The sequence below is a fragment of the Ochrobactrum sp. Marseille-Q0166 genome, from assembly GCF_014397025.1.
Classification (GTDB): domain Bacteria; phylum Pseudomonadota; class Alphaproteobacteria; order Rhizobiales; family Rhizobiaceae; genus Brucella.
Window position 1 is genome coordinate 115,343 of the sequence record NZ_JACJUO010000001.1, and the last position, 57,671, is coordinate 173,013.

Sequence of the window (57,671 nt, forward strand, 5' to 3'; positions counted from 1 at the left end):
CGAAGCGCGTTCCTGCTCTTCGGGGGATATCATACCTAAAAAAAAGCCCGCCTAATGGCGGGCTTTTCGTTCATTGAGGGCTGTTACTCGCCGCGACGCTTCTTGCTGAAGCCGCCATCACCGAATTTCTTGCCGTCCTTCTTGAAACCATCTTTCTTGAAGTCACCTTTCGGCTTCGACCAACCGCCCTTGGCATTATCACGGTTGCCATCACGGAAATCACTTCTAGGCTTGTCGCCGCGTGGCTTAAAATCGCGCTTGCCTTCGCGTGGCGAAGCATCGCCACCAGCGCCTGCAACGGCGTTACGGATCACAAGACCCTTTTCACCGGTGCCACGTTCTTCGACCGAGCGGCGGAATTCATCAGCCTTGGCTGCGGTGATTTCGAAACGCGTTTCATTATCGAAAATCTTGATCGAACCGACGTCACGCTTCGATACGTCACCCGCTTTGCAAATGAGCGGCAGAAGCCACTTTGGATCGGCACGATGTTTGCGACCGGCAGAAACGGAGAACCAGACGCCATCAAATGAAGAATTACGATCGAAGCGTTCACCCGGCTCGCCACGTTCACGACGTTCGCCGCGTTCAAAACGGTCGCCACGATCACCACGCTCAGAGCGCTCACGCGGCTTCTTGCCGCCAACAGGATGCACAGGTGCATCGGAAACTTCTTCTGCTGCCGGGTAGGAGGCGACTTCGCGATTCAGAAACGCAGCTGCGATCTGTTCTGGCGTGTAGCGCTCGGTGAGCGCCTTCAGCAGTTCCTGATATTCTTCTTCAACTGGCTGATTGAAAACGTCCGCATTGAGAATGCGTTCATTGGTCTTCGCCTGAACCGCCGCAATGCTTGGTGCAGAAATGGTCTGTGCATCAAGTTTAGCCAGTTGCAGAAGACGTTCTGCACTGCGACGGCGCGAGAACGGAACAACGAGAACACAGGTACCCTTGCGGCCTGCACGGCCAGTGCGGCCCGAACGGTGCAGCATGGTTTCCGGGTTGTTCGGAAGGTCGGCATGAATAACCAGATCAAGGTTCGGCAGATCGATGCCGCGGGCTGCAACGTCGGTTGCAACACAAACACGCGCACGGCCATCACGCATTGCCTGCAATGCATTATTGCGTTCTGCCTGACTCAGTTCACCCGACAGCGCCACAACCGCAAAACCGCGATTGGAGAGACGGCTTGCCATATGCTTTACCGCTTCGCGGGTCGAGCAGAAGATAATCGAGTTCTGCGAATCGTAATAGAGCAGCGCGTTGATGATCGCGTGATCACGCTCATGTGGCGGAACCGGCATGGCGACATAATCGATGTCAGCGTGCTGGCTTGTTTCGCTCTGAACAGTCAGACGCAGTGCGTCTTTCTGGAAGCGCTTCGCAAGCTGGGCAATCGGCTTCGGGACCGTTGCCGAGAACATCAATGTACGGCGATCTTCTGGTGCTTCACCGAGAATAAACTCAAGATCTTCACGGAAGCCCATGTCGAGCATTTCGTCAGCTTCATCGAGCACGACGACACGCAGTTGTGACATATCAAGTGCATTGCGGGTGATATGGTCGCGCAGACGACCGGGTGTTCCGACAACGATATGTGCTCCGCGTTCAAGCACGCGGCGCTCGGAACGGATGTCCATACCACCAACACAAGATGCAATTGTTGCACCCGTATCAGCATAGAGCCATTCCAGTTCGCGACGAACCTGCAAGGCGAGTTCACGCGTTGGCGCGATGATCATTGCGAATGGCGCTTCAGGACGGCCAAAGCGCAGCTCATCACCAAGAATGGTCGAGGCCATGGAAAGGCCGAAAGCAACGGTCTTGCCAGAACCAGTCTGGGCGGAAACGAGCAAATCTGCATGGAGAGTTTCCGGTGCCAGAACAGCATTCTGAACAGCGGTGAGTGTCGTATAACCACGAGCGGCTAATGCTCCGGAAAGAGCCGGAGCGATTGTATCAGGCAGGGACATGAATAACTTTCACGAAAAAAGCTTCTCAAGCCGCATACCCATCGGTCGTGAACCTATAAGTTCACAACTCTCCTGACGACTAACGAAGCACCATAATTAGCGCCTACCTATAGACTTGTGCTTCTCAGGTCAACCGGGAGAGACACTAGAGCGCAGTTCGGTTCGATTGAACCGTTCCGGCGCTCCAGTCTTTTCTGGTGCGCATTTCCTCTGAAAACCGTCAAACCTTTCGGAATGCGCTTTTAATGCGCCTCATCCCAGTTATGTGCTGCACGCGCGTCGACCTGTAACGGCACAGAAAGCGACACTGCGGGCATGGCCGCATTTTCCATGACATGCCGCACCACAGGAATTGTCTTTTCGACCTCGTTTTCAGGCACTTCAAAGATCAATTCATCGTGGACCTGCAACAGCATCCGGGCCGAAAGCGTCTCATCAGCCAGTGCATTTTCCATGCGGATCATGGCGCGGCGAATAATATCGGCAGCCGAGCCCTGAATAGGAGCGTTGATTGCAGCGCGTTCATTGAAAGCGCGCACCTGTGGATTGGAAGCCCGGATATCCGGGTAGTGCGCGCGACGGCCAAAGATGGTTTCGACATAGCCGTGCTCACGCGCGAAAGCCTTGGTCGCTTCCATATAGTCCTTGATGCCGGGGAAGCGCTCGAAATAGGTGCGGATATATTGACCCGCTTCTTCACGCGGAATGGACAACTGATTGGCAAGGCCGAAAGCAGAAATGCCGTAGATGATACCGAAATTGATCGCCTTGGCACGGCGGCGCACTTCCGAAGGCATTCCTTCAACCGGCACGCCGAACATTTCAGAAGCAGTCATGGCATGAATATCGATGCCGTCGGCAAAAGCTTGTTTCAGCTGCGGAATATCGGCGACATGCGCCAGTACACGCAACTCAATCTGGCTGTAATCGGCAGAGATCAGCTTGTTGCCCGGTTCTGCAATGAAAGCGGTTCTGATCTTGCGGCCTTCGCTCGTGCGAACCGGAATATTCTGCAAGTTCGGCTCAGATGAAGACAGACGTCCCGTCGAGGTGGATGCCATTGCATAAGACGTATGCACGCGCTTTGTCTGTGGGTGAATGTAACCCGGCAACGCATCGGTATAGGTGGATTTGAGCTTGGTCAGCTGGCGCCAATCAACGATTTTGCGCGGCAGAGGCAGACCTTCAGCAGCCAGATCTTCCAGTACCTGCGCAGAGGTCGACCATTGGCCGGTCTTGGTCTTGGATGCACCGGGCAACCCCATCTTGCCAAACAGAATATCACCGAGCTGCTTGGGCGATCCGATATTGAACTTTTCACCGGCCAGCTCGTAGATTTCATCTTCATAGGCAGCAGCAGACTGGGCAAGATCACCCGACAGACGCGAGAGAACCTGGCGGTCAACCGAGATGCCGCGTTCTTCCATACGGGCAAGCACATCAACCAGCGGGCGTTCAAGGCGTTCATAAACCGAGGCCAACCCCTCTGCTGCCAGACGCGGCTTCAGCACCTGCCACAGCCGCAGTGTCACATCGGCATCTTCGGCGGCATAGGCCGTTGCACGATCAATATCGACCATATCAAAGGTAACGGCGCTTTTGCCGCTGCCAGCCACTTCTTTATAGGCGATGGGCGTGTGGCCCAGCCAGCGCTCGGACAATGGGTCCATGCCATGACCGCCGGTGCCTGCATCAAGCACGTAGGAAATCAGCATCGTATCATCGAAAGACACCGTATTGATGCCGTGACGGCGCATGACCAGCCAGTCATATTTCATATTCTGTGCGATCTTGAGAACGGACTGGTCCTCAAGAACGGTCTTCAAAGCATCAAGCGCTGCGTCTAAAGGAATTTGTCCCTCGACCATGCCGCCACCGAGCAGATCGCCCGCACCGGATTTGTGCTGGAGCGGGATATAGGCAGCCTTGCCTGGAGCCAAAGCCAATGAGAAGCCAATGAGTTCGGCCTGCATCGGGTCAAGTGAATTGGTTTCGGTATCGAAAGCAACAAGGCCAGTCTCAACGGCCTCTGCAAGCCACTCCTTCAGGGTTGGAAGATCGCGAATGCAGGTATAGGCCGTGGTGTCGATCTTCTGCGCAAGCGCCGTTGCTGCACGGCTTTCAACCAGCGCCTTTGGTGTGTAGCCACTGGCATTCTGCGTCTTGGCAACAACCGGAGCATCAGACGTTTCAGACGGTTCGGCTTCTGGTTTTGCCGGCACGTCAACATCCGGACCATGTGCGTCCGAACCCCATTCGGTTTCAATATGACAAGGGTCAACTGCGGATGCATCCGTCTCGGTTGCTTCGGCGACACGACGAGTGAGTGTTGTGAACTCCATGGCCTTCAGGAAGCCAATAAGCTTGGGACCATTCTGCGGTTCAAGGACAAGGCCGTCGAGATCGATATCAAGCGGTACATCGGTCTTAAGCGTGACGAGTTCGCGCGCGATCTTGGTCTGATCGGCAAAAGCGATGATGTTTTCGCGCCGTTTGTTCTGCTTGATCTCGGACGCGCGTGCGAGCAGCGTATCAAGGTCGCCAAACTCTTCCAGCAATTGCGCCGCAGTCTTCGGGCCTATGCCCGGAATTCCCGGCACGTTGTCGGTGCTATCACCGGTCAACGATTGCAGGTCGATCATTTTTTCAGGCGGAACGCCCCATTTCTCGATCACTTCCGGGATCGAAATCTGCTTGTCCTTCATGCTGTCATACATGGACACGCTCGGTGTGACGAGCTGCATGAGATCCTTGTCGGACGAAATGATTGTGACATCGCCGCCAGCTTCTTCAGCAATACGGGCATAGGTCGCAATCAGATCGTCGGCCTCAAAACCTTCTTTTTCGATGCAAGGGAGATTGAAGGCACGCGTTGCCTGACGGATCAGACCGAACTGCGGAATGAGGTCTTCCGGCGGTGCCGTACGATTGGCTTTATATTCGGGATAAATCTCTTTGCGGAAGGTCTGCGACGAATAGTCGAAAATGACTGCAAAATGCGTTGGCACCACACCAACATCAGTGCTGCGCGCATCCTTCAACAGCTTCCACAGCATGTTGCAAAAACCGGAAACGGCCCCGACAGGCAAGCCGTCCGTCTTGCGGGTCAGCGGTGGCAGGGCATGATAGGCGCGGAAAATATAGCCCGAGCCGTCAACGAGGAAGAGATGATCGCCTTTTTTCATGGCCTAGAATTAGAGGAAACAAAGCATAAAGAAAACCGGCCTTGTGTCAGCAGACCCAAGTGTCCACGTGAAAGGTGGGGTTTTGTGGCGGTTAATCACGCAAGCCTCTCATTTTGATAACGATTATGTTACGAATTTGTAATCTTTAATGCCCTTGAATAGCCACAGTTGAAGGGCCAAATCTCACTCATCAACAACACGTTGATCGCCGGTCATCTGACCCGTCCCCCGTTGGATACCGGCTGTGAACGGCAGTCTCATTCCCCTCTCCGGGCTGTCGTTTGTGAGTGTAGTGATATGGCCGTTGTGGTACCCCCTCACCGCAACGGCCAATCCATTTTCAGCGCTCAGTTTTGCGTTCAAATTGGGTTTCTTCTTCGGGTTGCTGGTTGTAGTGTGCGATCAGTTTTACGACTCGTCAGGAAGTATCATGTCCGCGCAATCACTCGATAAAGTCCTCAATTACCTCGACACGAATCTCGAAAAGAGCATCGATCACCTGTTCGATCTTCTGCGTATCAAGTCGATTTCGACCGATCCCGCCTACAAGGCCGATTGCCGCAAGGCGGCCGAATGGCTGGTCGAGGACCTCAAGTCTATTGGTTTTGATGCGAGTGTGCGCGACACTCCGGGCCATCCGATGGTGGTTGCTCATCACGAAGGTGCGACGGCTGATACGCCGCATGTGCTTTTCTACGGTCATTATGATGTGCAGCCGGTTGATCCGCTCAATCTTTGGGAAAACGATCCGTTTGAGCCAGCCATCAAAGATATCGGTAACGGTCGTAAAATCCTGACCGGTCGCGGCACATCCGACGACAAGGGTCAGTTGATGACCTTCGTGGAAGCCTGCCGCGCCTACAAGGCCGTCAATGGTAACCTGCCTGTCAAAGTGACCCTGCTGTTTGAAGGCGAAGAAGAATCCGGCTCCCCATCGCTCAAGCCTTTCCTTGAAGCGCACAAGCAAGAGCTCAAAGCAGACGTGGCATTGGTCTGCGACACCGCCATGTGGAACGAAGAAACACCAGCAATCAGCGTCGGCCTTCGCGGTCTGGTTGGCGAAGAAATCGTCATAAAGGCTGCTGACCGCGATCTGCACTCGGGGTTCTTTGGCGGCGCGGCAGCCAACCCGATCCATATTCTCGCAAAAATCCTTGCTGATCTTCATGATGAAACCGGGCGCGTGACCGTGCCGGGCTTTTATGAGGGTGTGGAAGAAACGCCGTCGCAGATTTTGCAGTCATGGGAAAGCCTTGGCCGCACGGCTGAAAACTTCCTTGGCCCAATCGGTCTTTCGGTTCCGTCAGGCGAAAAAGGCCGCAGCGTTCTCGAACTGACCTGGGCGCGCCCAACTGCGGAAGTCAACGGCATCACCGGCGGCTATACAGGTGAAGGCTTCAAGACCGTCATTGCTGCGGAAGCTTCGGCGAAGGTTTCGTTCCGTCTTGTGCACAAGCAGGACCCCGTGAAAATCCGCGAAGCATTCCGTGCTTTCGTACAGGAACGCCTGCCAGCCGATTGCTCGGTCGAGTTCCACCCGCATGGTGGTTCACCTGCTATTCAGTTGCCATATGATTCCCCGCTGGTGTCCAAAGCCAAGGATGCGCTTTCTGACGAGTGGCCGAAGCCAGCCGTGTTGATCGCCATGGGCGGGTCTATTCCGATTGTCGGCGATTTCGACAAATTCCTCGGTATGGAATCCCTGCTGGTCGGGTTCGGCCTTGAAGATGACCGCATCCATTCGCCCAATGAAAAATATGAGCTGAATTCTTTCCACAAAGGTCAGCGTTCTTGGGCTAGAATTATGGCAGCCATCGCTGCTCAATAAGGAAGACTAAATGACTATCCGTTTTCATAAAAACGATCTGCCGGACCTTGAGCATTATCAGGTGGATTCGGTCGCGATTGACACCGAAACACTGGGCCTCAACCCGCATCGCGACCGGCTTTGCGTGGTACAGATTTCGCCCGGTGACGGCACTGCGGACGTGATCCAGATTGAAGCAGGGCAGAAGAAGGCTCCTAATCTGGTCAAGCTTCTCAAAGATCGCTCGATCACCAAAATCTTTCATTTTGGCCGGTTCGACCTCGCAGTTCTGGCGCATGCTTTCGGCACGATGCCGCAGCCAGTCTTCTGCACCAAGATTGCATCCAAGCTCACCCGCACCTATACGGACCGCCACGGTCTGAAAGAAATCTGCGGTGAGTTGCTTGATGTTTCAATCTCGAAGCAACAGCAGTCTTCGGACTGGGCGGCAGAAGTTCTGTCACAGGCGCAGCTTGAATATGCGGCGTCCGATGTTCTTTATCTGCATCGCCTGAAGGCTGTGTTTGAAAAGCGTCTGGAACGCGATGGCCGCACCAAACAGGCCGAGGCATGCTTCAAGTTTCTGCCCACCCGCTCAGAGCTTGATCTGATGGGCTGGCCTGAGACGGATATTTTCGCTCACGCATAAAGTCTCTTCAAATGGCGGCATCAGCCGCCATTTTCTTTTCCGGCTCGCGCTCAATGGACGCCCATTGAGGACGGCGGAACAGGAATTTTCCGTAGCCGCTCCATTGAATAAGCCCGTAAAGGATCACAGGTCCGACCACGCCGCTTATGGTTGTCAGCAGCGAAACCGTTCCAATGTCAAAAATGCCGAGTTTAAGCAGAATTGTCCGGGCAATTGCCATCGGCAAAAAGAATGCGAGATAAACAACGATCGAGTGCGCGCCCAGCCAGCTTAATCCGCGATGCAGCGCATTTTTATCAGACAGCAGGCTGAGCAGAGCCGAAATCGCAATAATGGCAAATGCGCCGACAAGTCCCATTATCAGCGATATGAATGGAAGGTCGCTAACTGCACCACGTCCATTCAGCAGGTCACCAGAAGGCGTAATCAGGTATAAAAGGCTTTCCGGTACCGGCATAAACACCAGCCTGTACTCAAAAAAGCCCCAGATCAGCAGGCCGGCGAGAGCGAGTACAGGGCGTTTTCTCAACCATTCAGCAAGACGGAAGATCAGCGGTGCAAATGCGTAGCCCACGAAGAAATAGACGAAGCGCGAGCAGAACTCGTCAATCATCACCCATCCGGTATGAATGGGCAGAATTTCGAGAATAGCCAGCATGGCAAAAGTGATGCCGACAGGCACGCGCTTTAAAAGCCTTGTGACGATGAAAAATACCGGCAGCATGTAGATGAACCACAGCGTACCAAAAGGCTCGATAAAAGCCATGAGATAGGCTTCGACAACGCCTGCCGCGCCGCTTTCACTTGCGATACCAGGAGCTTTGAAAGCAAACTGGATCGTCAGCCACAGAATATAGAAGTAAAGGAAGTGGACGACTTTTCTGTCGATATAGCGCCGCCATGGACGATCAATAACAAGACTCAGAAACAACCCGGAGATCAGGAAGAAGTCGGGCATGCGGAACGGCTTGGCAAAAGCGACAACAGAATGCATCCAGCCCTGTGCATCGGCGGCTTTCTCTACGCCAAGCGTGGAGTGCATCATGACAACGAAAATAATACAGATGCCTTTGGCGATATCGACCCAATCGATGCGCCGTGCCGCCCCATTTACCCCGCTCATGCATGCTTCTCCACATATTAAAGCGTCATGCTTTAATTTTTTGCGGGCAGATTACACACGTTTGTGTGCGCCTACTCATTAATCTTTGTACAATCATAAACGACGACTTTTTTATTGAAAGCGCATTTGTTTGATCAAACTTCAGACGCATTTGAGTGACTGTGACCTTCTTGCTACAGACTCTTTCAAGGGATCGATTATATTAGGGGCAACAAATAAGTTATCCCTATTTCCCCTGTGGAGGTTTATTATGAAGATCAAGTCTCTTCTTCTTGCGTCAACCGTAGCTCTTCTAGCAGCAACCGGCGCGAAAGCAGCTGATGCTATCGTTTACGAAGAGCCAGCTCCTGTTGTCGCTGCACCAGTATTCAGCTGGAATGGCGCCTACCTCGGTGGCCAGATTGGTTACGGCTGGGGTAAATCCCGTTTTGGTGACGAATTCGATACCGTGAACGTAAAGCCAGATGGTTTCCTTGGTGGTCTTTATGCCGGTTACAACTTTGATCTGGGCAACAGCGTTGTTCTGGGTATCGACGGTGACATAACCTATAACAACCTCAAGGACACCAACACATTCGACGAAGACGTTTACCTTGAAAGCAAGCTTCGCTGGTCCGGCGCAGTTCGTGCACGCGCAGGTTATGCAGTTGATCGCTTCCTGCCATATATTGCAGGTGGTGTCGCTTTTGGTAGCGTGAAGAACACGATTGGTGATGATGAAGTCAGCTTCTCGCAGAGCAAGACTCTCACCGGTTGGACAGCTGGTGCAGGCGTTGATTATGCAGCAACTGACAACGTCATCGTTCGCCTCGAATACCGTTACACCGACTACGGCCACAAGGACTATGATTTTGGCTTTGACGACGGTTCGGTTCGTAACAAGTTCAAGACCAATGAAGTTCGCCTTGGCGTTGCATATAAGTTCTAATCTGACTTGATCAGATACATACTTTAGGCCCCCTGAGATTTCCTCTCTGGGGGCCTTTTCATTTACGGCACTATAGATATCTCAGCCTCATATTCATGCACCTGTAAGGCGCTTCTGAATTAATTGACTTTAATGTTTTAGTAACTATGAAGTATGGATTTTGGGGGATTTTCGCTAAAATCGGCGTTTTTTGCAGCAAAAACTCGGCTGTGTCTTTCTTGTTACAGACTCTTATAAAGAGTGATCTATATTAGCCTCAACAACGGAATTACCGAAATCACTTCGCAGAGGTTTATTATGAAACTCAAGTCGCTTCTTCTTGCATCAACTGTCACTCTTCTTGCTGCAACCGGCGCGAACGCCGCTGATGCTATCGTTTACGAAGAACCTGCACCTGTTATTGCTGCTCAAACCTTCACATGGAATGGCGCTTACCTCGGTGGCCAAATCGGTTACGGCTGGGGCAAGTCCACATTTAGCGACATTGATGGCGATGGCGGCCGTTTGAAGCCAGATGGTTTCCTTGGTGGTCTTTATGCCGGCTACAATTTTGACCTCGGCAATAGCGTTGTTCTTGGTGTCGATGGTGACGTCACTTACAATAACCTCAAGAAACGCTTCTCTGAAACAGATGAAGACGGCGACTTCGCAAGCATTGAAAGCAAGCTGCGCTGGTCAGGCGCCGTTCGTGCCCGTGCAGGTTACGCTGTTGATCGTTTCCTGCCATACATCGCTGGTGGTGTAGCCTTTGGTAGCGTTAAGAACTCCGGTAAATCTGTTATTGATGGCGTTGAAGAAAGCTTCTCCACCAGCAAAACCCACACGGGCTGGACAGCTGGTGCCGGCGTTGATTATGCTGCAACCGACAACGTCATCGTTCGCCTTGAATATCGTTACACCGATTATGGCCACAAGAGCTTCGATGTTGACGGCGAAAGCACGCGCAACAAGTTCAAGACCAACGAAGTTCGTCTCGGCGTTGCATACAAGTTCTAATCTGGCCTGATCAGATTGAATATATTGAAGGCCTCGCATTGCGGGGCCTTTTCTGTTGCAATCAATACTGCGCTTTTTTGTTGGTTACAATTTACGCCCCTTTAAACCGCCGCATTTACCCTTCAGGCGATAAACGTCCTCGATATATGCGGGTTGATGATTTAAGCGGGTTACAAACCAATACCCGATGAACAGGTGGGCGGATCAAGAACGATATGGCATCGCGAGACGGCAGAAACGGACGCATCGAACCTTCCTTCGGCAAACCAGAGGAACAGGAAGAAGACGTGTTTCGCGTCGACGAGGAGGAACGTATGGCCCGTCCGCAAAGGAAAAACAGGCCATCGAAAGATCGCGAACCGCGTCGCTCGAGCCGCAAGACCAAAAAGCGTGGCGGCTTTTTCGGCTTTGTTCGTCGCGCCTTCTACTGGTGCCTGGTGCTCGGCCTTTGGGGTGGTATCGCATTCGCCGGAATGCTCGTCTATTTCGCCGCCAAAATGCCACCGACAACCGACTGGGCCATTCCGGACCGTCCGCCAAATGTGCGTATCGTTGATGTCGGAGGCAATCTGATTGCCAATCGTGGCACCACCGGCGGTGAAGCCATTGGCCTGCATGAGATGTCGCCGTTTATTCCGCAAGCCGTCATGGCGATCGAAGACCGCCGCTTCATGTCGCATTTCGGTATCGATCCGATTGGTCTGGCGCGTGCGATTGTGACCAACGTGACCTCTGGCCGTGCTGTGCAGGGTGGCTCGACACTCACCCAGCAGCTCGCCAAAAACCTCTTCCTTTCGCCGGACCGTACACTGGAACGCAAGGTGCAGGAAGTGATGCTCGCTCTCTGGCTTGAGCATAAATATACCAAAGAGCAGATATTGGAAATGTATCTGAACCGCGTCTATCTCGGTTCGGGTGCCTACGGCGTTGATGCTGCATCGCGTCGCTATTTCGGAAAATCCGCCAAGGATGTGAACCTGATGGAAGCGGCAACCCTTGCCGGCCTTCTCAAAGCGCCGTCGCGTCTTTCGCCTGCACGTGACCCCGAAGCAGCAAGCGCGCGTGCCAAGCTGGTTCTCGGTGCCATGCGTGAAGAAGGCATGATTGATGACCGTCAGGTGGCGATTGCGGAAAGTGAACCACCGGCTCACGCAGCCTCTTATTGGCAGGGTTCTGAAAACTATTTTGCTGACCGCGTTGTAGCCGAAATTCCGGCCCTTATCGGTGAAACCAAAACCGATATCACGGTTGAAACCACTGTTGATCTCAATCTTCAGCGCGAAGGTGAACAAGCGATCAAGGATCAGATTTCGGCCAATGGAAAGAAGATGAATGTGAGCCAGGGTGCTCTCGTTTCCATTGATGGTACCGGTGCTGTCCGGGCATTGGTGGGCGGCTATGATTATGCCGCCAGCCAGTTTGATCGTGTTACCGACGCCCGCCGTCAGCCAGCTTCATCTTTCAAGCCATTCGTCTATCTTTCAGCCTTGGAGCAGGGCCGCACGCCGGACTCTGTGCGAAATGATGCGCCGGTGAGGATCGGCAAGTGGACCCCGAGCAATGACAATGGCAAATATATGGGTGAGGTGACGCTTGCGACGGCCCTCTCTCACTCGCTAAATTCAGTTTCTGCCCAGCTTGTCATGGAAGTCGGCCCGCAAACCGTTATTGACACGGCCCATCGCCTTGGCGTCCAGTCAAAGCTTGAACCTAATGCTTCGCTGGCTTTGGGCACTTCGGAAGTATCACTTCTTGAACTCACCGATGCCTATGTACCGTTTGCCAATGGCGGCTATCGTGCACCGGTCTATTTCATCACCAGGATCACAGATTCAGAAGGCAAGGTTCTCTATCAAAGACAAGATGGCATCGGTCCGCGTGTGATTGATGAGCGCAATGTCGGTATGATGAATGCAATGTTGCGCAAAACAGTGGAAGACGGCACTGCCAAGCGCGCCGCTTTCGGTTGGCCCTCAGCGGGTAAAACCGGAACAAGCCAGAATTTCCGCGATGCGTGGTTTGTTGGCTATACGGCCAATCTCACCACCGGCGTCTGGTTCGGCAATGATGACGGCAAGGGTATGAAGCGTGTCTTCGGCTCAACACTTCCCGTTGCCGCATGGAAAGCTTTTATGAAGGAAGCCCATAAGGGCGTGCCTGTCGCAGAATTGCCCGGCCATTATGACATTCAGAATATCATACCGGGTGGTAGTGATGGTATCGATCCGAACAATCCCTATGATCCGGGTATGATCCCGCAAGGGGGCTATGGTGAGCAGCCAATGGCTGGTAACGGCGATGATGGCTATTGGCCACCAGCACCCGATTCCCCTGCCCGCAATACGGTTCAGCAAGGTCAACAGACAGGCACACCAGCCCATTATCCGGTCAATGACAATGGCACGCCATTGCCTCCGGGAAATGTTGGCGGACAGCCACAACAGAATCGTGATTCAACCACGCTTCTCGACATCATCATGGGCAATACGCAGTAAGATTATTTCAGGGCCGGCCTGCAACCGGCCCTTATCGCGATCAAGTGAAGCAGCCGACTGCCTGTTTGGTTAAATCCGCTCGAAATCCTGAGCGGCTTAGTCTATTCAAGGATTGAGAGTGAGGTTTTCATGTCTACATTTTCCCACACCGATACGTCCCGGTCCGAAACTCCCAAGTCGGACCTGGAACGTAAAACCCTTGTTTTGACAGGGGCCAGCCGTGGCATTGGTCATGCGACGGTCAAACGTTTTTCACGTGCTGGTTGGCGCGTCATCACCTGCTCACGTCAGGACTTTGCAGAAAACTGTCCGTGGCCAGCAGGACCGGAAGATCACATCAAGGTTGATCTTGCGGATCAGGAAGACGTAGGCAAAGCCATTGCTGAAATTCGTCGCAGGTTAGAAGACAATGGCAGCAAGCTGCATGCACTCGTCAATAATGCCGGTATTTCACCAAAAGCAGAGGGTGGAAAGCGCCTCAATTCAATTGAAACACCAATGGCCGTCTGGCGCGACGTGTTTCAGGTGAACTTCATGGCACCCATCATGCTGGCACGTGGCCTGTTCAAGGAGCTCGAAGCCGCACAAGGCTCAGTGGTCAATGTAACGTCGATTGCCGGAAGCCGCGTTCATCCTTTTGCAGGCACGGCTTATGCGACCTCCAAGGCAGCGCTCGCAGCATTGACCCGCGAAATGGCATCGGACTTTGGTCCGCATGGTATCCGAGTGAATGCGATTGCACCGGGTGAAATCGATACCGCCATTCTATCACCCGGTACAGAGAAGCTTGTCGAGCAATTGCCGATGCGCCGCCTCGGCAAGACCTCGGAAGTCGCGGAAACGATTTATTACCTGTGCTCCGAAGCCTCCTCCTACGTGACAGGATCGGAAATCCATATCAATGGTGGGCAGCACGTCTGATGATTTTTCAAAAGCACGGCGTTGAACAACATCGTGCTTTTGTGCTTATCTTGCTCTTCAATCGATTTAACAGCCGAGTTGACCCATGATCCTATGCTGCGGTGAAGCCCTGATCGATATGCTGCCTCGCGAAACATCGACCGGCGAAACAGCCTTTTTGCCGCTCGCCGGTGGATCGGTTTTCAATTCGGCTATTGCACTTGGTCGTTTGAATGTCCCAACCGGCTTCTTTTCCGGGATTTCATCAGATTTTTTCGGTGATGTGCTGCGCGACACGCTTGCGCACTCCAACGTCGATTATTCCTATTGCGCCATTTCAGATCGTCCGACGACACTCGCATTCGTACGACTGGTGGATGGTCAGGCTCGCTACGCTTTCTATGATGAAAATACTGCGCTGCGCATGCTTTCCGAGAGCGATATTCCGTTGATCGATGACAGTATCAACGCGATGCTCTTTGGCTGCATCAGCCTCATTTCAGAGCCATGCGGGAGTGTCTATGAAGCGCTCATGACGCGGGAAGCGAAGAGCCGCGTGATGTTCCTCGATCCGAATATCCGTTCCGGATTCATCCGTGAGCGCGAAAAGCACCTCGCCCGTATGAAACGCATGATTGCGCTTGCAGATATCGTCAAGCTCTCGGATGAAGACCTGGACTGGTTTGGCGAAAAAGGCAGCCATGACGAGATTGCCTTACGCTGGCTCTCGCTTGGGCCAAAACTGATCGTTATCACCAAAGGTGCCCGTGGGGCGGACGCATATACGGCAAAAGCGACGATTCGGGTGCCCGGTGTGAAAGTAGACGTCGTTGATACGGTTGGTGCTGGCGACACCGTGAATGCGGGCATCCTTGCAAGCCTCGACCATCAGGGGCTTCTTAGCAAAGAAGCGATTGCCCGTCTTGATGAAGATCAGATCCACGCGGCTGTCGCGCTCGGTGTGCGGGCAGCCGCAGTTACGGTTTCTCGTGCCGGAGCCAATCCGCCATGGGCGGTGGAAATGAAAGATTGAACTTGAGTGTGAACGGATACTCCCCTGCCCTTGACCTGACTCATTTAGCGCCTTCTATTGGACAGCGCCGATAGAGAATCGAATTCAAGCGAGGGACAATTCATTGAACGTCTTGCGTATAGCAGCCTTCTCGCAGGGCAATCAGGGCGGCAATCCCGCCGGTGTTATGATTTCTGAAAAAATGCCCTCAGCCGAGGACATGCAGAAAATTGCCAAGGATGTTGGCTTTTCTGAAACTGCCTTTGCCATGCCGGAAGCCGGAGGCTTTCGCGTGCGATACTTTGCGCCGGAAACGGAAATACCGTTCTGTGGCCATGCCACAATTGCGCTGGGTGCAGCACTTGCGATGCGCGAGGGCGATGGACGCTTTGCGCTGAAACTCAATAATGCCGAAATCAGCGTGGAAGGCCGTAAGGAAGGTGAACTGTTTGCCGCCAGCCTGCAATCGCCTGGAACGCGTAACCGCGCCGCGACCGATATGGAAATCGAACAGGCGCTGGCACTTTTCAATTACGAAAAGGATGATCTTGCACCGGGTATTCCGCCTGCGCTTATCCATGCCGGAGCGGACCATATCGTTCTTCCTTTGCGCTCACGCGAAAAGCTTGCTGCCATGCATTACGATTTGCAGCGCGGCCGCGTTCTTATGAGCCGTCAAGGCTGGACAACGATACTGCTGATAAACTCGGAAACGCCCACACGCTTCCACAGTCGAAATCCATTTGCCTCGGGTGGCGTCTATGAAGACCCTGCAACCGGCGCCTCAACTGCCGCTTTCGCAGCTTATTTACGCGACCTCGGCTGGCCGCATGGCGGCTCTATTGAAGTCTTCCAAGGGGAAGATATGGGAATACCTTGTCATCTGCGTGCAGATATCGGCCTTGAACGCGGTGGATCAATCCGCCTTTCGGGTACAGCGCGCTTGATGGAATAGAGCATTTCCAGGAAAAGTGTGAAGCGGATTTGCTTAGAGCGCGTTTCGGTCTGAGTGAATCAGATTAGCGGTCTAACTCTTTGTTTTACCGCGCATCATTTTCCGAAAACCGCTCCACACTTTTCGGAATACACTCTAGGATAATACTTAAAAACAAAGAGATAGAGTGGTTCCAACGACTCCGTCTCAACTGTAAATGCTCTAGTGAAACAGCAACTCGTCAAACTTTGACGAGTTGCTCCACCCGCTCTTCGTTTCCAAAGAATTTCAGATAACGCTCGACTTCTTTTGGATCGCCGGTTGCCTTTTGCGGATTGTCCGAAAGCTTGACCGCCGGGCGTCCGTTGGCGTCGATAACCTTGCAAACAAGCGATATCGCCTTGAGGCCATGGATCGTTGTCGGTGCGCAACCGGCAAAGTCATTGGTAAGGTTCGTGCCCCAGCCAAAGCTCATGCGGACGCGACCTTCAAAATGGCGATATGTTTCTTCAATTGTATCGACATCGAGCGCATCCGAGAAAATCAGCAGCTTTTCGCGCGGGTCTTTGCCGCGTGATTTCCACCAATCAATGATGCGCTCACCGCCTTCAATCGGCGGGGCGCTGTCGGGGCGGAAGCCTGTCCAGTCGGCAACCCAGTCCGGCGCATTGCGCAGGAAGGCCGCCGTGCCAAAAGCATCCGGCAGAACGATCAGAAGATTGCCGCCATAATAGCGGTTCCAGTCCTGCAACACGCGATAAGGCGCTGTGCGCAACTCTTCATCCGTCTTGGCAAGCGCGGCCAGTACCATCGGCAATTCATGCGCATTGGTGCCAAGCGCTTCAAGATCGGTATCCATCGCCAGCAATACATTGCTGGTGCCAGTGAATGATGCACCGATTCCTTCCTTCAGCGCCTCGACACACCAGCGCTGCCACAGAAAAGAGTGGCGACGGCGTGTGCCGAAATCTGAAATCTTGAGGTCGGGCAATTCGCGCAGCCGCTCGACCTTGCTCCACATCTTGGCTTTGGCGCGAGCATAAAGAACATCGAGCGAGAACGGCCCAAGGTTTTTCATCGCTGCCCGTGAACGAAGCTCATTGATAATAGCCAGCGCTGGAATTTCCCACATTGTAGTGTGCGTCCACGGACCATGGAAATGCAGTTCATACTGGCCATCTTTGCGGCGCAGATCATATTCCGGTAGCTGGAAATCATGCAGCCAATTGAGAAACTCAGGCTGAAAAATCTGCTTGCGGCCATAAAAGCTGTTACCGGCCAGCCAGATCATTTCTTTTTTGGTGAAGCGCAGCGTACGTGCATGATCGAGTTGGGCACGCAATTCGCCTTCATCAATCTCATCAGCAAGGCGCACGGACGTCGTGCGGTTAATGAGCGCAAAGGTTGCATCCACCTTGGGGTAAAGTCCCCAGATCATCTGCAACATCAGAAGCTTGTAGAAATCGGTGTCCAGCAGACTGCGAACAATCGGATCGAGCTTCCATGCGTGGTTAAAGACGCGCCGCGCGATATCGGTTTTGGCCATGATGGCCTCCATTGCATGAGCACATGCTACAATCCCCAAAGCGATTACAGCAACAAGAAAGGCGGGTTTTCACCCGCCTTTTTAAATGCTTCATTCAGATTTGGGAAGCTCTACTATGATGTCGTGTTCACCATCCGGCTTGATCGGCACGCCTTCATCGGGATTACCCACCTTGCGGCCATTAAGCTTTATCGCCTTGTTTTTGGCACCAGCCACGACCTTCACGCGATAGAGCGCTTCGCCGAAGCGAAGTTCCGCTTCATAGCCGTCCCATTCCGGCGGCAGAGCCGGATCAAGATGCAGGCGGTCGCCGCGTTTGGTGACACCGAGAATGCCTTCCGTTGCAACACGATAGAACCAGCCCGCAGAACCTGTGTACCAGGTCCAGCCACCTTGTCCGCGACGCGGCTCGACAGAATAGATGTCGGCTGCGATCACATAAGGTTCAACACGATAGACATCCGGATTGCGGCCGTGGCTGACCGGGCTGATCAGCGAGAACAGGCGCCATGCTTCCTTGGCCTTGCCCATGCGGGCGAGTGCCAGAATGGCCCATGTTGCACCATGGGTATACTGTCCGCCATTCTCACGAACGCCCGGCGGATAGCCCTTGATGTAACCCGGTTCCTGAACCGTTTTGTCGAATGGCGGCGTGAAGAGACGCAGCAATTCGCCCTGATCATCAAGCAGATATTTCTCGAGCGAAGCCATGGCCTGCTCGGAACGCGATGGATCGGCAACGCCAGACAACACGCTCCACGACTGTGCAATCGCATCGATCTGGCATTCGTCACTGTCTTTTGAGCCGAGCGGTGCGCCATTGTCGAAAAAGCCGCGGCGATACCATTCGCCATCCCAGCCATCGCGATCAAGCGCCTTTGTCAGGCTTTCAAGATGGGCAGCCCATGCCGTTACCCGCTTTGCATCCTGACGCGATTCGGCAATCGGGATGAACTGACGCAATGTGTAAGCCAGGAACCAGCCAAGCCACACGCTTTCGCCTTCGCCCTTCACGCCGACAAGATTCATGCCGTCGTTCCAGTCGCCGCCCAGCATCAATGGCAGGCCATGCTTGCCGGTGCGTTTGATCGCAAGGTCAAGCGCCAGCGCACAATGCTCGTAAAGACTTACCGTCTGCTCGGAGATTCCCGGTTCAAAAAAGGCATCATGTTCTCCCTCTTCCAACTTGCGTCCGTCAAGGAAGGCCAGCTTTTCGTCGAGGATCGAGCGGTCACCCGTCGTCTCGACATAGAGCGAGGTGCCATAACCAAGCCAGACCACATCGTCGGAGATCAACGTTCGAACACCTGCACCCGTTGCTGGTAGCCACCAATGCTGCACGTCGCCTTCAGGGAACTGACGCGAGGCGGCATTGAGGATTTGCGCACGCGCCAGTGAAGGATCAATCAGCAACAGCGACAAGGTATCCTGCAACTGGTCACGGAATCCGAACGCTCCACTTGCCTGATAGAAGGCGGCACGCGCCCAGATGCGGCAGGCAATCGCCTGATACGGCAACCAGCCATTGATCAGGAGATCGAATGCCGGGTCCGGCGTCTTGACCTGTACGCGGTTGAAGAGCGTTTCCCAATGTCTGCGTGCAGCATCGAGCTTTTCTTCAAACGATGCATTGCGGCTTTCCGCGACAAGCGCTTTTGCCTGCTGCTGATCGGCAGCATTGCCAAGCAGGAAGACCACTTCGCGGCTTTCGCCTGGCCCTACTTCCACGTCGATTGCAAGAGCGGCACACGGATCACGCCCGGCTTCAACCGTATTGGACAACGCCTTGCCCGCCAGCACGATTTCAGGACGATCGACAGAGCCGGTCGAGCCGATGAACTCGCCACGGTCAGCGGTTACCGATTGCGGCTTTTCACTCGCCGCAAAGAAGGCCACCTGACCAGACTTGTCGGGATGATATGGATTGCCTGCAAAAAGTGCTCCCAGTTCTTCATCCTGCGAAGGCACGATGAACGGTACATTCTTGGAGCGGGCATTGCCCAGCACCCATTCGACATAACCATAGGCACGCAGCTTGCGCTTTGAACGACCCTTGTTGGTGATGGTCAGGCGTGAAAGCCGAACAGGCTTCTCAGCATCGACGATATGGGTGAGTTCGAGTGCCAGTTCGCCATGCTGCGCTGCAAAAGTGCTGTAGCCGTGGCTGTGGCGTGCTTCATAGGTCACGGCCTCATCACGGAGCACGCTTGCTGTTGGTGCAAAGCTGCGTCCGGTCTCGCGGTCGAGAATATAGATCGCCTCGCCCGGCCGGTTCGTGACCGGATCGTTCGCCCAAGGGGTGAGCTGATAATCGCGGCTGTTGCCCGCCCATGTGAAGGCTGAACCCTCTGCGGAGACATGGAAGCCGAAATTCGGATTGGCGATGACATTGATCCATGGATGCGGCGTGGTTGTGCGATTATTGATGCGCACGACATAGCTGCCATCCTGGGCAAAACCACCGTAACCATTCCAGAACTGGAGATCATCGCCGCTTGGCAGCGGACGTGCGACGGGTTTTGGCTTTGCAACCAGACGACGTTCTTCCGTACCCCGTTCGATTGCTGCAGGCGTGAGACCGGCAGCACCCAGACCCTGCTGTGCCGAGGCCGGTGTCTTCGCGTCGCTACGTGCAGCTAAATCGACGGTGAGTTCTTCACTGCGGCGAAGCTGTTCGGCAAGCGAGCCGTTCTGGGCGTGCATGACGATACGCGCGGAAGCAAGCAGAGTGTTGTAGCTTTCTTCGCTCATCTGATCGCGACGAACCGCAAAGATATGCGGCTGACCGCCACCGCGGGCACGGAAGCCCTCGATGATCCAGTCAATCGCGCGCTGGGTATCCTGTGCATAGGAGAAGGCGCGTTCATTGACCGCTACCACATCCACGGTGAGTCCTTTACTGCGCCAGTATTCCTGCGCGCGCAAGACCCCACGCAACACGTCGAGATCGGCTTCATTATCGACGCGCAGGGCAAAGATCGGATAATCGCCCGAGATCGACATTGGCCAGAGGTTTGACTGTTTACCGAGACCCGCCGCAATGGTTTCCGGCGGCTGACGCATGGTCCGCTCTGGATAGAGCAGATAGGCCGCAACCTTCTGATAGTCGGCTGCTTCCGCTGGCTTGATACCGATATGGTAGAGTTGAACCTGCGAACTCGTCCATGACAACGAATATTCGCGGACGAAAGTTTCCGGATGACGATGGGTTGCAACGGCATGTTCCACCGCATCGCGGCTACCGCCTGCAAATGTCCAGAAAACAAGGCTGACCTTCTTGTGTGCCGGAACGCGCACACGCGTGCGCACCGATGCAATCGGATCAAGCACACAGCCCTGGCTGCCGGTGAAAGTTGCACCTTCATCAAAGGCGCTGGCATCACGCAGCGAACGACCACGACCGATGAAGGCACGACGATCAGTTTCCACTTCCGTTTCGCGAATCGAGCCTGACAGGTCTGTCACAAAGTGTGCGACATGGATATCTGGATCAGACGGCGCACGTTTGCGTCGCTTCGCATAGATGGTTGAGCCGTTATCCGCGATTTCCGTTTCGACAAACATTTTGGCGAAGGCCGGGTGAGCAGCATCGCTGTCGCTGTCGGTCAGCACCAGTTCGGAATAGGACGTCACTTCAATGAGGCGATCACGCGCGGAGGTGTTGATGATATCGAGCCTGCGGCCTTCACCATCGGATTCCGACGACACGATCACTTCCACGACAGTCTTGATGTCACCGGCGGTCTTGTAGAACTCGGCCTTATCTTCGGTGAAAACAGTCTTGGTTTCTTCTTCCGGGTTACGAACCGGCTCGCCAGTGGCCGACCACCAGTAACCGCTTTCCATATCACGCAGGAACAGGAAGCTGCCCTGAAGGTCTTCCGACGCATCAGCATGGAAACGCGTGATGTCCCAATTGTGCCAGCGGCTGTAACCGGAACCGTTGGCCGTAACCATCAGCGCATATTGACCATTGGACATCATATGCGTGGTGCGCGGCGCCTTGAACGGCACATCTATGATGCGCATTGGTGCATCGTCGAAGCCACCCGAATCCACACGCATCGGATTTTCCGTCTTGGCGTAGATCATCGGGATTTCGCGTGGGGCCTTTTCCTGCAGCAGAAGTTCTGCCGCTTCGATCACCGGATCGGAGTGGAAACGCTCACGCATACGGCCTTCGAAAATGACGTTGTTGACCGCGATGATCGACATGCCATGGTGGTGCGCATAGTAGTTCTTCACGACCGCGCAGGTTTCGCCTTCGCGAACACGCGACGGTGTGAAGTCCACCGAATCGTGGAAGCCATAACGACCAAGTGCACCGAGCTTTGCCAGACGCTTCAAGTTCGCGACGGCCGCTGCTGGCTGATATTGCGCGGCGAGCAGGCTTGCATAAGGTGCGATAACAGCATTGCGCGACAGCCCGCGCTGAAGACCCAGATTGGGCACGCCAAAGTTGGAATACTGGTAGTTCATATGCGCGTCACGCGCATTGAAGGCAGCTTCCGATATACCCCAAGGCAGACCGCGGGAGGTGGCATAATCGATCTGGCGCTGCACCACGAGCTTGTTGGTCTGATCAAGCAGCGAACCTAGCGGCTCGGACATGACCAGTGGCGGCATCAAGTATTCAAACATCGAGCCGGACCAGGAGAGCAGTGCGCCCTTCCAGCCAACCGGGACCAGAAGACGGCCAAGCTTGAACCAATGCTCAACCGGCACATCGCCCTTGGCGATGGCAAACAGGCTTGCAAGACGGGCTTCGGAAGCCAGAAGATCGTAGCAGCTTTCGTCCAGTTCGTTTTCCTGTACGCGGAAACCGATAGAGAGAAGACGACGCTCCTTGCGTTCAAGGAAGCCGAACTGCATGTCGAATGCCAGCTGACGCGAACGTCCTGCCAGATTGCGCAGACGTTCACGCAGATCGTCTGTGTTGCGTTCACCAACGGAATCGTCAGTGTGAGCCTTGCAGGTATCGACAAGAATATTGGCCCATTCCTTGGCCTCGGCGCTTGCCGGTGTCTCGATCTCGCTGTCCAACTCTTCCATCAGGCGCACAATATCGGTCGCAAAAAGTGACAGATTGATCGTGCGGAAGGATGCTGTTTCGGGCTCTTCCTTGATGGTTCGCACCGCACGGCGGAAATTGGCAATCCGCTCTTCCAGACGACGACGCAGCGGACGCAGAATACGGCGATCATCCGGTATCTGCGCAATCGCTTCCTCAAGCACGTCATTGACATCGAGAATGCCGTCAAGATCGCCCTGAAGATAGACGCTTGGCGCTTCCGCCCATTCTTCCAGTGCCGACGAAAGGGTCACCAGATGGCCGGCAAGGTTGCCGCTATCGACCGCAGAAACATAGAGCGGACGCATCGGCGTCAACGTGTTTGTCTCGTACCAGTTGTAGAGATGGCCCTGATATTTCTCCATCTTTTCAAGCGTGGTGACGGTCTTTTCGATACGATCGAGCGTTTCATCAAAACCGATCCAGCCAAAATCGCGTGCAGCGATGACCGAGAGAACATAAACGCCGATATTGGTAGGCGAGGTCCGCTGCGCAACAATCGGTGCCGGGTCTTCCTGAAAGTTATCCGGCGGCAGATGGTTGTTTTCCTCATTGGCGAATTCAGCAAAATAGCGCCATGTCCGACGAGCATAGCGGCGCAAATCAGCCTTGTCGGAAGACAGAACCTCGAGCGTATCTTGTGGTTTGGCTGAACGGCTGACGAGCCAGGCGATCAACGGCGAAGCAAACCAGATCACTGCAAAAGGTGCGGCTATAAGCGCTGCATGGCTATTGGCAGCAAGCGGGATGAACAGCGCAATACCGGCAATGACCATGGCAGGCCACATGAGCTGGAAATAATAGAGCAACGTATCAGGCGACGATTTTGCCTGCGCTGCCGTTTTCCATTCAAGCAAATCACGATGCGACACAAACAGGCGATAAATCGTGCGCGCAATTGCATCCGCCATCAGGAATGCCGAATGGGCGATAAATGTGGTGCGCAGCGCAACATCTGCTGTTCCAAGTGCAATGTCTGTGAGAACCGATTGCGCGTGTCCCTTCAGCGAATAATCCATATTCGACGGGATAAGGTTGGTGACGATGCCCAAGGTCGGTGCGACAAACATACTGAGGATCAAGAACCCCTGCCAGACAGCGGCAACACCGATTGGCAGAATGGTCCAACCGATTACCGAAGCAAGCAACCACATAATAGGGGAGAGCGAACGACGCAGATTGTCGATCATTTTCCACCGCGTAACGTTACTCACACCACGGCGCGTCGAGAAGAGCCAAGGCAGAAGCTGCCAGTCGCCACGCGCCCAGCGATGATGGCGCGAAACGTCAACATTGTATCCCGTCGGATAATCCTCAACAACTTCGACGTCACTCACAAGTGCCGCCCGCGCATAGCCCCCTTCGAGAAGATCGTGGCTGAGAAGCGTATTTTCAGGAACGCGATTTTTCAGCGCAGTTTCAAAGGCATCGATGTCATAGAGGCCCTTACCCGTGAAGGTGCCTTCGCCGAGCAGATCCTGATAAGTGTCCGAAACCGCGAAGACATAAGGATCGATACCGCGATTGACCGAGAAAACGCGCTGGAGGAACGATGCTTCGTCGCCGGTGGTCAGTGATGGTGTCACGCGCGGCTGCAAAATGCCATAACCACGGACCACGCGGCCAGTCTTTTCATCAAACACCGGACGATTCAGCGGATGACTGAGCTTGCCGACGAGATGAGTTACGGATTCGGGCGTCAGACGCGTATCGGCGTCAAGCGTCATCACATATTTGATGTCTTTTGGCAGGCGTACATCAGCGGGGAAGTAGCTCGTATCCTGATCGCCACGCAGTAGCAGGTTCAGCTCATGCAGCTTACCGCGCTTGCGCTCCCAGCCCATCCAGCAGCCCTGCTTTTCATTATACAGACGGCGGCGGTGAAGCAGGAAGAAACGCGGCTGATCATCGCCAGTATAGTGCTCGTTGAGCTTGGCGATTTCTTCACGCGCATATTCATAGATTTCCATGTCAGCAGGCGTGATTTCCTGCTTGGCATCCGTCCAGTCGCTCACCAGCGAGAAATAAATCTCGCCACGCGGATTGGTCAGATAATGGACTTCCAGATTGCGGATCTGCTCGTCAATGGAATCACGCGATGTGATAAGCGTTGGCACCGCAACCAGCGTGCGCGCCTCGGCGGGCAGTCCTTCCTTATATTCGAACCCGATAAGGCGCGTCGGCGCCACGAAGCGCGGCACCAGAGCATTGAACAGCGAGTAGGACGCATCCATCGCCGGGAACAGTGCAAGCAGCGTGAACAGCGTGCGCAGGTCGGACGACAGTCCGGCTTTCATCATGCAATAATGCACGATACCGAGAATAAGGACGGTGAAAATCGCCGTCGGGATGAACAGACCCAGAAGACCAAGGCCGCGATAAAAGCGCAGAGCTTTTGCGCCAAAAGGTGCCTTATAGCCGCAAAGCTTTTCCAGTTCCTCACGACCGTCGCCAGAAAGGTAATATGCGATTGAGCCTTTGCCTTCCGGCTGGTCGTCATCGACCTTGCTCTGCTCTGCAAGCTTGAGCGCTGCCCAGGTGATGTCGATTTCGCTCATATTCGAATAGCGAGCGAGTTTTTCAATCGTCACACGATAGGCATTGCGTGAGCGGAAATCCAGCAGTTCGAAATCACTGTGATCGCGCAGGATCGCATCGACTTCGTTGACGGTTTCAAACCATGTTTCCCAGTCGATGTCGTCAATGCGCTTGAGGCTTGTGATCGCGTTGCCCATCGTTACGCCGCCGGTCGACTGACGGGCATGCTCTTCAACGATCGCGTCTTCCGCGTTGCTGCCTTCCTGCTCAAGAATGCGTTCAAGCCATAGCGACGCAGCGGAAGTATCGGTGGAAGCGCTGCGCAAACGATAAAGCAGATGCGTGGCAAAGGTGCTATCTCGGGCCGCCTGCGAATATTGCGCAAGAACCGTCTCAAGCTCCGAAGCATCGGAAGCGGTTACAATGCGGTCGGCGGCAGTGTTTGCGAGATTGCGCATATTGCGCGCGCGATCAACGCGCAGCGCCAGACGACGCACATTTTCAATCAGAAAATAGCGCACTGCTGACGGCAGCGCCCATAACTCACCAATCTTCAATGGCTCGACGGTCTGGAAACCCTGGACGAGCGCGGTCAGGGATTTCAACGAAAAATTGCTGTCTGTATGCGCGACGTAAAGCCAGGCCAAGGCGAAAATACGCGGCATATTTTTCTGAGCGGCATAGGTTGGCAATTGCCGAATGAACTTGCTTGGCAAATCCCGCCGGGTTTGCTGAGCGGTTTTATCGACCTGATAATGGTTATCGAGCAACCATTGCGCCGCCGGAGTGATTGTCTCGCCTGCACGCGATGCCGCATCCGATGAACGATACGCATGCAATATGAGCTTGCCATTTTCAGACAAGCGCTCATCAAATTCGAAGGATTGATAGCCGGGCAATGCCAGCTCATCGCCCCGCGCGACAGATGCAGCGAGTTCGCGCAGCTCATCGTCGCTTTTATAAAGAGCTCGTATAGGAGAAGGTTGCTCGGGCGGAATCTGATCCGAAGTCTTGCGATCGACGATGGATGAATTTGACGGCGAAGAAGACAATTCCGGCATGTGCCTTAACAGCCTTTCGGGAGGAAATGAGTTGAATGCGGCGGGTGAATACTAGGCTCAATTCAGAAAAACGATAGTATCCATAATCGGTTCCCTGAATGTAGGTATCATTTGACCAAAATACGACGACGCGTTGTGCTGATATTCAAATCGTTTAAATCGCAACGCACAAATCTTTCCCGATAGTAATGTTGCGTTATGAAATTCACGATAAACACAACCCTAACATACTGAAAATAAAAATAATACTACCCAGCACATAACTTCGTTTTCATGCTTTCGCAGCAAGCAAGCATGAACCAGATACAAAAACATCCGCAGCCGGGGCAGGATGCGGATGCTGTTTTAAGAGAGTAAATCCGCTGTGCAGCAGATTTATGAGGCCTTATCCAGCACCTGCGAGGCATATTCGGCATCTTCGCGGTCAAAAACCTTCCAATAGCGCGGACGGAAGGCAATGCGGCTTTTTTCCGCAGCCGGATGCTCGGCAGGGATTTCAATCTCGACGCGCTCACGTGACCCGCCGATTTCCAGTTCGACGCGCCGTTTACCGCCAGACCTGCGGCTCGCAATGACGGTGCCTGCGATACAACCACCGCAACCGTCCAGCAGTTCAACTTCGTGCGGGCGGAAGAAAAGCTGCGCTTCGCCGTCAACCTTGTTTTCCACACTGAGACCGATATTGCGATCCGCAAGCCAAACCTCGCCATTCTCAACCCGCACCGGCAGCGTGCTCGATTCACCAATGAAGCCATAGACGAAGGCGGAGTTGGGATTATCATAGACTTCATCCGGCGTGCCGATCTGCTCGATACGCCCCTGACTCATCACAACAACCCGGTCTGCGAGTTCAAGAGCCTCGTCCTGATCATGCGTCACAAAAACGGTCGTATGGCCGGTCTTGTCGTGAATTTCGCGCAACCATCGACGCAATTCCTTGCGCACCTGCGCATCAAGTGCACCAAAAGGCTCATCAAGAAGCAGCACTTTTGGCTCAATCGCCATAGCACGGGCAAGAGCGACGCGTTGGCGCTGCCCACCCGAAAGCTGCGACGGATAGCGACCTTCAAGCCCCTTCAATTGCACCAGATCAAGCAATTCAAGCGCGCGACGGCGGATTTCTGCGCTTTCCGGCCGCGTACGACTTGGACGAACCTTAAGGCCGAAACCGATATTATCGGCAACAGTCATATGGCGGAACAACGCATAATGCTGAAAGACGAAACCGACATTACGCTCCTGCACGCTTTTGTGCGAAGCATCTTCATCACCAAAGTAAACGGCCCCTTCCGTCGGCTTTTCCAGACCGGCTATCAGGCGCAGCAATGTTGTTTTGCCTGAACCGGACGGCCCGAGCAAAGCAATCAATTCCCCTGAACGAATGTCCAGCGACACATTATGCAATGCCGGAAAGCGAGCGAATTCTTTACGCACACCGGCGACACGAACTTCCATTCTTAATCCTTTCCCCTACCGCCACTGCTTTACAAATCCGGGCAGCTTATTCTCTGCTCTTTAAAGCACATTTCGATCAGACTGGATCAGACCGGCGCTCTAATCTTTTGTTTATCGCGCATCTTTTTCCAAAAACCGTCTCACACTTTCGGGATGCGCACCAATGTAAATACTAATGCCCTTTGCTGCCAGCCAGTTCATCACCATAGCGCAGCTCAAGGAGCGCCTTGATCGCCAGAGTTACCAGAGCAAGCAGCGCCAAAAGTGAGGCGACAGCAAAAGCCGCAACGAAATTATACTCATTATAGAGGATTTCGACATGCAGCGGCATTGTGTTGGTCAGACCGCGAATATGCCCCGACACCACGGAAACAGCTCCGAATTCGCCCATTGCACGTGCGTTACAAAGCAGAACACCGTAAAGCAGCCCCCATTTGATATTGGGCAGTGTGACGTAGCGAAAAGTCTGCCAGCCATTCGCGCCCAGCGAAATCGCTGCTTCTTCATCACCACTTCCCTGCTCCTGCATCAGCGGAATGAGCTCCCGCGCCACGAAAGGGAATGTCACAAACAAGGTTGCCAGAACAATCCCGGGAACAGCAAAAAGGATTTGTATATTGTGGCTTTCAAGCCAGGGACCGATCAAGCCATGGCTTGCGAAAAGCAGCACAAATACAAGACCGGAAATAACCGGCGAGATTGAAAATGGCAGATCAATTAGCGTGGTCAGAAGCGCCTTGCCTTTGAACTCGAATTTGGCGATTGCCCAGGCTGCGACCACACCAAAAATCAGATTGACCGGAACGGATATAACCGCCACCAGAAGTGTGAGTTTGATGGCCGCAATTGCATCCGGCTCGACCAGTGCTGCCAGATATTCGCCGGCGCCTTTTCTGAAAGCTTCCACAAAGACCGCAACAACGGGAAGGATCAGAAACAGCGCAAGAAACAGGAGGGCTATGCCGATGAGAACGATGCGTGTCGGCAAACTTTCAGTAACGGCGCTGCGTGTGGAAGAATTATACGCCATAGCCATACCTCTTTCTCGTCCACGACTGGATCAGATTGATGAACAGCAACATGGCAAATGACAGCGCCAGCATGACGGTAGCGAGCGCCGTTGCGCCCGCATAATCATATTCCTCCAGCCTGATCACGATCAGCAGCGGAGCAATTTCCGAGACATAGGGCGTGTTCCCCGCAATGAAAATGACGGAGCCATATTCCCCGACCCCGCGAGCGAAGGCCAGCGCGAAACCTGTGAGGATAGCCGGCTGAAGGCTCGGTAGAAGCACGCGCCAGATGGTCTGAAAACGCGATGCACCAAGAGTTGCCGCTGCTTCTTCGACCTCCCGGCTGATTTCTTCCATGATCGGCTGTACAGTGCGCACTACAAATGGCAGACCAATAAAGATCAGCGCCACAACGATGCCAGCGCGCGAAAAGGCAATCTTTATATTAAACGGCGCAAGAAGACTGCCAATCCAGCCATTGGGCGCATAGATAGAAGCCAGTGCAATACCGGCTACGGCTGTGGGGAGTGCAAAGGGAATATCGACAATGGCATCGATGAACCGGCGTCCGGGAAAGCGATAGCGCACCAGAACCCAAGCAAGAATGACACCAAAAACCACATTGACCAGCGCTGCGATAAAAGCAGTACCAAAGCTCGTTTCCAGTGCTGCGAGCGTGCGCGCATCGGTCACCAGCCTCCAGAAGCCCGTAAAACCAACATCGGTCGAACGCAAAACAAGCGCTGCCAGCGGAATAAGGATAAGCAGAGTCAAATAGGCGACACTAAAACCGAGTGTCAGTCCAAAGCCCGGAATGACGCTCGGTTTTCTGAAATGCCACCCTGCTCTGACCGGTGCAGGGTGAGAAGACATTATTATGTTCCCTTTTATTGGTCGTACCGACCTTGCCTATTTTGCTGGCTTATAGATCTGATCGAATGTTCCGCCGTCGCCAAAATGATAAGGCTGCGCCTTGGCCCATCCGCCAAAGATTGGATCATCAATTGTCACAAGCTGCAACTGCGGGAATTCACGCTTCTGGTCAGCAGGAACGACCTCCGGCTTGGACGGGCGGTAAAAATGCTTGGACGCCAGCGCCTGACCTTCCGGCGAATAGAGATATTCGAGGTAGGCCTCTGCAACCTTTCGCGTTCCATTATCGTCAGCATTCTTGTCAACAAGCGCCACTGGTGGCTCGGCCAGGATGGATTGCGGAGGCACGACAATGTCAAATGCGTCATCACCAAATTCAGCGATGGAAAGATAGGCCTCGTTTTCCCAAGCCAGAAGCACATCACCAAGCTGACGCTGTACAAAGGTTGTGGTCGATCCACGTGCACCCGTATCCAGAACCGGCACATGGCGGAACAGTTCGCCGATATATTCCTTTATCTTGGCTTCATCGCCGCCATATTCTTTGTGCGCCCATGCCCATGCAGCCAGATAATTCCAGCGTGCACCGCCCGAGGTTTTCGGATTTGGTGTGATAACCTCGACGCCATCCTTTACCAGATCGCCCCAATCTTTAAGGCCTTTTGGATTGCCCTTGCGAACAAGAAAAACAATCGTGGAAGTGTAAGGTGATGAATTATCAGGAAGGCGCTTGCGCCAGTCCTTATCAATCTTGCCGGAATGTTCAACGATAGCATCAATATCGCTTTCGAGCGCGAGCGTGACAACGTCCGCCTTTACACCGTCAATCACTGAACGGGCCTGCTTGCCCGATCCGCCATGTGAGGCCCTGATGGTAACCGTCTCGCCGGTTTCATCTTTCCAATGCTTGGCAAAGGCCGCGTTATAATCCTTATAAAGCTCCCGAGTCGGATCATAAGATACGTTGAGCAATGTCTGATCGGCATGGCTAGTCTGAATGGTACCGGCAAGCGCTGCAGTCGCAACAAAAGCTGCAAGCGCGAATGAAAATTTCGATCTTTTCTTCGACATGTTCAGGTCCACCTCTCCGCGTTAATTCCTCAAAGAATATCAGAGGTCATGGTTCACAGGATGCCACAAGCTGGTCGTTATTTAAAATGTCTTCGAAAATTTTACCTTCTAAAGGCATATTTTGGAGAATATTTTCTGCAAACGGCACGTTAGGCATCCTCAAAAGGAAAGCATTACGCAACTCAATGATAATCCTATGCAACAGAGGGGCCGAATGAAAACGAGCGGAATCTTCTGCTAATTTGCTATCTGCTTAGGCTCATTCCATCCCATAAAATTGTAAAAAGCATAACGCCATATGCCAATTTCTTCGTGCAATACGATATCAACTGCAAGGAATGATAACGCTGAAGAAATCATGTTCGTATGCGTGGTTGTCAGATACGCAGCGGCCACGGGCTCGGGATAGACGCCGAAATGAGCAAGATAGAGCAAGTCGCGTTTTATAATTGGCGCACCTTGAAGCAAGACAGTTTGAGACGGTTTGATATCTTTCAGTATAGCAGCTGTATTTTTTGCATTCTGCCAAGTATTGCGGCTTTTCTCATCTATAACGATATCGCTTGGGTTAACACCGGCCTTCTCGAGTTCTCTCGCTATAATAGCAGCTTCCGATGCGCCCGTTCCCGCAACATCAGCCCCGCTCGCTATGAACGTACACTTCAAAGCAGCTTGAACACACTGATGGTTTGCGCGGACTGCTGCCAGAATCGGCCCATATGAAAACAAAAGCGGCTCAACAGTCTTTTGATCAATCTGGTCAACTGTTTGCGTTCCCATACCAAAAATCAAAAATGCGGTATTGTCTTTGATCGGAGATTGCATTGTTGAAGAGTATGGCGCCTGGAAACGATACAGCAGATAACCCGGCAAAAAATTTGAAGCAATTGAAACATACAGAATTGTCCCAAATACAATAAATACAAAACCCGATTTTCGAAATCTAAAATTCCACAACAGGAATCCGAAAATAACAAATAATATAACTAGATTTAACGCCATAATGCACTCATTAGTAAATAAAATTTATATATTTATATCCTAGTGATCAACACAATTAAAAACCCAATAAATTATCAAAAAGGTGGGATCCGGACTGGATTGCGGGGGCAAATTTTCTCCGGATCCCGGCCGATCTAACGACCAGCAGGTTGAAAACGGGCGGCGTTGATTTTGGTTCCATCAGAATGGAGGAAAATTCTAATTTATTTAGTTCCGTCCACTTGCACACTTACTCATTAAAAGAGTTTGCTCGCCGAAAAGACATAATCGCGACATTGAGGGTGTTTAACACTTTTCGGGATGCGCTCTAAAGTGCTATTTGATCGCGACTGAAATGATTGGAGAGATCATCATGCTTCGCAAAAGTCAGAATATGGTCATTGCACTTTCTGTGGCTCTGATGATGAGCAGTCCCGTTCTAGCGCAAGCCATCAGCAGAGATTCCGTGTTTAGACAGGACTATATCTGCGAACGCGGCGTGGTTGTTCCTGTGACTTATATTCATGCCGGAGAAGAGCCAGCCTTCGCAGTGCTTGATGCTGAAGGCAAAATGGTTGTGCTACAATGGCATGATGCATTGAAAAAATACGTCGCTATGGACGAGCAGGACAGCTATCGCTGGGCGGAAAAAGACGGCAAGGCTGTTCTGACACACTTGGAGGCTGATGATTCGGCAAAGGAAGTCACCCTGCTCGCAGCCTGCCGTTCGGATGAAAGTGAGCAGTAAATACTGATCAGGGAACGAGGTAGTGCCTGTCCCACTGATCCTGTGGCACTTCCTCCCCTATTTCATAATCAAATGAAGTGACGCTCATGTGGTCATCATCGGTCTTGCAGTCAAACGCAAGCTTGTACCAATGCTCACCGCTGCGGAATGCTGCACCGTCAGCCTTGATACTGTTTTTGCCTGTCAGAGGATCCGAAAAGGCATAAGCCAGCACCTTATCGACCGATAACTTCCGCACATCACGGCTGATCTGCTCCATCGCCTCGACATCACAGCGCTGCTCCAGCCGCGTTGCAGGGTCCAGCTTTTCCAGCTGTGCCTTTTCAAGCGGTGTCATTGCCATAGCTGGCGCATTGAGAGCTATCAGCACCGAAACAATCGCAAACGGCAAAAAGCGTACAAGGTGAGATACGGACATCAGGCGACATAAAAACTGCATTGGATTTTAAGAAACTCACTGGGAAAGATTTTAATTCAGAGCTTTAGTAACACATCTTTTGTGGCAGCTCGTCGCCCTTCAGAGCAATGTTATTGATCGTGTTTCCCACAAGAATGAGTTCCCTCGTCACGCGTCTTCTCGCCCCCCAAAGCATCAGATTCCAAAGAATGTCCTGTTACGCCCCGCTTCTTTCGCAGCGTATAAAATCTTGTCGGCCCGCTCAACTACTTGCCAGAAATTGCCGTGGCTTTCGAGCTTGGCCGCACCAAAGCTGCAAGTAACCTGCTCATCTGCGGACAAGCGGGAGAATTTATGATCTTTCACCCTTTCCCGAATTGTCTCGATCAGAGCGTAAGCTTCATCTGAAGGCATATCATCAAGATAGAGGATAAACTCCTCTCCCCCAATGCGTGCCGTCAAATTACGATCACCGGAATAGGACTGAAGAATCTCAGCAAACTCTTTTAGGACAGCATCCCCCGCGGCATGGCCATAGAGGTCATTGATATTTTTGAAGTGATCAATATCGCAGGCAACGATCCACCCGGATAGATTGCTGCGATCTGCCACCTGCATACGCTCTTCAAGTCCCCGTCGATTAAGGAGGCCGGTCAACGGATCACTGTCACGTTCATGCGCAAGTTCCATCACCCGGTCTGCGCCAACGGCAGCAAACAGCACTAGCCCTGCGATTACCGATGCAACAGCCGTTGAAAAAACAGTCCACTGCCAAAATGGGGTGAAAGCAAAATCAATCGCTGTTTCTCCCGATACGGAATGTGCCGTCAGCACTGTTCGAGGGAAAAACTGTAAAGATACAAGAAGAAGCATGCCGAGCATGATTTTATCGGCAATCGTACCCTGCACCAATTGCCGAAGAAACCACACGATCGCCAGAATCATAAGAGCGAGACCGAAATTCACGACATAAACGCGACCAATCAAGCTTGGTGAAACATATAGAAAATAGACAATACCGCCCAGAATGGAAACAAGACTGACGATACAAAACCATGATGGAATACGAAGGCCAGACCTTTGAAGAATACCGTGACCGCCTGCCAAGGTTCCCAAAACATAGATCGTCACTGTAAACATGGTGTTGGAGGCGTCATCAGTCGGAATATCGACCAACTGTGAGAGCATGGCTAGGCCGATAAAGAAAAAGCAGACAGCGCACCACAAAAGATAAGAACGTCTTCTATCAATGGCCCAGACAATGACAAAGGCCAATGAAAAAACGATAAGAATGGCTGGCAGTACATAGAGCATAAAATATTTTCTTATTTAGACATCCATAAAAGCTTATCCCTCTCATCGACTAAAAACACAATTCGGTAAATCAGTGCGCAACCTGAAAACTGTCAAACACACTTGATTTAAGCTATATGGCCATGCTTGAAACCAGTGAGATAACGAGCCGACAGTGCTGGTCGATAGTCGCAGGCCGTTGGCGAAAGGAAGAAATATGAAACCCGTTTTCCTGCAACTGCAATGCGCGCCTGGAAAAACCTATGACGTTGCGGATACACTGTATCAGCGCGAAATCGTATCAGAACTCTATTCTACCAGCGGTGAATACGATCTTCTTGCCAAGATTTACGTCAAGGAAGGCGATGATATCGGCAAATTCATCAATGAAAATGTATTGGACATACCCAACATTGTTCGTTCGTTGACCACGCTGACCTTCACAGCGTTTTAATCACAAGCCGTTCAACACGGCGATTTGTAAAAGCAGCAGATCGCCGAATTGAATACAGTAAAGATTTGATTCACCATTCAACGATTATACTCAATTTGCAGGGAACCTCCCTGTGTCCTTGCGCATTGTTTCTGCGATAACCCAAGCAAACAGGTTTGCGGAAAACGAAACAGATAGCGACATTGGAAAGACGATGGATAATCTTGAACAAAGGCGGGTACTGGTCGTGGAGGACGAAATTTTCGTCGCTCTCGATGTTGCCGCCACTGTGGAAGATGCCAACGGAACTGTTGTCGGGCCTGTAGGCACAGTAAAACAAGCCATTGATCTCATCAACAAACAAGATGTAGACGCTGCGATCCTGGATGTAAATCTGGCAGATGGTGATCTTGAGCCTATTCTTGACAGGCTTAAAAAGCGAAATGTCTTTGTGGTGATCCACACTGGCGGCGGCTTACCTGCACATCTCTCCGAGCGTTACCCTGAAGTTCCGGTTTTTCATAAACCCGTGCCGCCTTATGTGCTGACACGAGCACTGGCCACGGCCCTAGGGCCGGAAATCGTTCAGCGTTTTTGATGCATAGTCGCGTCCCGGATTTTGCTGAACTGTTAGGACAAACAGAGCCTGAAACCTTCAGTGCGCAACATCATCACAATGTTCGGTTTAAATTTGCCTCAACTGTTTTCGAAGCGAATCTGAATACGGATAATTCAGATAGTCGTGTCCATCCTTCACACTTGTTCGAACTGGAATTTGAACGGCAAGACGAAACGAACAAAGATAGCGAAACGAGCGCAATCTCCGAGCGCATGGTCAGGCAGACTCCCGCGCAAATTCGAATGGAACTTGGCTTACACTCCAAAATGAATCGCGCAGAGCTGCAACGTATGCGCCGCAGTTTTGCTGCCAGCAATCACCCGGACCGTTTACCGGAAGAATTTCGTCTGGCAGCCGAACAACGCATGAAGACAGCCAACGCTCTGCTCGATGAGGCCTTGGCTGCGACGATAAATGCGCTTTAAGAAATTTCCTTACGTTTAAAGCTTTAAATCTTTTGCATTATAACAATAATATGCTAGATTAGCCGCGTCGGTGCCTGCAATACCTATTGCACGCCTGGACTTTTCCGCTGAACGCAACATCCTTTAAGGATGCGCAACCGGTGCTGGCGCTGGGGCAATTTGCGCTTTGCTCTCCGAGAACGGTTCTGTCATACCGACATCGTAAATTAGAATAGTCCTAAAAGGTTTGAAAATGCCTCCTTATCGTTCGCGTACTACCACCCACGGCCGCAATATGGCTGGCGCGCGCGGCCTATGGCGCGCCACCGGCATGAAGGATGAGGATTTTGGCAAGCCGATTATTGCTGTGGTGAACTCATTCACCCAGTTTGTGCCGGGCCATGTGCATCTCAAGGATCTTGGACAGCTGGTAGCACGCGAAATTGAAAGCGCTGGCGGTGTTGCAAAAGAATTCAACACAATCGCTGTCGATGATGGCATCGCCATGGGTCATGACGGCATGCTTTATTCATTGCCATCGCGTGAATTGATTGCCGACTCGGTCGAATACATGGTCAATGCGCATTGTGCCGATGCGATGGTCTGCATCTCCAACTGCGACAAGATCACTCCTGGCATGTTGATGGCATCACTGCGCCTCAATATTCCAGTCGTTTTCGTTTCCGGTGGCCCGATGGAAGCCGGCAAGGTGGTCTGGGACGATCAAGTCAAGAAGCTCGACCTTGTGGATGCAATGGTTGCAGCTGCTGACGATCATTATACAGACGAACAGGTCAAGGCGATTGAACGCTCGGCCTGTCCGACCTGCGGCTCATGCTCGGGCATGTTTACCGCAAACTCGATGAACTGCCTCACCGAAGCACTTGGCCTGTCGCTGCCGGGCAACGGTTCGACGCTTGCAACCCATGCTGACCGCAAGCGCCTGTTTGTCGAAGCCGGTCATCTGGTTGTCGATCTTGCGCGCCGTTATTATGAGCAGAACGATGAAAGTGTATTGCCGCGCTCGATTGCAAGCTTCCCGGCATTTGAAAACGCCATGACACTCGACATTGCCATGGGCGGCTCAACCAATACGGTTCTGCATCTGCTTGCAGCCGCACAGGAAGCCGAAATAGACTTCACCATGGCTGATATTGACCGTCTGTCGCGTCGTGTTCCGGTTCTCTGCAAGGTCGCGCCTGCCAACAACACGGTTCACATGGAAGATGTGCATCGCGCAGGCGGCATCATGGGTATTCTGGGTCAGCTCGACAAGGCAGGCCTGATCAATACTGACCTGCCAACAGTTCACAGCGAAAGCATGGGCAAGGCGCTCGATCATTGGGACGTTACCCGTACCAATAGCGAAATGGTGCACAAGTTCTATTCGGCTGCCCCCGGTGGTATACCGACACAGGTTGCATTCTCTCAAGAGCGCCGCTTTGACAGCGTTGATACGAACCGTGAAACGGGGGTTATCCGCTCGAAAGAACATGCGTTTAGTCAGGATGGTGGTCTGGCAGTTCTTTACGGCAATCTCGCTGAAGACGGCTGCATCGTGAAGACGGCAGGCGTGGACGATTCCATCCTGAAATTCTCCGGCCCTGCCCGCATCTTCGAAAGCCAGGATACGGCCGTGCTCGGCATTCTGAATGGCAAGATCAAGGCTGGCGACATTGTGCTGATCCGCTATGAAGGTCCGCGTGGCGGTCCGGGTATGCAGGAAATGCTCTATCCAACCAGCTACCTCAAGTCGAAGGGTCTGGGTAAGGCTTGCGCGCTGATCACCGACGGTCGTTTCTCGGGCGGCTCATCGGGTCTTTCGATTGGTCACGTTTCCCCGGAAGCAGCCGAAGGTGGCACAATCGGGCTGGTGCGTGAAGGCGATATCATAGACATCGACATTCCAAACCGTACGATCCATCTCGCTGTTGACGATGCAACGCTGGCAGAACGCCGCGCCGAGCAGAATGCAACAGGCTGGAAGCCACTGGAACAGCGCAAGCGCAAGGTTTCAACCGCGCTGAAAGCCTATGCCTCTATGGCAACGAGTGCTGCCAAGGGTGCGGTACGAAAACTGCCGGATTGATTGAATTTAATATTTAAGGCGGTGCAAGCCGCCTTTTTTCTTGCAATTGCAAGTAACTCCCACTCTAAACCCTCAATTGAAGAATCACTGGGTCGTACGGGGGTATATTTGGTGGTGCGAGAAAATTTTAAAGCCAACAAAGCGCTTTTGTGCGCAGTATTTCTTATACCTTTTATAGTGGGCGCTGTGTCGTTTTATCTCGACGGCATACTTGATTTGCGCGGAACGTTTCGGGATTTGACCGTCATCGCCTCCGCAATCCTACTTCTCATAGCATCGCTTCAAGCACTTAATTCAGATGCATTGCTCAACGGCCACAAACTTCCTTCTCGCGGGCTACTGTTCGTCGGCGTTTTGTTGCTTCCTTTTGCACAGTTGCTTTATCTCCTACGCACACGAAAGCCATTGCGCGCGATCTGGCTACTCATCCTGTTCTGGATAACAATGTTTCTGTCGCTCTTTGCGGGCGCACTCACCTGTTTGATCATCGTCCTGATTGTGAATCAATTCTGATGTATCAAAAACCAAACTGCGCCTGATCCCCGCTTATCAACGACTGCCAAACATGCGTGACACCGCAGGCATCAGATCATTCTTCACCGAATCCGGCGTGAACGGTCCGACATGCTTGTAGACGATCTTGCCTGTTTCATCGACGAGGAACGTTTCCGGCACGCCGTAGACGCCCCATTCAATGGCTGAGCGTCCGGCGCGGTCGGCACCGACGGCGGCAAAAGGATTGCCGAGATCGCCAAGGAAACGGCGGGCGTTTTCGGGTTGGTCCTTGTAATTGAGGCCAACCACGCGAATGCGCTCGTCCTTGGCGATTTCCATCAAAAGCGGATGCTCCTGACGACACGGAACACACCATGATCCCCACACATTGACCAGTGTGAGCTTGCCCCCAGGACCCGTTTTGAAATCTTCGCTGTTGAGGCCCGGAACCGGTGCGCCATCACGCATCAAACCTTCAACGGATGGGAGACTGGTTTGCGGCGCGTCCTTGCCGATGAGTGCTGACGGGATAGTCGTGTTGTCTTTTCCGGATAACAGTTGCACCGCAAAAACCGCCGCCAGCGCGACGAAAATCATCAGCGGTAGCAACGCCACCCATGTCGAACGCTTTTTGGTCGTTTCACTCATTGTGCGGAACCGGATGCCTTGTCTGAACGACGGCGCACACCCTGCGCCTCAAGCCGCTTTAACGCATTTTTCTGGATGCGCTGATCAATGAGAATCCAGCTGATGGTTATGGCAAGTGCTGCTGCAGCAATCCCATAAGACGTCATCACATAAGCGAAATGGCTCATTGTGCGGCCTCCCCTTGGGTTGCGATGCGCTCTCTTTTCATGCGGCTGCGATCTGCATTGCGTGCTGCGAGCTTTTTCATCGAAGCCACGCGGCGGCGCCAGATTTCATTGCGCATTGCCATCATATGTAATGTGAGAAACAGCAGCGTGAAACCAATCGCCATCACAAAAAGCGGGCGCAGCATGGAGCCGTCAATCGTCGGGCCATCCATGCGGAAGACCGATGCGGGCTGGTGCAACGTGTTCCACCAGTCGACCGAGAATTTAATGATCGGAATATTGATGAAGCCGACCAGGGTGAGCACGGCCACAGGCTTCGCGCTTTTCGCCGGATCATCCATCGCACGCGACAACGCGATAATGCCAAGATACATCAGAAAAAGCACAAAAACGGACGTCAATCGTGCGTCCCACACCCACCACGTGCCCCACATCGGTTTGCCCCAGAGTGAGCCTGTTGCAAGTGCAAGCGCGGTGAAAACTGCTCCCAAGGGAGCCGCTGCCCGGATTGAGACGTCAGCCAGCGGATGACGCCAGACCAGCGTACCCAGCGCCGAAATTGCCATGATTGAATAGCACATCATCGAAAGCCATGCGAAAGGCACATGGATATACATGATGCGAACCGTCAGCCCTTGCTGATAATCGTCCGGCGACAGGAAAACCATATAGAGCCCCGTAGCCAGAAACAGCGCAGACAGGCCGCCAAGCCACGGCAAAACCTTGCCCGTGAAAGCAATGAACCGCGTGGGGTTAGCCAGATCAAGCCAGCTTGTGGTTTTCGCAATGTCATTCGTCATGACTTATACTTATACCTGACGCGTTATGGCGTTCAATTGACCGTAATCAACTGCGTCAATCCGCCGAGCACAATTTCATCTTATCAGAGCGGATTCCTATTTAATCCGCCGAATTTTTCAATGAAGCTGCCGCTGCCAGCGGTCCCAAAACTGCAAAAAACAAAGTCAGTGCGCACAGGATAAGAAACGGAGCAAAGAACGGAGCCACCAAATCAGTCGCGCCATAAGAAGCAGAAACACCGAAAATCAGGACCGGAATGGTCAATGGCAGTACGATTACCGAAACCAGCAAGCCGCCGCGTGGAAGCGCAACAGCAAGTGCCGCCCCCACTGCGCCGATAAAAGCAATCGCAGGAGTTCCGACCAGAAGTGTGAGCGCAGTTGCAGCGGTTGCCGTCGTATCCATATTCATAAAAAGCCCGAGCATCGGCGAGGCAATGACCAGCGGCAGGACACTTGCAACCCAATGCGCAACGCATTTCACAAAAACGGTGAAAGCCAGCATATGACGGTCTGAACCGATGAGCAGAAGATCAAGCGAGCCGTCTTCGCGATCTGCCTGAAACAGCCGGTCGAGGCCGAGAAGCGTTGCCAGCAAAGCACCGATCCACAGCATGGCAGGACCAATGCGGGCCAGCAGATTGAGATCGGGACCGACGCCGAACGGCATCACCGAAATGACAGCCAGAAAGAACAGTATACCGATCAATGCGCCGCCACCGGCACGGAAACTCAGCCGCAAATCTCTAAAGAAAAGAGCCAGCATCACGCGACCTCGTGCGAGAAGGCGGCCATATCGAGCGCCTTGATACCCGTCAAACCAAGTGGAATATGCGTTGCGGCAATGACCATACCGCCCTCAAGCATATGGTCATGCATCAGTTCTGCAAAGCGCGCTTCGGATGCCTTGTCGAGACCGGCGGTTGGCTCATCGACAATCCACAATGGGCGATAGCTTATCAGCAGCTTGGCGATGGAAACGCGACGCTTTTGCCCCGTCGAAAGATAGCCGAAAGGCAGATGTTCAACGCCCGGCAGATCGACGGCTTCCAGAGCTTCATCGATGTCAAATCGCTCAGTTCCGTGGAATTTCTGCCAGAACAGGAGATTTTCGCGCACGCTTAAAGCGGGCTTCATTGCATTCTGGTGACCAAGATAATGGCAGGCAGCACGAACAGGAAGGACTGAACCGTCTTCCAACAACTCGATCTTTCCCGCTTCAGGTGTGAGAAGACCGCAAATAATGCGCAGCAAAGTGGATTTTCCGGAGCCATTCGGGCCAGTTATAATCAGCGCTTCGCCGGACGACAGTTCAAATGAAAGGCCTGCAAAGATCGTTTCACCACCGCGCTCGCCCGCCAGATTTTCGGCCCCAAGCCGCATATTCTCTCCTTACCACATTTGGCTATGCCAAACGGGATATCGCAACATTTTGCCGCAAGGGTTCCGGTTCACGATAATCTGTCTGGAATCGTTTTAAGAAACTCCCTATATCAGAGCTACCATGCCAGCGGTCGGTGTGGAAACAAATTTTGGCCGATCTGAATTGCCTGTTGCTCGTGAGAGTGCAGGTGTCGGGGCGGACAGCGGAAATGACTGCACCCGCACCTTGGCGCGTCCTTGAAACGCAAGCTTAGGCGTTCGTCCTGGTTTTCCGGCCAGCAGCATGAGGACGAACTAAAGTGTCTAACATTGATAGTTTCAAAAGCCGCAAAACGCTTACCGTCAACGGTAAAGAATATGTCTATTACAGCTTGACCGAAGCCGAAAAGAACGGTCTCAAGGGCATTTCCAAACTTCCATTTTCCATGAAGGTTCTGCTTGAGAACCTGTTGCGCTTTGAAGATGACCGCTCCGTCAAGAAGTCGGATATCGAAGCCGTTGCGGCATGGCTCACAGATCGCGGTTCAGCGGGTGCCGAAATTGCCTATCGACCAGCCCGCGTGCTTATGCAGGACTTCACCGGCGTTCCGGCTGTTGTGGATCTTGCCGCAATGCGCGACGGCCTCAAGGCGCTTGGCGGCGACCCTGAAAAGATTAATCCGCTCGTTCCTGTCGACCTCGTCATCGACCACTCAGTCATCGTCGATGAATTCGGCAATCCGAGTGCATTCAAAGCCAACGTGGATCTCGAATATCAGCGCAATGGCGAACGCTATCGCTTTCTTAAGTGGGGCCAGCAGGCATTCAAGAACTTCCGCGTTGTTCCTCCGGGCACAGGCATCTGCCATCAGGTGAACCTCGAATATCTGGCACAGGCCGTCTGGACGAAAGAAGAAGACGGCGTGACCTTTGCCTATCCTGACACCTGCGTCGGCACAGATTCCCACACCACCATGGTCAATGGCCTTGGCGTACTTGGCTGGGGTGTCGGCGGCATTGAAGCGGAAGCCGCAATGCTCGGCCAGCCGGTTTCCATGCTCCTGCCGGAAGTTATCGGGTTCCGCCTGACCGGCAAGGTCAAAGAAGGCGTGACCGCGACCGATCTCGTACTCACCGTCACGCAAATGCTGCGCAAGAAGGGTGTTGTCGGCAAGTTCGTCGAGTTCTTCGGCGAAGGCCTCGAAAACATGACGCTCGCTGATCGCGCAACCATTGCAAACATGGGCCCGGAATATGGTGCGACTTGCGGCTTCTTCCCGATCGACAAGGAAACCCTCAACTACATGAACACGACAGGTCGCGAAGAAGACCGTATCGCGCTTGTTGAGGCCTATTCGCGTGCACAGGGCATGTGGCGCGAAGCCGGATCAGAAGATCCAGTGTTCACCGATATTCTTGAACTCGACATGGGTGACGTGGTTCCATCCATGGCAGGTCCAAAGCGTCCTGAAGGCCGCATTGCACTTGAAAATATCGGATCAGGTTTCGCAACATCGCTTGAAACCGAATACAAGAAGACCACCGGCCAGACCACGCGTTATGCCGTTGAAGGTGAGGATTATGATCTCGGTCATGGCGATGTGGTGATTGCCGCCATCACCTCCTGCACCAACACCTCCAACCCAAGTGTGCTGATTGCTGCAGGTCTTCTGGCTCGCAATGCTGTTGCGAAGGGTCTCAAGACCAAGCCTTGGGTCAAAACCTCGCTTGCGCCTGGTTCTCAGGTGGTTGCCGCTTATCTTGAATCTGCTGGCCTGCAAAAAGACCTCGATGCACTTGGTTTCAACCTTGTCGGTTTCGGCTGCACGACCTGTATCGGTAACTCCGGTCCTTTGCCTGCTCCTATTTCCAAGACGATCAACGAAAAGGGTCTGATTGCGGCTGCCGTTCTTTCCGGCAACCGTAACTTTGAAGGCCGCGTTTCGCCGGACGTTCAGGCAAACTATCTTGCTTCGCCGCCGCTCGTCGTTGCTCACGCTCTTGCTGGTACGGTCACCAAGGATCTGACCAAGGAACCTCTTGGCGAAGATCAGGACGGAAATCCAGTGTTCCTGCGCGATATCTGGCCTTCATCTGCTGAAATCCAGGATTTCATTGCCAAGAACGTGACCCGCAAAGTGTTCTCTGAAAAATATGCGGATGTGTTCAAGGGCGACGAAAACTGGCAGGCCGTTCAGGTTCCTGCAGGCCAGACCTATGCATGGGACGACAATTCGACCTATGTACAGAACCCGCCTTATTTCGTCGGCATGGGCAAGTCGGCTGGTACGATTGCAGACGTCAAGGGGGCGCGCGTTCTCGGTCTCTTCGGCGACAAGATCACGACCGACCACATCTCGCCTGCCGGTTCCATCAAGGCGCAATCGCCTGCTGGCAAGTATCTGCTTGACCACGGCGTCGGCATTGCCGACTTCAACCAGTACGGCACCCGTCGCGGCAACCATGAAGTGATGATGCGCGGTACGTTTGCCAACATCCGTATTCGCAATCACATGCTGGGCGAAAACGGTCGCGAAGGCGGCTACACCATCCATTATCCATCGAAGGAAGAAACCTCGATCTATGATGCTGCCATGCAGTACAAGGCCGAAGGTGTTCCGCTTGTGATCTTTGCCGGTGTCGAATATGGCAATGGTTCATCGCGAGACTGGGCTGCCAAGGGCACCAACCTGCTCGGTGTGAAGGCCGTGATTGCGCAGTCGTTTGAGCGTATTCACCGGTCCAACCTCGTCGGCATGGGCATTGTGCCTTTCGTCTTCGAGGAAGGAACGAGCTGGCAGACGCTGGGTCTTAAGGGTGACGAAATCGTCTCCATCGAAGGACTGGCTGATGTGCGTCCACGTCAGAAGGTTGAAGCTTCTATCACTTATGCCGATGGTAGCGTGAAGAAGGTTCCACTCATCTGCCGTATCGATACGCTGGACGAGCTAGATTACATGAAGAATGGCGGCATTCTGCAGACCGTTCTGCGCGATCTCGCTGCCTAGAGCGCATTTCGATCTGATGGAATCAGATCAGCGCCCTAATCAGCAGGATTGTCAAAATAAAAAGCCGCTGGAGCGATCCGGCGGCTTTTCCTTAGAAAGATTGTGACCGTGCGATAAAAGAAACACTTTGCCTGCAAATCTCACTGCAACGTGAATTCCTATTGATCGTCGCAATTCCTACATAATAGATGTCAGCGTCAATTATATACGCATTACCCTATGTGAAACCGCTTCGCAGTTTTTCTGGAAATGCTTCTATTACAGGATGAACCAAAAGTGACCTTCCACTCCCCTTTCAACGGGACATATTCATGGCTTTCCGGCGAATGCGCCCCCGGTTTGCGCTGTGTTTGTGCTGCTTTGGGAATGGCGTTCACAGGATGCCTGTCCATTCAGGGCGTCGCGAAAGCGCAGGACAACAGCACGCGCACATCCGTGCTTGAGCTTTACACCAGCCAGGGCTGCAAATCCTGTCCGCAGGCCGACAAGAATCTGGCATCTTACGCGGATGATCCGCAGGTGTTGGCGCTGTCGTTTCACGTCAATTACTGGGATTATATGGGATGGCGCGATACGCTTGCCTCTCAGGATAATACCGACCGTCAGAATGCATATCGCAATTCGTTCAACGCAAAAATGGTTTACACGCCACAGGCGATTGTTAATGGCGCGGCGGAAATGAACGGCAATGATGCTGAAGTCGTGAAAAAGCATCTCAATGAAAACAAGCTCAAAGTGCCAGTTTCTATCACGAAGCTGGACGACGGACGCCTGTCCATCGAGGTCGGTGCCGGTGAAAAGCCGGACAAGCCTGTACATGTTGTGATGTTTTATCTGCGTGATTCCGTGACGATTCCAATCGACAAAGGCGAAAATGCCGGGCAGTCAGTCACCTATCGCAATACGGTAACGGACACGAACACAATTGGCATGTGGGACGGTAAGGCACTCAAAATCGAACTACCGGCATCAGAACTCGCTCGCAAAGATGTGAGTGGTTGCGCAATCGTTTTGCAAGAAAGCAATAACGAGAAAGCTCTTGGCCAGATTCATGGTGCCGCCATATTCAAGCAGAAAGATCAGCTGGGGCTCTGAACCCGTTGCATGACATTTTAAGTGCTTAAAGCTATTTTATAATTCTGGATTTTTATTCGGCTGAGAGATTGAACCATCAGAGGTTGGTTCGGTTCGGGTAGTCCTTTGGGCGGGGGGCTTGGGGTCGGACAAACCCGAACCGAACCGTCTCAGGCAACGACTCGATCTTTGCTTCACAATCGGGCCGGAATGCGAATTTGACAAGGCTAAAATGTGGCCAACAATCACCATTGAGAACATGCATTCTCTTTTCGTGATCAGCTAATATACAACTAATTGGGAGGCGAAACTTGTATAGATCAATCAGAACAAGACCGCCAGTACGCAAATACAACCTTGCAAAGATTTAATAAAAGCATCACCGTACTGCGATGAGGCATGATGATAGGTGCTCACAAGTTTCCGTCATGATCTATTCTCCGCCGAAAGGATGAACATGAATATTCCAAGTGCCGCGAATGAAGAGAAATCATCTCCGTCCACTTCCCATTCATCGGCGACCCCTAAAGTTGTTCCATTCAGTCAACCACGTCCGATATCCGCTACTGTAAGCTTCGATAGACATGAGCTCGGCAAGATTCTCAATATTTATGGCCGCATGGTCGCAACCGGTGCCTGGAAGGATTATGCAATCGACCATCTGGCAGACAGGGCTGTGTTTTCGATTTTTCGCAGAGCCAGTGAAGTGCCGTTGTTTCGTATTGAGAAAAGCCCGAAGCTGGCTCAAAAGCAGGGAGCCTATTCGGTAATTTCGGCTAGCGGTCTGATCATGAAACGCGGTCATGAGCTTGAACGCGTGCTTCGCGTTTTCGACAAGAGCCTGAAGCTTGTTGGTAACTAAGTCAGAGGCATAGGTCCCGGATCAACCGAGCAGCCACCATTGAGCGGCAGTTGCATAAGAACAGTATCAAGCCAGCGGCCATGCTTGAAGCCTGATCCCTGAATACGTCCGCTATGGATATAGCCCAGGCTCTCATGCAGTTTCACAGAGCCTATATTGTGCTCACCATCGCCGATTACTGCCAGCAATTGCCTGAAGCCCAATGCGGTTGCGCGCTTGATCAATTCCCCCAGCAGAAGCTTGCCAATCCCCTGCCCCTTCGCATCGGGTGCGATATAGATCGAATCTTCTGCAAGCCAGCGATAGGCCGGTCGTGTGCGAAAATAGCTGATATAGGCATAACCCAGCACCAGCTCGTTCTCTTCTGCGACAAGAATTGGAAAGCCCTGTTCGACAAATGTATCGAAGCGTCGTGTCATTTCCTCAACAGTGGGCGGTTCGATCTCGTAAGAACCGGAACCATTCAGCACGGCCTCGGTATAGATCATCGTGATGGCTTCAATATCAGTGGGCTGGAAATCGCGGATATGGGGCATGACAGGGCGAGGACTCAGTTGAATTTTCACATTTACCATGACTCGGAGCTTCGGGCTTGAAAAGCAAAAAGGGCAGCGTTTCCGCTGCCCTTTTGTATTGTTCGTTCAGTACTTTCTCAGCACGTTTTACCCCAAAACCGGTTTGCGCTTTCGGGAAACATGCTCTTAGTCACGGTTGCCCATGAACTGAAGCAGGAACATGAACATGTTGATGAAGTCGAGGTAAAGACGCAGTGCGCCCATAACGACCTTGCGGCCCTGCGAATCCGCAGAATCACCTTCAAAGTACATTTCCTTGATCGACTGTGTGTCATAAGCGGTCAAACCTGCGAAGATCAGAACGCCAATCACCGAGATTGCAAACTGAAGCGCGGTGGAGCCGAGGAAGATGTTAACGACCGAAGCGATGATCAGACCGAACAGGCCCATCATCAGGAACGAGCCCATTGCCGAGAGGTCACGTTTGGTTGTGTAACCATAAAGCGACAGCGCGCCGAACGAAGCAGCCGTTACAAAGAAGGTGCGAACGATGCTCTGACCGGTATAAACCAGAAAGATGGAAGACAGCGACAAACCGACGAGCGCTGCATAACCCCAGAAAACGGCACTGGCGGTTGAAACCGACAGACGCTCAATGCGGAAGCTCAGGAAGAAGACTGCAGCAAGCGGCGCGAGCATAACGACCCAGCGCAACGGCGAACTATAGAGTGCGGCACCAAGCGAGGTGAGCATTTTACCATTTGCGAGCTGTGCCACAGCCGCAGACGGATCGGTTGTGGTTGCCAGCGATGAGACAGCCAAAGCAGCAAGGCCGGTAACAACCAGACCAATTGCCATCATGTTGTAGACACCCAGCATATAGCTGCGGAGGCCCTGATCGATGTCGGCACCAACCCGAGCGCCACCTACCGGCCTCTGCTGTGCCTGAATATTGCGAAAGTCAGCCATGACTTAAATCCTTTTGCGTTGTCCCGTCCGGTGTCGAGGTCAGGCTCTTTTCGAACCACTCCCAGGCGCCGCTGGCGGGACCCCAGCATGCCTGCGTTTATTATGGGGATTTTAAACCTCTCACACAAGTACTACTTGAAAAAAATCGTGATAAGACGGCTTGAAATCCGAACCGCATTATCCATGCGATCCAAGGGCTTAAGCAAGTTAAGGGCGCAACATTACAAATGCTTCATAAGGTTCGAAGCACATTTGCTGGCTTCTGACCCAGCACGCGCCATGTACCGGCCAGACCGAATCCAACAGTCAAAACGAGAGCGACCCCCACAGTCATAAGTGCAACATCAGGCAGGAACTGCGCCTTCAGCTTCATGACTTCGACCACAACATACCACCCAGCAATACCGCCGGCGACCAGCGCGAACAGGGCTGTCGCAAGGCCCAGAAGCATATACTCGACGATATAGGCTGCAATCAGCGTGCCACGCGTGGCACCCAGCGTTTTCAGCACAACCGCATCGTGAACACGGGCACGGTTGCCGGCCGCCAGAGCGCCGCCAAGCACCAGAACAGAAGCTGCAAGAGCGATGGACGCTGCAGCCCGAATTGCCGTTGCAAGCTGGCTGATCAGATCATTCGCCACATCAAGCGCATCAGTCACACTGACGGTCGTCACCGCTGGCCATGTTTTTGTAACCTGTTGCAGAACATCGGGTGCCAGATTCTTCTGACCATCAGGAATTGTCAGTGTTGCAAGCCATGTGGCAGGCGCACCGGCAAAAGTGTTTGGCGAGAACACCATGACGAAATTCATCGCCAGCGTTTCCCACTGCAACTGCCGGAAGCTTGCAATCTTTGCATTGATGTTGCGGCCAAGCACATTAACGGTAACCGTATCGCCAAGCTTAAGCCCAAGTTCCTTGCCTTCACGCTCAGCGAAAGAAACAAGCGGCTCGCCGGAGTAATTTTCCGGCCACCATTGGCCTTCCGTCAGCGTCGAATTTTCCGGAACTTTGTCAGCAAAGGTAATGCCACGATCGCCGCGCAGTACCCAGGCTGCTTCCGGTGGAATGGTCATGTCACGAATATTGGTGCCGTTAAATGCGACGATACGACCGCGCAGCATCGGACCCGAAGTGAGTTTACCATCCGGGACAATACCGCTCACAAGCTTGGTGAAATCACCGATGTCATTGTTCTGGATATCGACAAAGAAAAAGTCCGGAGCCTGTGCCGGAATATTCTCCGTTACCTGACGGCGCAGATTGCCATCAATGAGCGCAATCGCCACCATCAATGTGAGGCCAAGTCCAAGCGAAAGAACCACGGATGGTGTCAGCGCGCCAGGTCGATAGATATTGCCAACCGCAAGCCGAACCGCTGTCGAACGCGTACGCGGCGCGCGACGTGCCAGCCAGCGGATACCGTCGGCGACCAGCCGTAAAACACCAAAGGCAGCAATAGATGATACGATGAATATCGCAGCAATCCGTCGATCATAAGCGACGTAAAGTGCCAAGCCTGCCAAAGCAGCAATTAGCAAAACAGCGAGCGTTAGATAAAGTAGCGGCGGTAAACCACGTTGTTCAAATCCCTGTTCGCGAAATAGAGCCGTTGCCGGAATTTCACGCGCGCGGCCGAGCGGAATAATCGCAAAGGCAAGCGTTGTGATGAGACCGAAGACCGCCGCCAAGGCGAGCGCTTGCGGAAAGAAGCCGCCACCACCCGCAACGGGCAGGTAATTGGCGAGCGCCAAAGCGGCTGCATATGGTATGATCGCGGCAAGCACCAGACCAAGTAGGATGCCGATCAAGCCGATAACCATGATCTGCACGAGATAGACCAGCACCGCGAAACGCGCCGGTGCCCCCAATGATTTAAACGTCGCGATCACGCCGCGCTTGCCATCAAGATAGGCACGCACGGCATTGGCGACACCAACACCGCCAACAATAAGTGCAGTCAGGCCGACCAGCGTGAGAAATTGCGAAAAGCGCTCGATATTTGCGGTTAACGCAGGCGCTGCATTGCTGCGCGAACGGATATTCCAGCCTGCATCCGGAAAGTCTTTCATTGCGCGTTCGCGCAATTGCACGATTGCGGAATCGGGTGCACCATCCGGCAATGCCACCTTATAGATATGGTCAACCAGGCTTCCGGGCTGGATCAGGCCGGAAGCGCGAAGGCCATCCATCGAAACCAGAAAACGCGGCGCGAAATTAAAACCCGACGACAGAAGGTCGGGTTCGCTTTCGATCAATGCACGCAGCTCAAACGTTTCAGAGCCAAGCAGTACCTTTGTTCCGAGCTGAACGCCCATGCGGTTAAGAAAATCCTGACTGACGGCAGCACCATAGGCTCCATTCTGCTGCTTTGTCATGTCATCAAACGAAAGCTGTGGCGTCGTTTTTAGCGTACCGTAAAGAGGATACGCGGCATCCACTGCCTTCACTTCAACCAGCGACTGGTCCGACCCGTCCGGCTGACGTGCCATGGAGCGCATGGTGGCGCTCTCGGCAACCTTGCCCTGCTGGTCTATGAAAGCACGTTCCTCGGCACTTGCCTCGCGCTGATTAAGTGCGAAGCTCACATCGCCGCCAAGAATGCTTTGACCTTCGGCTGCAATGCCTGTGCTGACCGAACGCGCAACAGAATTCACGCCACCAATCGCTGCGACACCCAACGCGATACAGGCCAGAAAAATGTAAAATCCCGAAAGCCCACCACGCATTTCTCGCAATGCAAAGCGGAGAGCGAGAGAGAAGGAAGCAAGCCCGTTCATTGGCCAGCCACCGCTGTTTCAAGCGCAGGTTGTTTTCCTGAATGCTCTTCGATACGGCCCGAACGCACAGGAATTTCCTGATCACAACGCGCAGCCAACGACGGATCATGCGTTACCAATACCATGGTCAGACCGTTTTCACGCTGCTTGGAAAACAGCAGGTCAGCAATCTGGCGACCGGTTGTCGTGTCGAGATTGCCGGTCGGCTCATCAGCAATCAGGATTTTCGGGCTTGGCGCAAGCGCACGGGCAATCGCCACGCGCTGCTGCTCGCCACCCGACAATTCGGATGGATAATGCGTTAGACGCTCACCAAGACCAACAGCGCGCAATTCACGTTCGGCCACTTCGAAGGCATCACGCCGACCGGCAAGCTCCAGAGGGACGGCGACATTCTCCAGTGCCGTCATATTCGGAATGAGATGGAACGACTGAAACACGATACCGATATTGGCACCACGAAAAGCGGCTGCCTGATCCTCGGTCATTTGACTGATGGTTTTACCGGCAATATTGACCGTTCCCTGATCAATATGCTCAAGACCGGCAAGAACCATCAAAAGTGTGGATTTGCCCGATCCCGACGGTCCAACGATGCCAACAGACTTGCCTTGGGTAATTGAAAGCGAGACGCCTTTGAGTACATGGACGGATGATGCCGCATGCCCCAGGGTCAGATGAACATTCTCAAGCTCTATGATCGGGGCATGATTTAGCGAAGTCACCTGTTCCGTCACGCGTTTTTCTTCCTATATGAATATTCAAGAGCCAGAGCACGCCACAAAATTGAACTTGTTTTGCGCCAGAAATTGACGAGAAGTCCTCCGGGCGATTTGCCCACCTTGCTAGATATGGGTTGCTAACGATGCGTTTCAAACTCTCGATCCCGGTATGGCTGTCGATTTTTGTCATAGCTGCGTCTTTTATTGTTACCGTTGCGCGTGCGCAGGAAGAGCCAACCGGTCTTGAAGATGCATTGCCAACTGAACAGCTTGCACAGGTGAAAATCGTAGGCTTCGGTGATAGTCTGATGGCTGGCTATCTCCTGCCTTCTAACGCGGCCTTTCCGCAGCAGCTTGAAAAAGCGCTCGATGACAAAGGCTATGAAGTTAGCATTGAAAATGCCGGCGTATCAGGTGACACCACAACCGGCGGGCTTGCACGCATTGACTGGTCGATCCCTGATGGAACGGATCTCGTGATTCTCGAACTCGGTGCCAATGATGCGCTGCGCGGTATTTCGCCCGACATTACCGAGAAAAATCTCGATGAGATGCTGTCACGCCTTAAGACACGGGGAATCTCCGTTATCCTTGCAGGTATGATGGCACCACCCAATATGGGCAAGGATTACGCCGAGAAATTCAATCCGATTTACCCCAAGCTCGCGCAAAAGTATGGCGTGCCGCTTTATCCTTTTTTCCTTGATGGCGTTGCCACGCAAAAAGGACTTTTGCTCGAAGACGGAATGCATCCCAATGAAAAAGGCGTGCAAACGATGGTTTCCAATTTCATGCCAGTCATCGAGAAAACCCTGAAAGCTGAACAAAAGACGGGGACATCTGGCAACTGACCTAACAGTCAAGCATAAACAGCTTGCTCAAGAACGCGAAGAATGATTCGCTGAGAATTGTATCGGTGAGGGAAAAAGATTCGCTTTTCTGATGATCGATGCACAGGCACTCTAACTCAGAGCGTCCTCCCGTGGTTTAGGCCACACGACGCTCTGGCGCAGAACGATTCGAGGAGGATGCTTTATGCCGCGTCTCTTTACTGCCCTCGAAATCCCGCGCGACGCCGCGCTATCGCTCTCGTTATTGCGAGGCGGCCTCCTCGGTGCGCGCTGGATTGATGTCGAAAACTACCACATAACCTTGCGTTTTATCGGAGATGTGGAAGGCCATGTGGCCGACGAGGTTGCCAATGCGCTTGATCGCGTGCGGCGCCCCGAATTCATGATCAACCTGTCAGGTGTCGATGCTTTCGGCTCCAAGAAGCCCCACAGCATCTATGCAGGTGTATCCCCTTCACCAGAGCTCAACGCATTGCAAGGCGAAATCGAGCGTATTTGCCAGCGGCTTCGCATTCCCGCCGATCCGCGCAAATTCACCCCTCATGTGACTTTGGCACGGTTGAAAAATCCACGCATTGACGATGTCGTGCGCTATCTTTCATCGCGCGGCAATTTCTCGACAGTGCCCTTTAAAGTGGCTCGTTTCGTGCTGATGTCCTCACGCGATTCTGTCGGCGGTGGGCCCTATATTGTCGAGGAAGCTTGGCCCTTGGTTCCCGCATTACGCCAGAATTGGTCAACCAACGCATTTGAAGAGGCCAGTACCATGCGGTAAACCTTTTCGAAATCCCCGATATCCCCATAGTAAGGATCGGGGATTTCAACGGCTTTACCTTCCGCAATTTCGGTAAAAAGCCCGATACGAGCGCTTGCGTTCGCAGGCTGTCTCTGAGCGATCATGCGCATATTGTAGCGATCCATTCCGAGAATGAGATCGAAACGCGTAAAGTCGCCTGACGTGAGCTGGCGGCAGCGCTGACCGGAAATATCAAGGCCATGCCCGGATGCAACCCGGATAGAACGATCATCAGGCGCTTCGCCGGTATGGTAGCCATTTGTGCCTGCAGAATCGATCAGCACATGATCAATGTGACGCTCTGTCAAAACCTGGGCCAATACGCCTTCCGCAAGCGGAGAACGGCAGATATTGCCTGCACAGACAAATAGAATACTGTTCGGGGCTGACTGGGTCACGGAACTCTCGCGGCTATGATAAGTTAGAGCTGAATAACCAACAACATAGGCAAAAGACAATGGCACGCAACCGGCTGAGTGAGAACGAACTAAAACTGGCACTTAGCAAACTTGAAGGTTGGCAGAAGGCTGACGACCGTGAAGCGATCAGCAAAACTTTTAAATTCAAGGACTTTAGCGAGGCTTTCGGCTTCATGGCCCGAGCAGCGCTTTATGCCGAAAAGCTCGACCACCACCCCGAATGGTTCAATGTCTACAATCGTGTCGATGTCACGCTTGCAACACACAGTGCCAACGGAATTACAGAACTTGACATAAAGTTTGCAATCAAGATGAATGCACTTTTCTCTAATCAAACCTTTGAAATATAAACAAAAATTATCTTCTTTTGAAAATTAAAGCTCCCATCTCGATTTCGCGCAATATAAGGTAGAACCTTAGTAAGATCTACGCAATCACTCCAGATCTGGCCAAGCATGCCACCGTCGATGCTACGGATAAACACATCCCCTACCGAAATAGCAGAATGAAATATATGCCCAGCTTTCAGGTCGTAAAAGCCAATGGCGCGCCCGTAAGGCAGCGATGAATAGCCGTTCCACAATTCTCCGGCCCGGAAATTTAGCAAGGGTATCCAGTTCTGCCCGGATGTACCACGTAAAGTGTGCTCGGAGATGCTGGCACCAAGTAAAAAACGCATATAAGCCGTGACATCATAACAGATGCCGTCTTTAACATCGATATTAACCTGATCTCCAATATCCTGCGCAGCTGCGAGTTGATGACCGCGATAGAACTGGGTTGACCGGTCGCTGCGGACAAAATTTTCGCCATAACCAGTTAATTGCATCGAAAAGCTCCACTCAATCAGATCGTCGTTGGAGCATCGTGCGTCCTTTCGGAACCACAAGATTCGCCCTAACTATTTGATTATAAAAATCTTTCTTTACAAAAATCGATTCCGATTTTTTCGCTGACGCGCTAGCCGATAACGGGCCAACATGCATATTCCGCTGATTTGGCCGTCTCGGTGTAGCTGATGGTTCTGGCAGGGGCAGTCGAGGTGTAAAACTTGAAAGCGATCAAAAATAATACCATCTTATTGTCGTCATGGCCCTCTATCTGGCTGACAGGAGTTTAACTGATTATGGATCGCACCAAGATTGATGATATCCTTGAACCCGGAAGTGAACGCGACCATCAAAAGCGTAGTGAACGGGTGAAACAGGGTTTCTGGAAAACCGCGCGTCGTGCCGGACGCATGGTTCCATTCATGGATGAGGTCGTTGCGGCTTATTATTGTGCGCTCGATGAGAAAACTCCGACACGCGTTCGAATGACGCTCATGGCAGCACTGGCCTATTTTGTGCTGCCTTTCGACATTGTTCCCGATATGCTGGTCGGCATCGGCTTTACCGACGACATAGCAGTGCTCATGGCGGCTCTGACTGCTGTGCGCACGCATATCACGCCAGCACACAGAATTGCTGCGCGTGAGGCGATGCGTGATGAGGGTGAAACTGCCTGATATCGCCACTCGATTTCACAGATTTGTTATGGAGCAGCCGAAGCTAAGATTGCGCATGGAAGCAATATGACAAACTCTTGCCGCTTTCTTTTGGATGAAGTTGGCAACGGGATTGCGGGAACTCAGGTTCAAAGCCTGGTACACTCGTTCAAGTTTTCTTTCAAAACTTCACCGTTTAGTAACCCTGATTAAGGCACATTAAGGGTCACCAAACGGGACGGCGTATTGAACGGCGATATCCCGGTATTCGACTTTGAAGCAAACGAAAGAGAACCGGTAAAAGACCATGCTTGGAAAATCGATTGTCGCGGCTTCGGTGTTTACAATTGCAATGGCGGGTTCGGCACTCGCGCAGACACCGACCCCGATTAAGCAGTTCGACGCCTGGGGCGCATATAGCTACCAGTCTGGTAATGGCAAGGTTTGCTATGTCCTGTCTGTTCCAACACAGAAAGCGCCCGCCAATGTCGATCATGGCGACAACTTCTTTATCGTGAGCCAGAAGCCTGGGCAGAATATCACTTTTGAGCCGCAGTTTATGGCTGGTTATGAGCTGAACACGAATCCGGCTGCCAAGGTGGTCGTCACCATCGGCAATCGTAACTTCAACATGTTCGTCAACGGTAAATCCGGCTGGATGGAAAATGCCGCTGAAGAGCCGCAGCTCATCGCAGCTATGCGCGGTGGTGCGGACATGAAGGTGCAGGCGCAGTCAAAACGCGGCACCAAGACCAATTACACCTATTCCCTCAAGGGCATTTCGGCAGCACTCGCAGCCATTCAGAAGTGCAAATAGGCCGATCGGTTTACGCTGAATTGTTAAGCCGGAGCTCCGCTCCGGCTTTTTTTAATCAGACAAGCATCATACTGCATAACAGCCAAGCCCATACTGCGGGATGACTGATTGAATATTGTGTGCTATGAGCGCGCACACCGGGCTCGCATTTCAGACGAATGAGCCCATATATCCATGCAACAGATCGTGTTTACCGGCGCGCTTTATGCGGCGTCCTCAACAGTTGAAAACATATGTCCATTTCGTTCGACCTGACCATTGATGATACGCGCGACCAGCTTGCCCGCCATGTGCGCGCAAATATTGAGCAGAAGCCATCGCTCATCGGCATGTCTCGTGAAGAAATGGCTGATGCACTGATCAAGGTTGGCGTTTTGCCGAAGCAGGTCAAGATGCGCATTGCGCAGCTCTGGCATTGGCTTTATGTGCGCGGCGTTTCCGACTTTGCCGATATGCGCAACATTTCCAAGGATTTGCGCGCTCTGTTGGCGCAGCATTTCACCATTGCACGCCCGGAAGTGGTTGAAGAGCAAATCTCACAGGATGGTACGCGCAAGTGGCTGTTCCGCTTTCCGCCACGCGGAGCCGGACGCCCTGTCGAAATCGAATGTGTCTATATTCCTGAAGAAGGCCGTGGCACGCTGTGCATTTCATCTCAGGTGGGCTGCACTCTGACCTGCTCTTTCTGTCACACCGGCACACAGAAGCTGGTACGTAATCTGACATCAGAAGAAATTCTGGCGCAGCTTCTGACCGCGCGTGATCGTTTGGGGGATTTCCCGGAAACCGATACACCGGATGGTGCCATCGTACCCGCAGAAGGCCGTAAGGTCACCAACATCGTGATGATGGGCATGGGGGAGCCGCTTTATAACTTCGAAGAAGTGAAAAAGGCTTTGCTCATTGCGTCAGATGGCGATGGGCTGGCGCTCTCGAAGCGTCGTATCACACTTTCGACCTCTGGTGTCGTGCCGGAAATCTATCGCACCGGCGAAGAAATCGGCGTGATGCTGGCAATTTCACTCCATGCTGTTCGCGATGAGTTACGCGACCTTCTGGTGCCCATCAACAAAAAATATCCGCTGGAGCAGTTGCTCAAGGCTTGCCGCGAATATCCGGGCCTGTCAAATGCAAAGCGCATCACCTTTGAATATGTGATGCTGAAAGATATCAATGACAGCATGGAAGATGCCAAGCTGCTGGTTAAGCTTCTGAAAGGCATCCCGGCAAAGATCAATCTGATCCCTTTCAATCCATGGCCCGGCACCAACTACCAGTGCTCGGACTGGGAACATATTGAACGCTTTGCCGATTATGTGAATGCGGCAGGCTATGCTTCACCGATCCGCACCCCGCGTGGTCGCGATATTCTGGCAGCGTGTGGTCAGCTGAAGTCCGAATCCGAGCGTATGCGCAAGACAGAACGTCTGGCGCTTGAAGCCATGATGATTGCCGGGCATGGTGATTAATTAACGGAGACGAGGCACGGTTGACCGATACATTCGATTACATCATGCGGTTTGTTGTTATTGTTTTTGGTTATTGTATCGCCGTTTTAGCAGCGGGCTTCTTTCTCGCGGCCATTCTGTATAGCCAAATCGATGTGCTTGGCTATGCGCTGTCAGATCCGTTTTTTGAGGATGTATTCACTGAAATTCGCGATGCCTGGAATATGACCGGGTTTTACGCCGCGATTCTCGTGGGCGGGCCGGTGCTTGCCGTTATGGCAGGTGGTTTCAGCTTTTTCCCGGCGATGGGTTTGATTGTAATCGGTGAAGCACGAGGCTGGAAATCATCGCTGCCTTATTGCATCGGCGGTCTGCTGATCGGCCTGATGGCAATGGGAACCGGTTCTCTTTTTGCGTTTCAGGATCAACAGTTAGCGCCCAGCATAGTGCTCATGACCGGCACCTTTGCCTGCTCAGGCGTTGTCGGCGGCTTCTTGTACTGGCTGATCGCCGGAAGAAATGCCGGGCGATTTTTAGTTCGTCCGGTTGATTAATCTTACTTTGCCTGTGCGGTGATGATCTTCAGTGCGAACGCTGAGAAAATGCCCGCAAAAAGCCAGTCTACAATCCGCGTGACTGTCGGGTTCTTCTTCAGAAGGCCTGCAAATTTGTCGGCTGCTATCACCATCGGAATGGTGAAGGGCAGCGCCAGCGGGATGAATGAAAGGCCAAGGAAGAACAGTTTTCCCATGGCGTGAGGATCATGTGCCGATACGAACTGCGGAAGGAAGGTCATGTTGAACAGAATGATCTTTGGATTGAGCAGATTGATGCCAAGACCAGTTGCCCAGTTCTGAAA

Annotated in this window: 48 protein-coding genes (1 of these 48 cut by a window edge); 24 read left to right on the top strand and 24 right to left on the bottom strand. The window is 52.8% G+C overall.

Annotated elements, in window-relative coordinates; all coding sequences use genetic code 11:
* Nucleotides 1-83: 83 nt before the first annotated feature.
* Both H5024_RS00545 and polA read right to left on the bottom strand, forming a co-directional pair.
* Nucleotides 84-1,970: a DEAD/DEAH box helicase gene (locus H5024_RS00545; protein ID WP_187543497.1), complete on the bottom strand. Its 1,887-nt coding sequence runs from the start codon at nucleotides 1,968-1,970 to the stop codon at nucleotides 84-86.
* Between the two features lie 242 nt (nucleotides 1,971-2,212).
* Nucleotides 2,213-5,155, bottom strand: a complete 2,943-nt coding sequence (gene polA / locus H5024_RS00550; RefSeq protein WP_187543498.1) for a DNA polymerase I — start codon at nucleotides 5,153-5,155, stop codon at nucleotides 2,213-2,215.
* A 430-nt stretch (nucleotides 5,156-5,585) separates the two neighbouring features.
* Between polA and H5024_RS00555 the strand changes: the two genes are divergently transcribed.
* Together H5024_RS00555 and H5024_RS00560 are read left to right on the top strand one after the other, a co-directional pair.
* Entirely contained in the window at nucleotides 5,586-6,983 is a 1,398-nt protein-coding gene (locus H5024_RS00555) for a dipeptidase (protein WP_187543499.1), read from the top strand.
* 10 nt (nucleotides 6,984-6,993) lie between these two features.
* Nucleotides 6,994-7,611: a ribonuclease D gene (locus tag H5024_RS00560; RefSeq protein ID WP_187543500.1), complete on the top strand. Its 618-nt coding sequence runs from the start codon at nucleotides 6,994-6,996 to the stop codon at nucleotides 7,609-7,611.
* A gap of 7 nt (nucleotides 7,612-7,618) precedes the next feature.
* Here the strand turns inward: H5024_RS00560 and H5024_RS00565 are convergent, their stop codons facing one another.
* A complete protein-coding gene (locus H5024_RS00565) occupies nucleotides 7,619-8,734 on the bottom strand; it encodes an acyltransferase family protein (RefSeq protein ID WP_187543501.1) in 1,116 nt (371 codons plus the stop codon).
* 250 nt (nucleotides 8,735-8,984) lie between these two features.
* Between H5024_RS00565 and H5024_RS00570 the strand changes: the two genes are divergently transcribed.
* The 6 genes from H5024_RS00570 (at nucleotide 8,985) to H5024_RS00595 (ending at nucleotide 16,020) form a co-directional block, all read left to right on the top strand.
* Nucleotides 8,985-9,662 carry an outer membrane protein gene (locus tag H5024_RS00570; RefSeq protein ID WP_187543502.1) on the top strand — a complete coding sequence of 226 codons (678 nt, stop codon included), beginning with the start codon at nucleotides 8,985-8,987 and terminating at the stop codon, nucleotides 9,660-9,662.
* 297 nt (nucleotides 9,663-9,959) lie between these two features.
* Nucleotides 9,960-10,658: an outer membrane protein gene (locus H5024_RS00575; protein ID WP_187543503.1), complete on the top strand. Its 699-nt coding sequence runs from the start codon at nucleotides 9,960-9,962 to the stop codon at nucleotides 10,656-10,658.
* 215 nt (nucleotides 10,659-10,873) lie between these two features.
* Nucleotides 10,874-13,153, top strand: coding sequence for a transglycosylase domain-containing protein (locus tag H5024_RS00580; RefSeq protein ID WP_187543504.1), 2,280 nt, complete (start codon nucleotides 10,874-10,876; stop codon nucleotides 13,151-13,153).
* A 129-nt stretch (nucleotides 13,154-13,282) separates the two neighbouring features.
* On the top strand, nucleotides 13,283-14,074 hold the full coding sequence (locus tag H5024_RS00585; protein ID WP_187543505.1) for an SDR family oxidoreductase: 792 nt from the start codon (nucleotides 13,283-13,285) through the stop codon (nucleotides 14,072-14,074).
* A gap of 85 nt (nucleotides 14,075-14,159) precedes the next feature.
* Complete coding sequence (locus H5024_RS00590; protein ID WP_187543506.1) at nucleotides 14,160-15,086, top strand: carbohydrate kinase; 927 nt, start codon at nucleotides 14,160-14,162, stop codon at nucleotides 15,084-15,086.
* A 103-nt stretch (nucleotides 15,087-15,189) separates the two neighbouring features.
* Entirely contained in the window at nucleotides 15,190-16,020 is an 831-nt protein-coding gene (locus tag H5024_RS00595) for a PhzF family phenazine biosynthesis protein (protein ID WP_187543507.1), read from the top strand.
* 220 nt (nucleotides 16,021-16,240) lie between these two features.
* Here H5024_RS00595 and pncB read toward each other — a convergent pair whose 3' ends face one another.
* From pncB to H5024_RS00630, 7 genes are all read right to left on the bottom strand, one after another.
* Nucleotides 16,241-17,545 carry a nicotinate phosphoribosyltransferase gene (gene pncB, locus H5024_RS00600; RefSeq protein ID WP_187543508.1) on the bottom strand — a complete coding sequence of 435 codons (1,305 nt, stop codon included), beginning with the start codon at nucleotides 17,543-17,545 and terminating at the stop codon, nucleotides 16,241-16,243.
* A 90-nt stretch (nucleotides 17,546-17,635) separates the two neighbouring features.
* Nucleotides 17,636-26,215, bottom strand: a complete 8,580-nt coding sequence (locus H5024_RS00605) for a glucoamylase family protein (RefSeq protein ID WP_187543509.1) — start codon at nucleotides 26,213-26,215, stop codon at nucleotides 17,636-17,638.
* 375 nt (nucleotides 26,216-26,590) lie between these two features.
* Nucleotides 26,591-27,670 carry a sulfate/molybdate ABC transporter ATP-binding protein gene (locus H5024_RS00610; RefSeq protein WP_187543510.1) on the bottom strand — a complete coding sequence of 360 codons (1,080 nt, stop codon included), beginning with the start codon at nucleotides 27,668-27,670 and terminating at the stop codon, nucleotides 26,591-26,593.
* 172 nt (nucleotides 27,671-27,842) lie between these two features.
* A complete protein-coding gene (gene cysW, locus H5024_RS00615; protein ID WP_187543511.1) occupies nucleotides 27,843-28,706 on the bottom strand; it encodes a sulfate ABC transporter permease subunit CysW in 864 nt (287 codons plus the stop codon).
* Complete coding sequence (cysT, locus tag H5024_RS00620) at nucleotides 28,690-29,556, bottom strand: sulfate ABC transporter permease subunit CysT (protein ID WP_187543512.1); 867 nt, start codon at nucleotides 29,554-29,556, stop codon at nucleotides 28,690-28,692. Before cysT ends, cysW begins: the two co-directional genes overlap by 17 nt.
* A gap of 36 nt (nucleotides 29,557-29,592) precedes the next feature.
* On the bottom strand, nucleotides 29,593-30,627 hold the full coding sequence (locus H5024_RS00625; protein ID WP_187543513.1) for a sulfate ABC transporter substrate-binding protein: 1,035 nt from the start codon (nucleotides 30,625-30,627) through the stop codon (nucleotides 29,593-29,595).
* 237 nt (nucleotides 30,628-30,864) lie between these two features.
* A complete protein-coding gene (locus H5024_RS00630; RefSeq protein ID WP_187543514.1) occupies nucleotides 30,865-31,629 on the bottom strand; it encodes a YdcF family protein in 765 nt (254 codons plus the stop codon).
* A 352-nt stretch (nucleotides 31,630-31,981) separates the two neighbouring features.
* Here H5024_RS00630 and H5024_RS00635 point away from each other — a divergent pair, with 352 nt between their 5' ends.
* The gene (locus tag H5024_RS00635) at nucleotides 31,982-32,356 is read left to right on the top strand and encodes a lysozyme inhibitor (protein WP_187543515.1); all 375 of its coding nucleotides are present in this window, start codon (nucleotides 31,982-31,984) and stop codon (nucleotides 32,354-32,356) included.
* Between the two features lie 7 nt (nucleotides 32,357-32,363).
* On the opposite strand, the gene H5024_RS00640 is transcribed toward H5024_RS00635, so the two are convergent.
* Both H5024_RS00640 and H5024_RS00645 read right to left on the bottom strand, forming a co-directional pair.
* The gene (locus H5024_RS00640) at nucleotides 32,364-32,774 is read right to left on the bottom strand and encodes a DUF930 domain-containing protein (RefSeq protein ID WP_247875194.1); all 411 of its coding nucleotides are present in this window, start codon (nucleotides 32,772-32,774) and stop codon (nucleotides 32,364-32,366) included.
* A 174-nt stretch (nucleotides 32,775-32,948) separates the two neighbouring features.
* A complete protein-coding gene (locus tag H5024_RS00645) occupies nucleotides 32,949-34,067 on the bottom strand; it encodes a GGDEF domain-containing protein (protein ID WP_187543517.1) in 1,119 nt (372 codons plus the stop codon).
* A gap of 196 nt (nucleotides 34,068-34,263) precedes the next feature.
* On the opposite strand from H5024_RS00645, the gene H5024_RS00650 reads away from it, so the two are divergent.
* The 5 genes from H5024_RS00650 to H5024_RS00670 all read left to right on the top strand — a co-directional run bounded on the left by H5024_RS00650 (nucleotide 34,264) and on the right by H5024_RS00670 (nucleotide 38,104).
* The gene (locus H5024_RS00650) at nucleotides 34,264-34,500 is read left to right on the top strand and encodes an Lrp/AsnC ligand binding domain-containing protein (protein WP_187543518.1); all 237 of its coding nucleotides are present in this window, start codon (nucleotides 34,264-34,266) and stop codon (nucleotides 34,498-34,500) included.
* Between the two features lie 193 nt (nucleotides 34,501-34,693).
* Nucleotides 34,694-35,077 (top strand): response regulator, encoded by a 384-nt coding sequence (locus H5024_RS00655; RefSeq protein ID WP_187543519.1) that lies wholly within the window; start codon nucleotides 34,694-34,696, stop codon nucleotides 35,075-35,077.
* On the top strand, nucleotides 35,077-35,523 hold the full coding sequence (locus H5024_RS00660) for a hypothetical protein (protein ID WP_187546471.1): 447 nt from the start codon (nucleotides 35,077-35,079) through the stop codon (nucleotides 35,521-35,523). The genes H5024_RS00655 and H5024_RS00660 overlap by 1 nt, the downstream gene beginning before the upstream one ends.
* 232 nt (nucleotides 35,524-35,755) lie before the next feature.
* Nucleotides 35,756-37,591, top strand: coding sequence for a dihydroxy-acid dehydratase (gene ilvD, locus H5024_RS00665; RefSeq protein WP_187543520.1), 1,836 nt, complete (start codon nucleotides 35,756-35,758; stop codon nucleotides 37,589-37,591).
* Nucleotides 37,592-38,104: a hypothetical protein gene (locus H5024_RS00670; RefSeq protein ID WP_187543521.1), complete on the top strand. Its 513-nt coding sequence runs from the start codon at nucleotides 37,592-37,594 to the stop codon at nucleotides 38,102-38,104.
* A gap of 36 nt (nucleotides 38,105-38,140) precedes the next feature.
* On the opposite strand, the gene H5024_RS00675 is transcribed toward H5024_RS00670, so the two are convergent.
* The 5 genes from H5024_RS00675 to ccmA all read right to left on the bottom strand — a co-directional run bounded on the left by H5024_RS00675 (nucleotide 38,141) and on the right by ccmA (nucleotide 41,084).
* Nucleotides 38,141-38,734 carry a DsbE family thiol:disulfide interchange protein gene (locus H5024_RS00675; protein WP_187543522.1) on the bottom strand — a complete coding sequence of 198 codons (594 nt, stop codon included), beginning with the start codon at nucleotides 38,732-38,734 and terminating at the stop codon, nucleotides 38,141-38,143.
* Nucleotides 38,731-38,901, bottom strand: a complete 171-nt coding sequence (gene ccmD / locus H5024_RS00680; RefSeq protein ID WP_187543524.1) for a heme exporter protein CcmD — start codon at nucleotides 38,899-38,901, stop codon at nucleotides 38,731-38,733. Before ccmD ends, H5024_RS00675 begins: the two co-directional genes overlap by 4 nt.
* Nucleotides 38,898-39,701, bottom strand: a complete 804-nt coding sequence (locus tag H5024_RS00685) for a heme ABC transporter permease (RefSeq protein ID WP_187543526.1) — start codon at nucleotides 39,699-39,701, stop codon at nucleotides 38,898-38,900. The genes ccmD and H5024_RS00685 overlap by 4 nt, the downstream gene beginning before the upstream one ends.
* 100 nt (nucleotides 39,702-39,801) lie before the next feature.
* Nucleotides 39,802-40,467 (bottom strand): heme exporter protein CcmB, encoded by a 666-nt coding sequence (ccmB, locus tag H5024_RS00690; protein WP_187543527.1) that lies wholly within the window; start codon nucleotides 40,465-40,467, stop codon nucleotides 39,802-39,804.
* Nucleotides 40,467-41,084: a heme ABC exporter ATP-binding protein CcmA gene (ccmA, locus tag H5024_RS00695; RefSeq protein ID WP_187543528.1), complete on the bottom strand. Its 618-nt coding sequence runs from the start codon at nucleotides 41,082-41,084 to the stop codon at nucleotides 40,467-40,469. The genes ccmB and ccmA overlap by 1 nt, the downstream gene beginning before the upstream one ends.
* A 299-nt stretch (nucleotides 41,085-41,383) precedes the next feature.
* Here ccmA and acnA point away from each other — a divergent pair, with 299 nt between their 5' ends.
* The 3 genes from acnA to H5024_RS00710 all read left to right on the top strand — a co-directional run bounded on the left by acnA (nucleotide 41,384) and on the right by H5024_RS00710 (nucleotide 46,007).
* A complete protein-coding gene (acnA, locus tag H5024_RS00700; RefSeq protein ID WP_187543529.1) occupies nucleotides 41,384-44,071 on the top strand; it encodes an aconitate hydratase AcnA in 2,688 nt (895 codons plus the stop codon).
* 360 nt (nucleotides 44,072-44,431) lie between these two features.
* The gene (locus tag H5024_RS00705; RefSeq protein ID WP_187546473.1) at nucleotides 44,432-45,166 is read left to right on the top strand and encodes a thioredoxin family protein; all 735 of its coding nucleotides are present in this window, start codon (nucleotides 44,432-44,434) and stop codon (nucleotides 45,164-45,166) included.
* A 436-nt stretch (nucleotides 45,167-45,602) separates the two neighbouring features.
* Complete coding sequence (locus H5024_RS00710; protein ID WP_187543530.1) at nucleotides 45,603-46,007, top strand: DUF2794 domain-containing protein; 405 nt, start codon at nucleotides 45,603-45,605, stop codon at nucleotides 46,005-46,007.
* On the opposite strand, the gene H5024_RS00715 is transcribed toward H5024_RS00710, so the two are convergent.
* From H5024_RS00715 to H5024_RS00730, 4 genes are all read right to left on the bottom strand, one after another.
* Nucleotides 46,004-46,543 carry a GNAT family N-acetyltransferase gene (locus tag H5024_RS00715; protein WP_187546475.1) on the bottom strand — a complete coding sequence of 180 codons (540 nt, stop codon included), beginning with the start codon at nucleotides 46,541-46,543 and terminating at the stop codon, nucleotides 46,004-46,006. The two genes, H5024_RS00710 and H5024_RS00715, sit on opposite strands and share 4 nt — an antisense overlap.
* A gap of 165 nt (nucleotides 46,544-46,708) precedes the next feature.
* Nucleotides 46,709-47,491: a Bax inhibitor-1/YccA family protein gene (locus tag H5024_RS00720; RefSeq protein ID WP_187543531.1), complete on the bottom strand. Its 783-nt coding sequence runs from the start codon at nucleotides 47,489-47,491 to the stop codon at nucleotides 46,709-46,711.
* Between the two features lie 232 nt (nucleotides 47,492-47,723).
* Nucleotides 47,724-50,273 carry an ABC transporter permease gene (locus H5024_RS00725; RefSeq protein WP_187543533.1) on the bottom strand — a complete coding sequence of 850 codons (2,550 nt, stop codon included), beginning with the start codon at nucleotides 50,271-50,273 and terminating at the stop codon, nucleotides 47,724-47,726.
* Nucleotides 50,270-50,998, bottom strand: coding sequence for an ABC transporter ATP-binding protein (locus tag H5024_RS00730; RefSeq protein ID WP_187546477.1), 729 nt, complete (start codon nucleotides 50,996-50,998; stop codon nucleotides 50,270-50,272). Before H5024_RS00730 ends, H5024_RS00725 begins: the two co-directional genes overlap by 4 nt.
* A 140-nt stretch (nucleotides 50,999-51,138) precedes the next feature.
* Between H5024_RS00730 and H5024_RS00735 the strand changes: the two genes are divergently transcribed.
* Nucleotides 51,139-51,846 (top strand): arylesterase, encoded by a 708-nt coding sequence (locus H5024_RS00735; protein ID WP_187543535.1) that lies wholly within the window; start codon nucleotides 51,139-51,141, stop codon nucleotides 51,844-51,846.
* Nucleotides 51,847-52,030: 184 nt separating this feature from the next.
* Nucleotides 52,031-52,621, top strand: coding sequence for an RNA 2',3'-cyclic phosphodiesterase (gene thpR, locus H5024_RS00740; RefSeq protein WP_187543537.1), 591 nt, complete (start codon nucleotides 52,031-52,033; stop codon nucleotides 52,619-52,621).
* Here the strand turns inward: thpR and H5024_RS00745 are convergent.
* Nucleotides 52,531-53,040, bottom strand: coding sequence for a low molecular weight protein-tyrosine-phosphatase (locus H5024_RS00745; protein WP_348770672.1), 510 nt, complete (start codon nucleotides 53,038-53,040; stop codon nucleotides 52,531-52,533). The two genes, thpR and H5024_RS00745, sit on opposite strands and share 91 nt — an antisense overlap.
* 59 nt (nucleotides 53,041-53,099) lie before the next feature.
* Here H5024_RS00745 and H5024_RS00750 point away from each other — a divergent pair, with 59 nt between their 5' ends.
* Nucleotides 53,100-53,411: a 4a-hydroxytetrahydrobiopterin dehydratase gene (locus H5024_RS00750; RefSeq protein ID WP_187543538.1), complete on the top strand. Its 312-nt coding sequence runs from the start codon at nucleotides 53,100-53,102 to the stop codon at nucleotides 53,409-53,411.
* On the opposite strand, the gene H5024_RS00755 is transcribed toward H5024_RS00750, so the two are convergent.
* Entirely contained in the window at nucleotides 53,393-53,890 is a 498-nt protein-coding gene (locus tag H5024_RS00755) for a hypothetical protein (protein WP_187543539.1), read from the bottom strand. The two genes, H5024_RS00750 and H5024_RS00755, sit on opposite strands and share 19 nt — an antisense overlap.
* 297 nt (nucleotides 53,891-54,187) lie before the next feature.
* Here H5024_RS00755 and H5024_RS00760 point away from each other — a divergent pair, with 297 nt between their 5' ends.
* The 4 genes from H5024_RS00760 to H5024_RS00775 all read left to right on the top strand — a co-directional run bounded on the left by H5024_RS00760 (nucleotide 54,188) and on the right by H5024_RS00775 (nucleotide 57,366).
* The gene (locus H5024_RS00760; protein WP_187543541.1) at nucleotides 54,188-54,568 is read left to right on the top strand and encodes a YkvA family protein; all 381 of its coding nucleotides are present in this window, start codon (nucleotides 54,188-54,190) and stop codon (nucleotides 54,566-54,568) included.
* Nucleotides 54,569-54,854: 286 nt separating this feature from the next.
* Nucleotides 54,855-55,364, top strand: coding sequence for an invasion associated locus B family protein (locus H5024_RS00765; RefSeq protein ID WP_187543542.1), 510 nt, complete (start codon nucleotides 54,855-54,857; stop codon nucleotides 55,362-55,364).
* A 233-nt stretch (nucleotides 55,365-55,597) separates the two neighbouring features.
* Entirely contained in the window at nucleotides 55,598-56,833 is a 1,236-nt protein-coding gene (rlmN, locus tag H5024_RS00770) for a 23S rRNA (adenine(2503)-C(2))-methyltransferase RlmN (protein WP_187543543.1), read from the top strand.
* 20 nt (nucleotides 56,834-56,853) lie between these two features.
* On the top strand, nucleotides 56,854-57,366 hold the full coding sequence (locus H5024_RS00775; protein WP_187543545.1) for a hypothetical protein: 513 nt from the start codon (nucleotides 56,854-56,856) through the stop codon (nucleotides 57,364-57,366).
* A gap of 2 nt (nucleotides 57,367-57,368) precedes the next feature.
* Here H5024_RS00775 and H5024_RS00780 read toward each other — a convergent pair whose 3' ends face one another.
* Nucleotides 57,369-57,671, bottom strand: the end of a protein-coding gene (locus H5024_RS00780) for a LysE family translocator (protein WP_187543547.1). Its footprint extends 357 nt past the window's final position; 303 of the gene's 660 nt are visible here — the last part of the coding sequence; its start codon lies beyond the right edge, outside the window — the gene reads right to left on this strand; the stop codon is at nucleotides 57,369-57,371.

What these genes read in the sequence shown, in the direction of transcription:
- cysT (WP_187543512.1), bottom strand. Translation starts at nt 29,556, where the DNA reads ATGTCTTCTCACCCTGCACCGGTCAGAGCAGGGTGGCATTTCAGAAAA.
- H5024_RS00675 (WP_187543522.1), bottom strand. Translation starts at nt 38,734, where the DNA reads ATGAGTGAAACGACCAAAAAGCGTTCGACATGGGTGGCGTTGCTACCG.
- H5024_RS00645 (WP_187543517.1), bottom strand. Translation starts at nt 34,067, where the DNA reads ATGCTCTATGTACTGCCAGCCATTCTTATCGTTTTTTCATTGGCCTTT.
- rlmN (WP_187543543.1), top strand. Translation starts at nt 55,598, where the DNA reads ATGTCCATTTCGTTCGACCTGACCATTGATGATACGCGCGACCAGCTT.
- H5024_RS00555 (WP_187543499.1), top strand. Translation starts at nt 5,586, where the DNA reads ATGTCCGCGCAATCACTCGATAAAGTCCTCAATTACCTCGACACGAAT.
- H5024_RS00765 (WP_187543542.1), top strand. Translation starts at nt 54,855, where the DNA reads ATGCTTGGAAAATCGATTGTCGCGGCTTCGGTGTTTACAATTGCAATG.
- polA (WP_187543498.1), bottom strand. Translation starts at nt 5,155, where the DNA reads ATGAAAAAAGGCGATCATCTCTTCCTCGTTGACGGCTCGGGCTATATT.
- H5024_RS00605 (WP_187543509.1), bottom strand. Translation starts at nt 26,215, where the DNA reads ATGCCGGAATTGTCTTCTTCGCCGTCAAATTCATCCATCGTCGATCGC.
- H5024_RS00560 (WP_187543500.1), top strand. Translation starts at nt 6,994, where the DNA reads ATGACTATCCGTTTTCATAAAAACGATCTGCCGGACCTTGAGCATTAT.
- H5024_RS00760 (WP_187543541.1), top strand. Translation starts at nt 54,188, where the DNA reads ATGGATCGCACCAAGATTGATGATATCCTTGAACCCGGAAGTGAACGC.
- H5024_RS00635 (WP_187543515.1), top strand. Translation starts at nt 31,982, where the DNA reads ATGCTTCGCAAAAGTCAGAATATGGTCATTGCACTTTCTGTGGCTCTG.
- H5024_RS00575 (WP_187543503.1), top strand. Translation starts at nt 9,960, where the DNA reads ATGAAACTCAAGTCGCTTCTTCTTGCATCAACTGTCACTCTTCTTGCT.
- ccmB (WP_187543527.1), bottom strand. Translation starts at nt 40,467, where the DNA reads ATGCTGGCTCTTTTCTTTAGAGATTTGCGGCTGAGTTTCCGTGCCGGT.
- H5024_RS00580 (WP_187543504.1), top strand. Translation starts at nt 10,874, where the DNA reads ATGGCATCGCGAGACGGCAGAAACGGACGCATCGAACCTTCCTTCGGC.
- H5024_RS00655 (WP_187543519.1), top strand. Translation starts at nt 34,694, where the DNA reads ATGGATAATCTTGAACAAAGGCGGGTACTGGTCGTGGAGGACGAAATT.
- H5024_RS00720 (WP_187543531.1), bottom strand. Translation starts at nt 47,491, where the DNA reads ATGGCTGACTTTCGCAATATTCAGGCACAGCAGAGGCCGGTAGGTGGC.
- H5024_RS00660 (WP_187546471.1), top strand. Translation starts at nt 35,077, where the DNA reads ATGCATAGTCGCGTCCCGGATTTTGCTGAACTGTTAGGACAAACAGAG.
- thpR (WP_187543537.1), top strand. Translation starts at nt 52,031, where the DNA reads ATGCCGCGTCTCTTTACTGCCCTCGAAATCCCGCGCGACGCCGCGCTA.
- H5024_RS00565 (WP_187543501.1), bottom strand. Translation starts at nt 8,734, where the DNA reads ATGAGCGGGGTAAATGGGGCGGCACGGCGCATCGATTGGGTCGATATC.
- H5024_RS00545 (WP_187543497.1), bottom strand. Translation starts at nt 1,970, where the DNA reads ATGTCCCTGCCTGATACAATCGCTCCGGCTCTTTCCGGAGCATTAGCC.
- H5024_RS00755 (WP_187543539.1), bottom strand. Translation starts at nt 53,890, where the DNA reads ATGCAATTAACTGGTTATGGCGAAAATTTTGTCCGCAGCGACCGGTCA.
- H5024_RS00640 (WP_247875194.1), bottom strand. Translation starts at nt 32,774, where the DNA reads ATGTCCGTATCTCACCTTGTACGCTTTTTGCCGTTTGCGATTGTTTCG.
- H5024_RS00650 (WP_187543518.1), top strand. Translation starts at nt 34,264, where the DNA reads ATGAAACCCGTTTTCCTGCAACTGCAATGCGCGCCTGGAAAAACCTAT.
- H5024_RS00570 (WP_187543502.1), top strand. Translation starts at nt 8,985, where the DNA reads ATGAAGATCAAGTCTCTTCTTCTTGCGTCAACCGTAGCTCTTCTAGCA.
- H5024_RS00630 (WP_187543514.1), bottom strand. Translation starts at nt 31,629, where the DNA reads ATGGCGTTAAATCTAGTTATATTATTTGTTATTTTCGGATTCCTGTTG.
- H5024_RS00735 (WP_187543535.1), top strand. Translation starts at nt 51,139, where the DNA reads ATGCGTTTCAAACTCTCGATCCCGGTATGGCTGTCGATTTTTGTCATA.
- H5024_RS00685 (WP_187543526.1), bottom strand. Translation starts at nt 39,701, where the DNA reads ATGACGAATGACATTGCGAAAACCACAAGCTGGCTTGATCTGGCTAAC.
- H5024_RS00710 (WP_187543530.1), top strand. Translation starts at nt 45,603, where the DNA reads ATGAATATTCCAAGTGCCGCGAATGAAGAGAAATCATCTCCGTCCACT.
- H5024_RS00725 (WP_187543533.1), bottom strand. Translation starts at nt 50,273, where the DNA reads ATGAACGGGCTTGCTTCCTTCTCTCTCGCTCTCCGCTTTGCATTGCGA.
- H5024_RS00590 (WP_187543506.1), top strand. Translation starts at nt 14,160, where the DNA reads ATGATCCTATGCTGCGGTGAAGCCCTGATCGATATGCTGCCTCGCGAA.
- ccmD (WP_187543524.1), bottom strand. Translation starts at nt 38,901, where the DNA reads ATGAGCCATTTCGCTTATGTGATGACGTCTTATGGGATTGCTGCAGCA.
- ccmA (WP_187543528.1), bottom strand. Translation starts at nt 41,084, where the DNA reads ATGCGGCTTGGGGCCGAAAATCTGGCGGGCGAGCGCGGTGGTGAAACG.
- H5024_RS00625 (WP_187543513.1), bottom strand. Translation starts at nt 30,627, where the DNA reads ATGTCGAAGAAAAGATCGAAATTTTCATTCGCGCTTGCAGCTTTTGTT.
- ilvD (WP_187543520.1), top strand. Translation starts at nt 35,756, where the DNA reads ATGCCTCCTTATCGTTCGCGTACTACCACCCACGGCCGCAATATGGCT.
- pncB (WP_187543508.1), bottom strand. Translation starts at nt 17,545, where the DNA reads ATGGCCAAAACCGATATCGCGCGGCGCGTCTTTAACCACGCATGGAAG.
- cysW (WP_187543511.1), bottom strand. Translation starts at nt 28,706, where the DNA reads ATGGCTATGGCGTATAATTCTTCCACACGCAGCGCCGTTACTGAAAGT.
- H5024_RS00750 (WP_187543538.1), top strand. Translation starts at nt 53,100, where the DNA reads ATGGCACGCAACCGGCTGAGTGAGAACGAACTAAAACTGGCACTTAGC.
- H5024_RS00715 (WP_187546475.1), bottom strand. Translation starts at nt 46,543, where the DNA reads ATGCCCCATATCCGCGATTTCCAGCCCACTGATATTGAAGCCATCACG.
- H5024_RS00585 (WP_187543505.1), top strand. Translation starts at nt 13,283, where the DNA reads ATGTCTACATTTTCCCACACCGATACGTCCCGGTCCGAAACTCCCAAG.
- H5024_RS00610 (WP_187543510.1), bottom strand. Translation starts at nt 27,670, where the DNA reads ATGGAAGTTCGTGTCGCCGGTGTGCGTAAAGAATTCGCTCGCTTTCCG.